We start from the raw sequence: 57,472 nt of genomic DNA on the forward strand, positions 1-57,472 counted from the left end.
AACGGCCCGATCACCGCCCACGACTCATCAGTCAGCTCATGACGACGCACCACGAACAGACCAACGACGCCCCCACTTTGCGGACACGACCTAGGCCCGCTCCACGCGGACCGCGCAGGTCTTGAACTCCGGCATCCGGGAGACCGGGTCCAGCGCCGGGTTGGTGAGCGTGTTGACCCGGCCCTCGCCGTACCAGTGGAACGGCATGAACACGGTGTCCGGCCGGATGGAGCCGGTGACCCGCGCCGGGGCCACCGCCCGCCCGCGCCGGGACACCACCGCCAGCCGGTCGCCCTCCGCCACGCCGAGCCGTTCCGCCAGCCGCGGGTGCAGCTCCACGAACGGGCCGGGCGCCGCCGCGGTCAGCTCGGCGACCCGGCGGGTCTGGGCGCCCGACTGGTACTGCGCGACCACCCGCCCGGTGGTGAGCAGCAGCGGGTACTCCTCGTCCGGCTCCTCCGCCGCCGCGCGATGGGCGACCGGCACGAACCGGGCCCGGCCGTCCGGGTGGGCGAACCGGTCCAGGAACATCCGGGGCGTACCGGGGTGCGGGGCGGAACCGCCCGCCGCGGTGGGCTCCTCCGGTGCCGGCCAGAAGACGCCGTTCTCCTCGGCCAGCCGCCGGTAGGTGATCCCGGAGTAGTCCGCGAGCCCGCCCGCGCTGGCGCGGCGCAGCTCCTCGAAGACCTCCTCGGGGTCCTCGGAGAACCCCTTCTCCACGCCGAGCCGGTCGGCGAGTTCCCGCAGCACGGACAGGTCGCCGCGGACCCCCGGCGGCGGCGCCACCGCGCGGCGGCGCAGCAGGACCCGGCCCTCGATGTTGGTCATCGTCCCGGTCTCCTCGGCCCACTGGGTGACCGGCAGCACCACGTCGGCCAGCGCGGCCGTCTCGGAGAGGACCACGTCGGCGACGGCGAGGAAGTCCAGCGACCGGATCCGCTCCTCCACGTGCGCGGCGCGCGGCGCGGACACCACCGGGTTGGACCCCATGAGCAGCAGCGCGCGGACCTCGGTGCCGAGGGCGTCGAGCAGCTCGTAGGCGCTGCGGCCCGGTCCGGGCAGGGAGTCCGGGTCGACGCCCCACACCCCGGCGACGTGGCGGCGGGCCTCCGGGTCGTCCAGCTTCCGGTAGCCGGGCAACTGGTCGGCCTTCTGGCCGTGTTCGCGGCCGCCCTGGCCGTTGCCCTGGCCGGTGAGACAGCCGTAGCCGGAGTACGGGCGGCCGGGCCGCCCGGTGGCCAGGCAGAGGTTGATCCACGCGCCGACCGTGTCGGTCCCCTTGGACTGCTGCTCCGGGCCGCGCGCGGTGAGCACCATCGCCGCCTCCGGCTCGCAGAACATCCGCACCGCCTGGCGGAGCTGGGGCACCGGCACCCCGGTGATCCGCTCCACGTACTCCGGCCAGTGCGCCATCGCCGCGGCCCGGGCCTCCTCCCAGCCGGTGGTCCGCTCCGCGACGTACGCCTCGTCGACGCGGCCCTCGGCGACCACCAGGTGCAGCAGGCCCAGCGCGAGGGCGAGATCGGTGCCGGGACGCGGGGCGATGTGCAGGTCGGCCTGCTCGGCGGTGCGGGTGCGGCGCGGGTCGATCACGATCAGCGTGCCGCCGTTGTCGCGCAGCTCCGTGAAGTAGCGCAGCGCCGGCGGCATCGTCTCGGCGGGGTTGGAGCCGACCAGGATCACGCAGCCGGTGCGGGGGATGTCCTCCAGCGGGAACGGCAGCCCCCGGTCCACCCCGAACGCCCTGGTCCCGGCGGCCGCGGCGGAGGACATGCAGAACCGCCCGTTGTAGTCGATCTGCGAGGTGCCGAGCGCCACCCGGGCGAACTTGCCCAGCGCGTACGCCTTCTCGTTGGTGAGACCGCCGCCGCCGAAGACGCCCACCGCGTCCGCGCCGTGCTCCGCGCGGGTGCGCAGCAGGGCGGAGGCCACCCGGTCCAGGGCCTCCTCCCAGCTTGCCGGGGCGAGTTCGCCGTCCGCGCCGCGCACCAGCGGCGCGGTCAGCCGGGCGGCGCGGTCCAGCACGGCGGTCGCCGTGCGGCCCTTGCCGCACAGGGCGCCCCGGTTCACCGGGAAGTCCGCGCGCTCCAGCACCTCGAGCCCGCCCGTCTCGGCCGGGGCCAGGTTCATGCCGCACTGCAGGGCGCAGTAGGGGCAGTGGGTGGGCGTGGGCGCGGCGGTGTTCTGCATACGCCCCAGCGTGCGCGGCGGGTGTTACGGAGCCGATCGCCGCCGGTTACGCGGCCGGGACGGTGACCTCCCTGCCCCCCTCACGACGCTGTGAGGGCCTGGTCGACGCCCTTCTCCCGGGGCCCCAGGAACCGCGGGTCGGGCTCCAGCAGCGCGTCCAGCGCCGCCTTGCCCGCCGCGAACGCCTCGCGCGCGGTGCCGTAGTACCAGCTCAGGTTGTGCCGGTCCCCCGTGGCGGCGACGCCGTACGAGGTGATGCCGGCCTCCTCGCACAGCGCGACCGCCCGCCGGACATGGAAGCCCTGGGTGATCAGGACCGCCTCGTCCACGCCGAAGATCCGCTTGGCCCGCGCGCAGGAGTCCCAGGTGTCGAAGCCCGCGTAGTCGCTGACGATCCGCGCGTCGGGCACGCCGCGCTCCACGAGGTAGGCGCGCATGGCGTCCGGCTCGTCGTACTCCTCGCGGCTGTTGTCCCCGGTCACCAGGACCGCGCGTATCCGGCCGTCCGCGTAGAGCCCGGCCGCGGTGTCCAGGCGGTGCGCCAGGTAGGGGGAGGGCTCGCCGCCCCACAGCCCGGCGCCGAACACCACGGCCACGCCCGTCTCCGGCACCTCGCCGGGCGCGCGCAGCCGGTCGTCCGCCGTCAGGAACACCCACGTGTACGGCAGCAGCGCCACCGCGCAGACCGCGACGACCGCCCTCACCAGCCGCCGCCGCCCCACCGTCGTCCGCGGCAACCCCGACGTCCGCAGCAACCTCGACGGCCACGGCAACCTCGACGGCCACGTCGACCCCGCCCGCCACGGCAGCCCCGACGGCCGCGGCACTCCCGACGGCCGCGGCCTCCGGGCCCACCGCGACAGCCACGCTCCCCGCGCACTCCACCGTTTCCCCACGTCGTCTCCAACGCAGCGAAGGCGGCGGGCGGTTCCCGCCGGCCTCTCACAGCCGTCGGCCGGCGGCTGTGATGCCGGGGAAAACAACCCGACGCCCGCCCCGCAACCGGACGGCAATCTCCACCGGGGAGGATCAAGGCATGGCCGCAGTCCCGCGAACGACCCGCCCCGCCCTCGTGCTCGTGCCCCACGGCAGCCGCGACCCCCGCGCCCTGCGCACCGCGCTGGCGCTGGCCGGTGCGGTGCGCCGCCGCAGGCCGGGACTCGACGTCCGGCTCGGGCACGTCGAGCTGAACGAGCCGCTGCTCGCCGACACCCTGCGCGGCCTCGGCGGCGCGCCCGCCGTGCTGGTGCCGCTGCTGCTCAGCCGCGGCTACCACGTCAAGCACGACATCCCCGCCACCGTCGCCGCCACCGGCGCCCCCGGGATCCGGCAGGCGCCCGCCCTGGGCCCGCACCCGCTGCTGGTCAGCGCCCTGCACGACCGGCTCACCGAGGCCGGCTGGCCGCCCGCGCCGTCGCCGCGGCACGCCGTGGTGCTGGCCGCCTCCGGCTCCCGCGACCCCGACGCCGCCGTCGACCTCCGCCGGACCGCCGCCGCGCTCGCGGCCCGTCTCGGCGTCCCGGTCGAACCGGCCTGCGCCTCCGCCGCGCCCACCGTCGCCGACGCCGTGTCGGCCCTGGCCGCCCGGGGCCGCACCGAGGTCGCCGTCGCCTCCTACTTCACCGCCCCCGGACGCTTCCACACCGAGACCGTCCGGGCCGCCCCGGGGATCGCCGCCGCCCCGCTCGGCGCCCACCCGGACGTCGCCGGGCTGGTGCTGCTCCGCTACGAGGAGGCGCTGACCGGCCGGCCCGCCGCCCCCGCCGCGCGCCACGCCCTGGCCGCCGCGTAGCCGATGCGGGGCGGCGGTCACCGACACCCTTTACTGTCGGTGGCATGGCAGGCAACGAACCGACCGCCGGATACGACGAGGCCGCCGTCGAGCGGTGGGCCCCGGAACCCGACAAGCGCCCCGGACGCACCGCCTTCCAGCGCGACCGCGCCCGGGTGCTGCACTCCGCCGCGCTGCGCAGGCTCGCCGGGAAGACGCAGGTCGTCACCCCCGGCACCGTCCGCCTCTGGGACGCCAGCCCTCGCACCCGGCTCACCCACTCGCTGGAGTGCGCGCAGGTCGGCCGGGAGCTGGGCGCCGCGCTCGGCTGCGACCCCGACCTGGTGGAGGCCGCGTGCCTCTCCCACGACCTGGGCCACCCCCCGTTCGGCCACAACGGCGAGCAGGCGCTGGACGAGTTCGCCGCCGACTGCGGCGGTTTCGAGGGCAACGCCCAGTCGCTGCGGCTGCTCACCCGCCTGGAGCCCAAACGGTTCGTCACCGACCGCACCACCGGCGAGCAGACCAGCGTCGGCCTCAACCTCAGCCGCGCCGCGCTGGACGCCGCCGCCAAGTACCCCTGGCCGCGCGGCGGGCACCCGGCCGGCCCCGCCTTCCGCAAGTTCGGCGTCTACGACGACGACCGGCGCGTCTTCGACTGGGTGCGGGCCGACGCGCCCGCCCGCGACCGGGTCTGCTTCGAGGCCCAGGTGATGGACTGGGCCGACGACGTCGCCTACTCCGTCCACGACATCGAGGACGGACTGCACGCCGGCCACATCCAGCCGTCCCGCCTGCACAGCGCCACCGACCGCCGGGAGATCTTCACGGTCGCGGTGCTCGACGCCCGCTACGTGCCCGCCGACACCGACCCGGAGGAACTGGGCGCGGCCCTGGACCGGCTCCAGTCGCAGGAGTGGTGGCCGCACGGCTACGACGGCAGCGCCGTCGACCAGGCCCGGCTGAAGGACGCCACCAGCCAGCTCATCGGACGGTTCTGCACCGCCGCCGAGACGGCCACCCGGGCCGCCTACGGCGACGGGCGGCTGACCCGGTACAAGGCGCAGCTGGTGGTGCCCCGGGCCACCCGGATGGAGTGCGCGGTGCTCAAGGCGGTCGCCGACCTGTACGTGATGCAGCGGGCCGAGCAGGAGCGGCTGCGCGCCGAGCAGCGGATCGTCGTCGCCGAACTGGCGGAGGCGCTCACGGCACGGGCGCCGGAAGGGCTGGACCCGCAGTTCGCGGCGCTGTTCGAGGCGGCGGGGGACGACCGGGCCCGCAAGCGGGTCATCGTCGACCAGATCGCCTCGCTGACCGACGCCTCGGCCCGCGCGCTGCACACCCGGCTCACCATGCAGGCGTGAGCGGGGGCCTTTACCGCACGGCCGGGACCGCGTGGCCCCTTCGACAGGTTCCCTTCTCCCACTAGCCTCCGTGCGGGACGCTCATCCGGCACCCCGGAGAAGGAGGCACACCGTGGTCGACGCGGACCAGACGTTCGTCATCGTCGGAGGAGGCCTGGCCGGCGCGAAGGCGGCGGAGACGCTGCGCGCCGAGGGCTTCAGCGGGCGGGTGATAGTGATCAGCGACGAACGCGACCACCCGTACGAGAGGCCACCGCTCTCCAAGGGCTACCTCCTCGGCTCGGCGGACCGCGAGAGCGCCCTCGTCCACGAACCCGCCTGGTACGCGGCGCACGACGTCGAACTGCACCTCGGGCAGACCGTCGAGGCCGTCGACCTGGCGGCGCGGACCGTGCGGCTCGGCGACGACGGCTCCCTCGTCCGGTACGACAAGCTGCTGCTGGCGACCGGGGCGGAGCCGCGCCGGCTGGACGTGCCGGGCACCGACCTGGCCGGCGTCCACCACCTGCGGCGGTTCGCGCACGCGGAGCGGCTCAAGGGCGTCCTCGCCGCGCTCGGCCGCGACAACGGGCACCTGCTGATCGCCGGCGCCGGCTGGATCGGCCTGGAGGTCGCGGCGGCCGGGCGGCACTACGGGGCCGAGGTCACCGTCGTCGAGCCCGCCCCGACGCCGCTGCACGGGGTGCTCGGGCCCGAGCTGGGCAACGTCTTCGCCGAGCTGCACCGGGAGCACGGGGTGCGATTCCAGTTCGGGGCGCGGCTCACCGAGATCGTCGGGCAGGACGGCCTGGTCCTGGCGGCGCGGACCGAGGACGGCGAGGAGCACCCGGCGCACGCGGTGCTCGCCGCGATCGGGGCGGCGCCCAGGACCGGGCTCGCCGAGGCGGCGGGGCTCGAGCTGGCGCCGCGGGAGCAGGGCGGCGGCATCCTCGTCGACGCCTCGCTGCGGACCTCGGACCCGCACGTCTTCGCCGCGGGGGACGTGGCGGCGTTCCCGCATCCGCTGTTCGGGACGCGGCTGCGGGTGGAGCACTGGGCCAACGCGCTCAACGGCGGCCCGGCGGCGGCGCGGGCCATGCTCGGGCGGGAGGTCGTGTACGACCGCGTGCCCTACTTCTTCTCCGACCAGTACGACCTGGGCATGGAGTACTCCGGGTGGGCGCCGCCGGGGGCGTACGACGAGGTGGTCATCCGCGGCGACGCCGGGAAGCGGGAGTTCATCGCCTTCTGGCTGAAGGAGGGGCGGGTGCTGGCCGGGATGAACGTCAACGTGTGGGACGTCACCCCGGCGATCCAGGACCTGATCCGCTCCCAGGCCCCCGTCGACACCGAGGCGCTCTCCGACCCCCGCGTCGCCCTCGCCTCCCTCCCCGCCTGAGACCCGCCGGGGCCCGCCTGAGACCCACCGGGGTCCGCCGGGGCCCACCCAGGCCCACCCGGGCCCACCCGGGCCCACCGGGGCGCACCGGGGCCCACCCAGGCCCACCCGGGCCCACCCGGGCCCACCGGGGCGCACCGGGGCCCACCCAGGCCCACCCGGGCCCGCCCGGGTCCGCCCGGGCGCACCGGGGCCCACCCAGGCCCACCCGGGCCCGCCCGGGCACACCGGGGCCCAACCGGGCCCGCCGGGGCCGGCCCGGGCACACCGGGGCGCGCCGCCCGCCCGAGCGCCCCGCGCCCGGCGGGCGGGCGGCCCGGGCCGTCCGCCGCTCCGCTCCCGCGGCGGTGGCGGGGCGGCGTCGGCGGACCCCCGTACAATTTGCACGTGGCAGGTGGCGGCAGGATCAACGACGAGGACGTGAAGGCGGTCCGGGACGCGGTCCCGATCGACTCCGTCGTCTCGGAGTACCTGCAGCTCAAGAACGCCGGCGGCGGCAACCTCAAGGGCCTCTGCCCGTTCCACGACGAGAAGTCCCCGTCCTTCCAGGTCAGCCCCGCCAAGGGGCTGTTCCACTGCTTCGGCTGCCAGGAGGGCGGCGACACCATCACCTTCGTGATGAAGGTCGACCACCTCACCTTCTCGGAGGCCGTCGAGCGCCTCGCCGCGCAGGCGGGGATCACGCTCCGCTACGAGGAGGGCGGCTACAACCCCTCCCACCAGCGCGGCGAACGCATCCGCCTGATCGAGGCGCACAAGATCGCCGCCCAGTTCTACGCCGAGCAGCTCGCCACCGGCCCCGAGGCCGAGACCGGCCGCGCCTTCCTCGCCGAGCGCGGCTTCGACCAGGCCGCCGCCGAGCACTTCAACGTCGGCTACAGCCCCCAGGGCTGGGACCACCTCACCCGCCACCTCCGCGGCAAGGGGTTCACCGACAAGGAGATCCTCACGTCCGGCCTCGCCCAGGAGGGCCGCCGCGGCCCCATCGACCGCTTCCGCGGCCGCCTGATGTGGCCGATCCGCGACATCGGCGGCGAGGTCGTCGGGTTCGGCGCCCGCAAGCTCTACGAGGCGGACAACGGCCCGAAGTACCTGAACACCCCGGACACCCCGATCTACCGGAAGTCGCAGGTCCTCTACGGCATCGACCTCGCGAAGAAGGACATCGCCAAGAGCAGCCGCGCCGTGGTGGTCGAGGGTTACACCGACGTCATGGCCTGCCACCTGGCCGGTGTGACCACCGCCATAGCCACCTGCGGCACCGCCTTCGGCGGCGACCACATCAAGATCCTCCGCCGGCTGCTGATGGACAACGGCACCTCCCGGGTGATCTTCACCTTCGACGGCGACTCGGCCGGCCAGAAGGCCGCGCTGCGCGCCTTCGAGGACGACCAGAAGTTCGCCGCCGAGACGTACATCGCCATCGCCCCCGACGGCATGGACCCCTGCGACCTGCGCCTGGCCAAGGGCGACGACGCCGTCGCCGACCTGGTCGAGCCGCGCACGCCGCTGTTCGAGTTCGCGCTGCGGCAGATCGTCGCCCGCTACGACCTGGACACCCCCGCCGGGCGCGCCGCCGCGCTGGACGAGGCCGCACCGGTGGTCGCCAAGATCAAGAACGTGGGCGCGCAGCACGAGGTCGCGGTGGAGCTCGCCGGGATGCTCGGCATCCTGGACACCCAGTTCGTGGTGCGCCGGGTCGCCCAGATCGCCCGCTGGGCCCGCGACCGGGGAGGACGGGGCCCCGCCGCGCCCGAGGGAGGCCCGCGCCACCCCCAGGACGGCCCCGCCGCCGCCCCCGCCGGTTCCGGCTCCCGCGCCGCCTCCGGCCCGCCCCTCAACCTCCGCAACCCGGTCCACGCCACCGAGCGGGAGCTGATCAAGCTGGCGCTGCAGCGGCCCGAGCTGGTCTCCCCGGCCTTCGACGCGTACGGCGTCGACGAGTTCACCGCCCCGCCCTACGCGGCGGTCCGTCAGGCGATCCAGGAAGCGGGCGGCGCCGATGCCGGGGCGCATCAGCCGCAGGAGTACCTGATCCGGGTCCGGGAGGCCGCGCCCGACGACACCGTGCGGGCGATGGTCACCGAGCTGGCCGTCGAGGCGATCATGGTGCGCCGCCCGGTGGACGAGAACTACGCGGGGGAGCAGCTGGTCGCGGTCCGCCGCCGCGCGGTGGACCGCCGCATCCAGGAGATCCAGAGCAGCCTGGCCCGCCTCGGCCACCAGGGCGATCCGGCCCAACTCGCCGCGGTGCAGAACGAGTTGTGGGTGCTGCAGCAGTACGGCCAGGCGCTCAGGGAGCGCGGGGCGGCCGCGCTGTAGGGGCTGTCCGGCGTGGTGGTGGGGTGCTGTAGCCTCCCGGCGTGGCCACTGTTCCCGCGCTGTTGGATCATCTCGTCTACGCGACACCGGACCTGGCGTCGACGGTCGCCGACTTCACCCGGCGCACGGGGGTGGCTCCCGCGCCGGGCGGCGCGCACGTCGGTCTGGGCACCCGCAACCACCTGGTGGGTCTGGGCGGCCGGCGGTACCTGGAGATCGTGGGCCCTGACCTGGACCAGCCGGAGCCGGCGGGCCCGCGGCCCTTCGGCGTGGGCGATCTGTCCGCGCCGCGGCTGGCGACCTGGGCGATCTGTCCGCCGGACCCGGACGCGGCGGTGGCCGCGGCCCGCTCGGCCGGGGTGGCCACGGGACCGCTCCGCGGGATGAGCCGCAGGCGTCCGGACGGCACGCTGCTGGAGTGGCGGCTGACGGCGGGCGAGAGCGTGGTGGTGCCGTTCCTGATCGACTGGGGCGCCACCGGGCACCCGTCGGCCGGGCTGCCGAGCGTGTCCCTCCTGGGCATGTCGGCCAGCACCACGGACCCGGACGAGACCCGTCGCCACCTGGCCGCCCTCGGCACCGGACTCGACCTCACCGAGGGCCCCGACAGGCTCGTGGCCCGCATCGGCACTCCCGCGGGAGTCCTGGAACTGTCCTAGGACAGCTCCAGGCCGAGGGCCGGGGTGAGGGCGTCGAGCAGGCGCTCGGTGAACTCCGCCTGCCGTCCGGCCAGTTCCGGGTGGTCGGTGGTGAAGTCGTCCCACAGGACGTGCCGGAGCAGCGCGGCCAGGTCCTCCCGGGCCAGCCGCCCGGAGGCGGTGAAGTACGGCCACTCCTCGGACTGCCGCAGCGCGGCGGCGAGCAACTCCCGGGTGAGCGTGTGCCGTTCCGCGAGCAGGACCGCGTCGTAGAGGTCCTTGCCCTGCGGGTAGCTGTCGGACACCAGCCAGGTCACCTTCCACGCCAGGGACAGCTCGGGCGTCGCCGCCCGCAGGACGGCGCCGTCCGGGAGCTCCACCAGGCCCGGTTCCTCCAGCAGTTCCTCGCCGAAGACGAAGTCCAGCTGCAGGCTTCCGGCCGGGAGGCCCGGGGCGGACCAGGGCAGGACCAGTCGGCGCCCGGGGACCCGGTCGTAGGTCCAGATGTCGTCCGACACGGCCCCGCTCGCGCTGATCCGCAGCCCTTCCCCGGCCTCCCCGGCCTCCCCGGTCCGCTCGCTCAGCGACTGCGCGGCCTCGGCGATCCGGTCGAACATCCGGGCGGTGCGGCCGTCCTCCAGCCGCCAGTCCCGCGGCACGACGACGAAGTCCAGGTCGCCGGGCTCGCGGGCCTCCGGGCCGAACCAGAGGGCCATCAGCGCGCTGCCGCGCAGCATCAGCGAGTCGGCCCAGGGCGAGTCGGCGATCGCCCGCAGCACCAGCCGCATCGCCCGCCGCCGGGCGTCCCGCCAGGCCGCGCCCCGCGCCGGGTCGGCGAACCGGGGGTCCGAGGCCCGGTAGGCGTCGGCGTGCTGCTTCATCGACGGGTCGAAGACGGGGTCCTGGGTCACCCCGTCCGCGGCGACCCAGCGCAGGGTCCTCGGCAGGTCGTGGAACTCGCGGGGCCTCCAGGGCCTGCCACGGGTGCTCATGCCGTCACTCCTTCGTCCGCGGTGGTCAGCCAGCCGTCGTCCACCGACGCGTCGCTGTCGTGGAGCACGAACTCCCGCTCCACGTCGAGCACTTCCAGCCCCGTCAGCTCCGCCAGCAGCGCGTCCAGGGCGCGGCCGGCGCCGTCCGCGGCCACGCCGTGGCAGCGCTGGGTGACGAACCGTTCGTGGTGCCCGGGGCCGGTGACCCGGCGGGCGTTCCAGGACAGGTGCGCGCCGTGCGGGGCGACCCGGGCGGCCAGCGCCGTCAGGTCGGTGCCGGCGGCCAGGCGGAGCTTCACGTGGTGCTCGAAGTGCCGTCCGTCCAGCGGCGGTTCGCGCGGGACCTCCGGGGCCCACGGGTCCGACTCGACCTTCAGCCGGAGCACCGCGAAGCCGTCCCGCTCCAGTTCCCCGGCCACCGCCCGCGCCCGCTCCAGCTGGGCGGCGTACGAGGTGGCCTCGCGCAGGGTCAGCATCGGCTGCGAGCGGGTGCGGCCGCGGGCCAGCACCACATGGGTCAGCTTCAGGTCGCGCGCGGCGGACCAGTCGCGCAGCCGGTGGAGCGCTGCGTCGTCGGCGCACCGCACGGTGAGATGCGCTTCGTAGGAAGAGCGGGGCATCCGCTGATCATCCCAGAGGGATTTCTGGGGGCGCACATGAGTTTTGCGTCCAGTGGGTAACCAACCGGTCACGTACCGGTCCCAGAAAAGCGGCGCACGACCCTCGTGATGGGTATGTGTCCTACGCCACACTGAGTCCGGCGCCGAGTACCCGGAGCACGGACGGCCCGCGACCACGGCGCGGTCGAGCCGCCCGGCGTCAGCCCCCGCAGTCGCCCACAGACGCAAGCGCTGCCGCACCGCCCGGCAGCGATTCCCCCTGGAGGTCGCACGCGTGCAGACCCAGACCCGCACCCCCGCCGCCGGACCCCCGCGCGTCCTGGCCGACGCCGACGCGGCGGTCCTCCCGGCGGTGCCCCTGCAGGACCGCGCCGCGCACCACCCGGAGACCCAGGCCGCCCCCTTCGACGAGCCGGCGGAGCCGGTGGAACCCGCGCGGGCACCGGATCCCCTCGACCTCACGGATCCGGCCGGACCCGCCGTACCGGTCGACGGGGTCGACGCGGTGGAGCCGGACGAACGAGAGGCGCCGGAGGAGCCGGAGGAGGCGGAGCAGCCGGTGGCGGCCGGCCGCCGGAGGCAGACCGCCGGGCCCTCCGCGGACCTGTTCCGGCAGTACCTCCGCGAGATCGGCCGCATCCCCCTGCTGACCGCGGCGGAGGAGGTCGACCTGGCCCGCCGGGTGGAGGCGGGGCTGTTCGCCGAGGAGAAGCTGAGCCGCACCCCCGACCTGGACAGCCGGCTCGCCCACGACCTGGACCGGCTGGTGGTGAGGGGCCGCCTGGCCAAACGCCGGCTGATCGAGGCCAACCTGCGGCTGGTCGTCTCGGTCGCCAAGCGCTACGTGGGCCGCGGCCTGACCATGCTCGACCTGGTCCAGGAGGGCAACCTCGGCCTGATCCGCGCCGTGGAGAAGTTCGACTACGCCCGCGGCTACAAGTTCTCCACCTACGCCACCTGGTGGATCCGCCAGGCCATGTCCCGCGCCCTCGCCGACCAGGCCCGCACCATCCGGGTCCCGGTCCACGTCGTCGAGCTGATCAACCGCGTGGTGCGGGTGCAGCGCCGGATGCTCCAGGAGCGCGGCTCCGAGCCCACCGCCGAGGAGGTCGGCGCCCACCTCGACCTCACCGGCGACCGGGTCCGCGAGGTGCTGCGGCTCGCCCAGGAACCGGTGTCCCTGCACGCGCCGGTCGGCGAGGAGGAGGACGTCGCCCTCGGCGACCTCATCGAGGACGGCGACGCCGTCTCCCCCGTGGAGACGGCGTCGTTCATCCTGCTGCGCCAGCACCTCGACGCCGTGCTCTCCACGCTCAACGAGCGCGAACGCCGGGTGGTCCAGCTCCGCTACGGGCTGATGGACGGCCGCCCCCGCACCCTGGAGGAGATCGGCCGGATCTTCGGCGTCACCCGCGAGCGGATCCGGCAGATCGAGTCCAAGACCCTGAGCAAGCTGCGCGACCACACCTACGCCGAGCAGTTGCGCGGCTACCTCGACTGACCCGGCCCGCCCGCCGCCGGGGCCCGGAGGAAGACGGCCGCGGCGAGGACGGTGAGGAGGACCAGGGCGGCGTTGACGGCGACGGCGGTGTGGATCCCGGCGAGGACCCCGGTGACGGCCGTGCCGGTCATCGTGCCGGTGGCGACGGCGCTCATCACGGGGGTGCCCATGGTGATGCCGATCTGCTGGCTCATGGTGGCGAGGCCGGTGGCCATGCCCTGCTCGTGGTCGGGCAGGCCGCTGGTGGCGGTCACCATGAAGCCGACGATCAGGAGCATGTTGCCGACGCCGCCGACGAAGGTGGCGGCCAGCATCAGGGCGAGCGAGGCGGTCGTGGTGCCCAGGGCGAGCAGGGCCGCGGTGGCGACCGCCTGGACCAGGCCGCCCGCGATCAGGGCGGAGCGGGTGCCGATGCGGGCGATGACCCGGGGAGCGAAGGTGCCGCCCAGGACGGTGCCCAGGCCCAGCACGCCGAAGGAGAGCCCGGCGGCCAGCGGGGAGAAGCCCAGGACCTGCTGCAGGTAGAGGGTCATCAGGAAGACCAGCGAGGTCTCGGTGAGGAAGGCCAGGACACCGGCGACGTTGCCCCAGGCCACGCTGCGGCGGCGCAGGACGCCCACCGGGACGAGAGGGGCGGGGGAGCGCCGTTCGACGAAGTGGAAGACGACCAGGAGAACCACGCCGACGGCGAGGGCGAGCAGGGCCGGGATGTGGGTCCAGCCGTGTTCGCCGGCCTGGGTGAGGCCGAGGACGACGGCGAGCAGGCCCAGGGTGACCGTCACCGCACCCGGGACGTCCAGGCGGGGACGGTCGGCGGGGCGGGACTCCGCGATGACCATCGGGGCGACGATCAGGACGGCCGCGGCGACCGGGACGTTGACGAGGAACGACCACCGCCAGGACAGCAGGTCGGTCAGGACGCCGCCGAGGACGGCGCCGGTGGTGAAACCGGCCGACATCAGGGCGCCGTTGAGACCCAGCGCCTTCTCCCGCAGGGGCCCCTCGGGGAACGCGGTGGTCAGCAGGGACAGGCCGGCCGGGGTGACCGCCGCGGTGGCCAGGCCCTGCAGGACCCGCGCGGCGATCAGCAGCTCGGGGCTGGTGGCCAGACCGCCCACCAGCGAGGCCACGCCGAGGACGGCGAGACCGCCCAGGAACAGGCGGCGGCGCCCGAAGAGGTCGGCGACCCGCCCGAACATCAGCGTGAAGCCCGCGGCGCACAGGGCGAACGAGGTCGCGATCCACTGCAGGTTCGCCAGCGAGAACCCCAGCCCCTCGCCGATCACCGGCAGCGCGACGTTCAGGATCGAGAAGTCGACCGCCAGCATGAACTGCGCGACCAGCAGCACCACCAGCGTCAACCGCATCCGCGGCGTCAGCCGCGTCCGGGGCGTCGGCCGCGTCCGGGGCGTCGGCCGCCGTCCCCCGGATCCCCCGGACCCGGGGGACGGTGTCCCCGCCTCCACCACCGCACCATCGACAACAGACATGACCGTTTCCCTTCGAGGAGGTCCGACGAGGGAAAGCGTGCGGCGGGCGGCCGGGGCCAGCCATTCCCCGGACGTGACGACCCACCGCCCGACCGGTCACGCCGCGGGTGGTCATGCCATGACCACCCGGAACGGGAAGTGCCCCAGCCGCAAGGGAGTTGGGAAGGATGTGACTCCCTCCGCGAAGCGGACAGGACCGGACCACCGGAAGGACAGCCGTGCGTGACTTCTCCGAGCTGAGCGACTTCCTGCGCAGCCGTCGAGCCGCCCTCACCCCCGAGGAGATCGGCCTGCCCCAGCTCGCCGAGCGACGCCGGGTGCCCGGTCTCCGCCGGGAAGAGGTGGCCCTGGCGGCCGGCGTCAGCCTCACCCACTACACCCGGCTGGAACAGGGCCGCGCCCAGCAGGTCTCCGACGCCGTCCTGGAGGCCATCGCCCGCACCCTGCGCCTGACGGCCGACGAGCGCACCCACCTGATGGACCTGGCACGCCCCGAACCCCCGGCGCACCGCCGCCCCCAGGCCCCGCGTCCGCGGCGGGCCGACCAGGCGGGCCAGGAGCTGCGTCAGCTCATCGACACCTTCACCGACACCCCCGCCCTGGTCCTGGACCGCCGCAACGACGTGCTCGCCTGGAACGCCATGGGGCACCTCCTGCTCGCCATGCACCTGGACTTCGACGCCCCCGCCGACCCCTCCCGCCGCCCCAACCTGACCCGGATGCTGTTCCTGGACGAGCACACCGGCGACCTGTACCCCCGCCGGCAGGACGAGGCGCAGCTCGCCGTCGCCTCCCTGCGCCTGGTCGCGGGCCGGCACCGCCACGACCGGCAGCTCGCCGAACTGGTCGGCGACCTCATGCTGAACAGCGAGGAGTTCGCCGAACTCTGGGCCCGGCACCCGGTCCGGACCTGTGTCGCGGGCGTCAAGGAGTTCGACCACCCCCTGGTCGGAGCGATGCGGCTCTCCTTCCAGAGCCTGCTCGTCCCGGGGGACGACGGGCAGCGCGTGATCGCCTACAGCGCCCGCCCGGGCAGCGGGTCGGAGGCCGCGCTGCGCCTGCTCGCCGCCACCCTCCCCGTCAGCCGGGGGGACGGCCCGGACGCCTCCGACGTCCCGGACGTCCCGGCGGCCACCGACTGATCACGGGTCACGCCGCCCGCGTACCCGGGTCGTCCGTGAGCACGACCAGCCGCTGGGTGGCCCGGGTCATGGCGACATAGCGGTCCACCGCGCCCGCGACGCCCTCGCCGAACCGCTCCGGCCGCACCAGCACCACCAGGTCGAACTCGAGCCCCTTGGCCAGCTCGGGGGTGAGCGACCGCACCCGGGGCGTTTCGCGGAAGGCGGGATCGCCGATCACGCAGGCGATGCCCTCCTCGTGGGCGGCCAGCCAGCCGTCCACCACGTCGCGCAGTTCGGCGACGGTGCCGTGGTGCACCGGGATGCCGGCGCGCCGCACCGAGGTGGGCACGTTGGCGTCCGGGACGGCGGCCCGGATCACCGGCTCCGCCTCGGCCATGACCTCCTCCGGGGTGCGGTAGTTGATGCTCAGCGACGCCACCTCCACCCGGTCCAGGCCCACCCGCCGCAGCCGCTCCGGCCAGCTCTCGGTGAAGCCGTCCCGGGCCTGGGCCCGGTCGCCGACGACGGTGAAACTGCGCGACGGGCAGCGCAGCAGGAGCATCCGCCACTCGGCGTCGGTCAGCTCCTGCGCCTCGTCCACCACGACGTGCGCGAACGGGCCGGCCAGCGGATCGGCGCCGGTGGAGGGCAGCGCGGCCCCGTCGACCAGCGACTCCTTCAGGTCGTCGCCGAGCAGCATGGTCACCGCCCCCTCGCCGTCCGGGTCGGCCGCGACCACGCTCTCGATGACGCCCGCCATCCGCTCCCGCTCCGCGGCGACGGAGGCCCGGTGGCGGCGCTTGCGCCGGGCGGTCGCCGGATCGCCCAGGCGCTGCCGCGCGGCGTCCAGCAGCGGCAGGTCGGAGACCGTCCAGGCGTCCGGCCTCTCCCGCCGCAGCAGGCGCACCTCGTCGGGGGTCAGCCAGGGGGCGCACAGCCGCAGGTAGGCGGGGACCGTCCACAGGTCGCCGACCAGGTCGGCGGCCTCGACCATCGGCCAGGCGGCGCCCAGCGCCCCGGTCAGCTCGTCGTCGTGGGCGAGCGCCCGGCGGAACAGATGGGAGGGGACCTCCGCCCCGATCCGGTCCTCGAGCATCGCCACCAGCTCGTCCCAGATCTGCTCCCGCGCCTCGTTGTGCGGGGTGCCCGGCTCCGCCGCGTCGAACGCCTCGGCCCAGTCGGCGGCGGTCAGCGCCACCTGGCCCCACGGGGTGGTCACCGTCAGGCCCTCGGTGGGCGGCGACTCGTAGAACCGCACCGCCTTCTCGATCGCCCGCACCATCTCCACCGACGCCTTCAGCCGGGCCACCTCCGGGTCCGCCTCCGGCACGGCCCGGGCCCCCTCGGCGACCAGGTCGCGCAGGGTGCAGGTGCGCACGCCCTCCTCGCCGAGGCCGGGCAGCACGTCGGCGACGTAGTTCAGGTACGGCTGGTGCGGGCCCACGAAGAGCACCCCGCCCCGGCGGTGGCCCAGCCGCGGGTCGGCGTACAGCAGGTACGCGGACCGGTGCAGGGCCACCACGGTCTTGCCGGTGCCCGGCCCGCCGTCCACCACCAGCGCGCCGCGCGAGCCCGCCCGGATGACGGCGTCCTGGTCGGCCTGGATGGTGGCGAGCACGTCCCGCATCCGCGAGGAACGGTTCGCGCCGAGGCTCGCGACGAAGGCGGACTGGTCGTCCAGCGCCGCCCGGTGCTCGCCGAGACCGTCGGGGGTGAACACCTCGTCCCAGTAGTCGCTGACGCGGCCCGCCGTCCACCGGTACCGGCGGCGGCTCGCCAGCCCCATCGGGCTGGCGTGGGTCGCGGCGAAGAACGGCTCCGCGGCGGGGGAGCGCCAGTCCAGCAGCAGCCGGCGGCCCGAGCTGTCGGTGAGGCCGAGCCGCCCGACGTACAGCGGCTCCCCGGACCCGTCGGCGGGGACCATCCGGCCCAGGCAGAGGTCCAGGCCGAACCGGCGCAGCGCGCGCAGCCGCGCGGTGAGGCGGTGGATCTCCAGGTCGCGCTCCATCGCCTCCCGGCCCACGCCGCCGGGCGCCCGCCGCTCCGCGTCGAGGCGGTCCGACAGCTCGGCGATCGCCTGCTCCAGGGTGGCGGCGACGTCCGCGAAGTGACGCTCGTCGTCGCCGACGAGCCGCGGGTCGGCCTTGGCGGCCAGCCGCTCGGGCAGGTCGAAGGCGTGGGCGGGCAGGGAAGGAAAGGTCACCGTGCGGCTCCGTCACAGGGGGGTCGCGCCCGTGGTCACCGGCGCGAGGAGCGATTGTGCGCCATGAGGGGGGCCTTGCCGCAAGGACCCCCTTGCGCTATACCTTGACCATGGCAGGAGGTGTCCGTACCCTCCGCCCCTCCGCCCCCCCCGCACGACGAACGAACGGTCCGGCCCCCATCCGCGAGCGCGGGTGGGGGCCGGACCGCGTCACGGGTCACTCCACCTCGGCGACCGCCTGGGCGAACTGCGCCTTGTAGAGGCGGGCGTAGGCGCCGTCCTCCGCCAGCAGCGCGGCGTGGCGGCCCTGCTCCACGATCGCGCCGTTCTCCATCACCAGGATGGTGTCCGCGTCCCGGATGGTGGAGAGCCGGTGCGCGATCACGAACGAGGTCCGGCCGTGCGCCAGCTTCGCCATCGCCTTCTGGATCAGCACCTCGGTCCGGGTGTCGACGGAACTGGTCGCCTCGTCCAGCACCAGGATCACCGGGTCGGACAGGAAGGCGCGGGCGATCGTGATCAGCTGCTTCTCGCCCGCGCTCACCCCCGACCCCTCGCCGTCGATCACCGTGTCGTAGCCGTCCGGCAGGGTGCGGATGAACCGGTCGGCGTGCGCGGCGCGCGCCGCCTCCTCCACGTCGCCGCGGGTCACCTCGCCGGGCGCCCCGTACGCGATGTTCTCGGCGATGGTCCCGCCGAAGAGCCAGGTGTCCTGCAGCACCATGCCGATCGCGGACCGCAGCTCGTCCCGTGACATCGTGGCGACGTCCACCCCGTCCAGCGTGATCCGTCCGCCGGTGACCTCGTAGAACCGCATCAGCAGGTTCACCAGCGTGGTCTTGCCGGCGCCGGTCGGGCCCACGATCGCCACCGTGTGCCCCGGCTCCACCGTCAGCGACAGGTCCTCGATCAGCGGCTTGTCCGGCTCGTAGCGGAACGCCACCCGCTCGAACCCGACCCGGCCGCGCAGCTCCTCCGGGCGCACCCCGGGGATCGGGTCGGCGTCCTGCTCCTCGGCGTCCAGCAGCTCGAAGACCCGCTCCGCCGAGGCCACGCCCGACTGCACCAGGTTCGCCATCGACGCCACCTGCGTCAGCGGCATCGAGAACTGCCGCGAGTACTGGATGAACGCCTGCACGTCACCGATGGACAGCGACCCCGACGCCACCCGCAGACCGCCGACCACGGCCACCAGCACGTAGTTCAGGTTGGAGACGAACATCATCAGCGGCTGCATCACACCGCTCATGAACTGCGCCTTGAACCCGGCCCGGTACAGCTCCTCGTTGTGCTCGGCGAACCTCGCCGCCGACTCGTCCTGCCGGCCGAACACCTTCACCAGCGAGTGGCCGGTGTACATCTCCTCGATGTGCGCGTTGAGCTGCCCCGTCGTGCGCCACTGGTCCACGAAGTGCGGCTGGGACCGCTTGCCCACCTTGGTCGCCACCACGAACGACAGCGGCACCGTCACCAGCGCGACCAGCGCCAGCAGCCAGGACACCCAGAACATCATCACCAGCACGCCGACGATCGACAGGACCGCGTTCACCAGCTGCCCCATCGACTGCTGCAGCGTCTGCCCCAGGTTGTCGATGTCGTTGGTGGCCCGGCTCAGCACCTCGCCGCGCTGCCGCTTGTCGAAGTACGACAGCGGCAGCCGCGACAGCTTCGTCTGCACGTCCTCGCGCATCCGGAACATCGTCCGGTTGACCGCCCGGTTCACCATCCGGGTGGCCACCGCCATCAGCAGCCCGGCCGCCACGAACATCCCGAGGGCCAGCAGCAGCACGCCGCCCACCGCCGCGAAGTCGATGCCCTCGCCCGGGGTGAAGTCCACCCCGCCCAGCATGTCCGCGACCCCGTCCTCGCCGCGGGCCCGCATCGACTCGAGGACCTGCTCCTTGGTCGCCCCCGCGGGCATCTCCCGTCCGACGATGCCGGCGAAGACCAGGTCGGTGGCCCGCCCCAGGATCTTCGGCCCGACCACCGTCAGCCCGACGCTCACCACCACCGACGCGAGCATCACCCACAGCGACACCCGCTCCGGCCTGAACTGCGCCAGCAGGCGCCTGGTGGACCCCTTGAAGTCCATCGACCGGTTGTCCGGACCCGTCCCGGCCATCATCCGCCCCGCAGGCCCGGCCATCAGGCTGCCTCCGCTTCCGTCAGCTGGGAGAGCACGATCTCCCGGTAGGTCTCGTTGCCGTCCATCAGCTCCGCGTGCCGGCCCACGCCGACCACCCGGCCCTCGTCCAGGACGACGATCCGGTCCGCGTCCCTGATCGTGGACACCCGCTGCGCCACGATCAGCACGGTGGCCCCGGCCGTCTCCCGGATCAGGGCCGACCGCAGCGCCGCGTCGGTGGCGTAGTCGAGCGCCGAGAAGGAGTCGTCGAACAGGTAGATCTCCGGGCGCTGCACCAGCGTCCTGGCGATGGCCAGGCGCTGCCGCTGGCCGCCGGAGACGTTGGAGCCGCCCTGCGCGACCGGGGCGTCCAGGCCGCCCTCCAGCCCGGCCACGAACTCCTTGGCCTGCGCCACCTCCAGCGCGTGCCACAGCTCCTCGTCCGTCGCGTCCGGGTTGCCGTACCGCAGGTTCGTCGCCACCGTGCCCGCGAACAGGTACGGCTTCTGCGGCACCAGGGACACCGTCCTCGCCAGCACCCGGGGGTCGATCTGCCGGACGTCCACCCCGTCGACCAGGACCTCGCCCTCCGTCGCGTCGAACAGCCGGGGCACCAGGCCCAGCAGGGTCGACTTGCCGGAACCGGTCGAGCCGATCACCGCGGTGACCTCGCCGGGCCGCGCCAGCAGGTCGACGCCCTTGAGCACCGGCTCCTCCGCGCCCGGGTAGCGGAACCCGGCCCCGCGCAGCTCCAGCGTCCCGCTCGCCCGCAGCTCGGTCACCCCGGCCTCGGGCGGCACCACGCTGGACTCCGTGTCCAGGACCTCCTGGATCCGCTCGGCGCACACCTCCGCCCGCGGGATCATCATGAACATGAAGGTGGCCATCATCACCGACATGACGATCTGCATCAGGTAGGCCAGGAACGCCGTCAGGTCGCCGATGCCCATGCCGCCCGACTCGATGCGGTGCGCGCCGAACCAGAGCACCGCGATCGACGCCAGGTTCACCACCGTCATCACGACCGGGAACATCAGCGCCATCAGGTTGCCGGTCCCGAGCGAGACCTCGGTCAGCTCCTCGTTGGCCTTCCGGAAGCGCTCCTGCTCGTACTCGTCCCGCACGAACGCCCGGATCACCCGGTTGCCGGTGATCTGCTCGCGCAGCACCCGGTTCACCTGGTCCAGCCGCTCCTGCATGGTCCGGAACAGCGGCCGCAGCGCGCGGATCAGGAAGGTCAGCGCCACCGCCATCACCGGCAGCACCCCCAGCAGCACGCCGGAGAGCGGCACGTCCAGGCCCAGCGCCATGACCACGCCGCCCACGCCCATGATCGGCGCGGACACCATCAGGGTGAACGTCATCAGCGCCAGCATCTGGATCTGCTGGACGTCGTTGGTGGTCCGGGTGATCAGCGAGGGCGCGCCGAAGCGGCCCAGCTCGCGGGCCGAGAAGGACTGCACCCGGTCGAAGACCGCGGCGCGCAGGTCGCGGCCGAGCGCGGCGGCGGTGCGGGCGCCGAAGTGCACGGCGCCGATGTTGCAGACCACCTGCGCGAGGGAGATGGCCAGCATCAGGGCGCCGAACGCCAGGATGTAGCCGGTGTCGCCCTTCACCACGCCGTCGTCGATGATGTCGGCGTTCAGGGTGGGCAGGTAGAGGGTCGCGCACGTCTGCAGCAGCTGCAGCGCCACGACCAGGGCGATGGGGGTGCGGTAGGGCCGTAGGTGGGTTCTCAGGAGTCGTATGAGCACGCCGATACTTTCGAGAGGCCGACGAAGGGGCGCGGGCTCCGCGGGGCGCGGATCCCACGCCGCCTATCGTCGGACACGACAGTGGCGTTACCTCAAGTGATTAAGCCAAGCGCGGGCCAAATCGGGGTCAGGGTTCAGCCGCAGGGGTTCTCCCGGGCTGTCAGGGGGTCCCCGCGGTCACCCCGGGAACGCCCCCGGGTGGGTCTGCTCGCGCACCGTGACGTACTGCTGCCGGACCGCCTGGCCCACCGGCAGGTCGTCCCCCGGCTCCAGGACCTGCGCGGCGGCGCCCTGCCAGGCCGGCGGCCGGTGCGGCTCCAGCGTCCCGTGCGCGACGCCGAGCGCCCAGGCCGCCTGGCGTGCCGCCCCGACCGCCGCGTAGTCGGCCGGCTGCGGCACCACGACCTGCGTCCCGAACAGCGCCGGGGCGATCGCGCGCACCGCCGGCAGCTCCGCCGCCTCGCCCAGCAGGAAGACCCGCCGCACCGCCACCCCCCGCTCCCGCAGCACGTCCAGCGCGTCCGCCAGGGAGCACAGCATCCCCTCGAACGCGGCCCGCGCCAGGTGCTCGGGCCGCATCGACTCGGACCGCAGCCCGGTGAGGGTGCCCGCCGCGTGCGGCAGGTTCGGCGTGCGCTCGCCCTCCAGGTAGGGCAGCAGCACCAGTCCGTGCGCGCCCGGCGTCGACTTCAGCGCCAGCTCCGACAGCTCCCGGGGGCCGTCCACGTCGAGCATCCCCGCGGTGGCCCGCAGCACCCGCACCGCGTTGGACGTGGACACCACGGGCAGGTGCATGCCGGTCGCGTCGGCCAGCGACGTCACCGAGCCGCCGGCGTCACCGACGGCCTCCGGGTGCACGGCCATCACCGAACCGGAGACGCCCAGCGACACCACCGCGTCGCCCACGCCGACCCCGAGGCCGAAGGCCGCCGCCATGGTCTCCCCGGTGCCGGAGGAGATCAGCAGTCCCTCCGGCGTGGTGCCCGCCGCCTCCCAGGGGGCGACCACCTCCGGCAGGGCCGCCGGGTGCCCCAGCGCCAGCTCGACCAGGTCGGGGCGCCAGGTGCCGGTGGCGGCCGACCAGTAGCCGGTGCCGGAGGCGCCGCCGCGGTCGGTGGTGCGCCGCGCGGGGCGGCCGAGCAGCTGCCAGACCAGCCAGTCGTGCGCCTGCATCAGGAAGGCCGTGCGGTCGGCGTTCTCCGGCTCGCCGCGGCGCAGCCACCGCAGCTTGGTCACCGGCTGCGCGGCCTGCGGGACGAGGCCCACGGCCCGCGCCCACGCCTCCCGGCCGCCCAGCAGGTCCACCAGGTCGGCGGCCGAGGTCTGCGCGCGCCGGTCGCCCCCGGTCAGCGCAGGCCGGACGAGGTTGCCGTGGCCGTCCAGCGGCACCAGGGCGTTGCGCTGCGCGGAGACGCCGATGGCCTGCACCCCCTCCAGCAGGCCGCCCCCGGCGGCCTCGCCCAAGGAGCGCAGCCACGCCTGCGGGTCGACGTCCGCCGGACGCCCCCCGCCCTCGGCCGGCTCGATCGGATGCGGAGCGTAACCCTGCCGCAGCACGGCACCGGTCTCCGCGTCACAGACCACGATGCGAGTCGAATCGGACGAACTGTCCAAGCCGGCGACTATCCCCATGGGGGTGATTGTGCACCACCCGCAACGCTTCCGGCCCGGACGACGGCCGAAGACCGTGCGGGGCCCGGACATGCGGGGCCGTCACCGGCGGGCGGGGTCCGACGCCGAACGGGCCCGCACCGGGACCGGTGCGGGCCTCGTGCCCGGATCGGGGCCGCGGACCGGGGCCGCGGCCCCGAGGCGGCTCGGACGGTGGCTCAGACGGTGCCGGTTCCCCAGTCGTCCGTGCCGTGCTGTCCGTTGGAGCCGGACCGGCTGCCGCGGACGGACTTCACCCGCTGGGAGACCGAGTCGGGCATCTTGTCGCTCACGGTGTGGTAGGCCTTGCCGGCCACCTGGCGGCCCTGCTGGGCCGCGGTCTCCGCGGTGTTGCGCACCGCGGGGTTCTCGGTGATCTGGCGGGCCTTGGTCATGATCTGTTCATATCGTTCCCGCCCGGCTTTCGCGCCGAGCACGTAGCCCAGGGCCACTCCGGTCATGAATGTGAGCCGGTAGCGCATGGTCGGCCACCCTTCCTTCGGCTTCGGCAACGGTCACAGGGGATACCGATTGGCGGAGCACCCCCCTGCTTGCGCTAATGTATGTCTCGCAGCGAGCGCGCGCCCCCTGGCGAATACCCGGGTGGAGGCGTTCGATGCAGCGAGGCATTCCTCCGTAGCTCAATTGGCAGAGCAGCCGGCTGTTAACCGGCAGGTTACTGGTTCGAGTCCAGTCGGGGGAGCTTCGGTCCTCCGTAGCTCAATTGGCAGAGCAGCCGGCTGTTAACCGGCAGGTTACTGGTTCGAGTCCAGTCGGGGGAGCACGCTTGAACGAGGGCCCCGCCGGGGTCCTTTTTCATGCCCTGCCACGTCCGACTCCCGCACTCCGCAGCGGGTCAGCAGTTGGTCATGGTCATGCTGTCGACCTAGCTGAGGCAGGAGATCGTATGAGCGGCTATGCTGCGGCAGACGGCGCGCACATATGTGCGCGACGCGCCGTGAAGGGGCGGTAGCTCAGCCGGTTAGAGCAGCGGACTCATAATCCGCCGGCCGTGGGTTCGAGTCCCACCCGCCCCACCACGGACCCCTTACCTCGGCGCCCCCGGGCGCACCACGGCTCCCTGCCGCCGCGCCCGCGGCGAAGGGAGCCGTTGTCGTTGTGCGGGCCGCTCGGTCCTGTGTACGGGCCGCTCAGTCCCGGTCGCTCTCGTCGTCCGCCTCGCCCTCCGCCTGGGAGGGGTTGGTGTGCGGCGGATTGACGTGTTCCTCCTCACCCGGCTCGGGGTCGCGCTCGCCCTCCGCCTGGGAAGCCGTCGGGATCGGCTCGTCGCTCATGGGTTCTCCTTACGGGAACGGGGCAGGAGGTGACAGGGCCACCGCCCGCGGCTCTCGGGCGGCGGGTACCCGGTGGCCGGGCGCCTGACGCGTGGCGGACGTCTCGCCCTCCGACGGGGCACGCGGTGCCCGGCCCGGGTCGGCGCCAGGCATACTGGACGGCGCCGGCAACCCGACAGGAGGCGTTGTGCACAGCCCGGAGAGGACCGCGGCAGGGGCCGCGGCCCCCGCGAACGCGGCGCCGTGCCTGACGGTCCACCGTCTCCCCGCGGGGAGAGGTGTCCGACTCGCCGGTGAGGTCGGCCTGACCACCCGCCCCGTCTGGACGGAGGTGCTGGCCGACGCCGCCGCGGCCGGCGGCAGCGCCTATGTGCTGGACCTGGCCGAGGTCGGCTTCGTCGACGTGGCGGGGGCCGAGGCGCTCGCCCGTACCGTGGAACGACTGGACGCCGACCGCCGGCTCGTCCTGCACGACCCGCCGAGGACCCTCAAGCGAGTCCTGGAGATGTACTGGCCCGGCCTGCCGGGGATCGAGGTGCCGACGCCGTGAGTACCGTGACCGAACCGTTCGTGCACCCAGCCCTGTTCTACGCGGACGCCGCCGAGTACCTGGCCGGCACCGTGTCGTTCGTGCGTGAGGGGCTGGAGCGGGGCGAGCCGGTGGCCGTCGCCGTTCCCTCGTACAACCTGGAGCTGATCCGCGCCGAGCTGGGCGATGACGGCTCGCGGGTGCGCTTCCTCGACATGCAGAAGGCGGGACGCAACCCCGGGCGGATCATCCCCGGTGTGCTGCGCGCCTTCGCCGACTCCCACCCCGGCGCGGGACGGGTCCGGCTGATCGGCGAGCCGATCTGGGCGGGCCGCTCGGAGATCGAGTACCCGGCCTGCGCCCAGCACGAGGCGCTGATCAACCACGCCTTCACGGGCCGCGAGGTCAGCATCCTCTGCCCGTACGACACCACCCGGCTCGACGAGCGGTCGCTCGCCGACGCCTACGTCACGCACCCCGTGGTGATCGACGGCGGCGGACGGCAGAGCGACAGCCCGGCCTACGACCCGGACGGCCTCGTCGCCCGCTACAACCAGCCCCTGCCCGAGGCGCCCTCCGGGATCCGCCTGAGCTTCGACTACGACGCCGAGTCGCTGCCGACGGCCCGGCACCGCAGCGTCGCCGAGGCCGCGCAGGCCGGACTCGCCGGCGAGCGGCTGGACGACTTCGCGCTGATCGTGGCCGAGCTCACCACCAACAGCGTCGTCCACGGCGGCGGCCGGGGCACCGTGCGGCTGTGGACCGCGGACGGCCACCTGGTGTGCGAGGTCCGCGACGCCGGGCAGCTGACCGACCCGCTGGCCGGACGCCGCCCGGCCGGCCGCGACCAGATCGGCGGGCGCGGCCTGCTCACCGTCAACCTGCTCGCTGACCTGGTGCGCGTGCACACCGGCGGCTACGGCACCACCGTCCGCGCCTACCTGGCGCTCTGATCCTCCGGGGCCGCGGCTTGCCCCCCCGGGGCCGGAATTCTGATCCCCCCGGAACCGGGGCTCTGATCCCCGGGAGCCGGAGCCGGGGCCCGGAGCCGCGGGCGCGGGCGGGAGGCCCGGGCGCGGCGGTCAGCCGGCCAGCGGGTTGAGCACCAGCGGCTCGATCTTGCCGTCCAGCATGGCGCCGAGGCCCTGCACCGCGCAGACGTCGGGGCGCTCGGCGATGTGGACGGGCATCCCGGTGGCCTGACGCAGCATCTGGTCGAACCCCGGCAGCAGCGCCGTGCCGCCGACCATCATGATGCCGCGGTCGGCGAGGTCCGCCACCAGGTCGGGCGGGCAGTCGCGGAGCACCTTGCCGATGCCGTCCAGGACCGCGGTCAGCGGCGTCTGGATCGCGTTGCGCACGGCGGCGGTGTCCACCCGGACCGACCGGGCCAGGCCCGTCGCCACGTCACGGCCGTGGATCTCCGTGGTGGCCGGGCCGTGCGGGGTGAGCCCGTTGCCGGACAGGGCCAGCTGCAGCGGGCGCACCGACTGGCTCGGCAGCATCAGCTCGTGCTCGTGCCGCAGGTGCTGGACGATCGCGTTGTCCACGGCCTCGCCGCCGACCGGGATCCGCTCCGCCGTCACGATCGACCCCAGCGACAGCACCGCCACCTGGGTGGCCGCCGCCCCGCACACCATGATCATGGTGGCCTCGGCCCGCTCCACCGGCAGGCCGCAGCCCACGGCGGCCGCGATCAGCGTGTCCACCAGCTCGACCCGGCGGGCCCCCAGACCCACCAACGTCTCCACCGTGGCACGCCGGGCCAGCGGGTCGGCGTCGTGCGGGGTGCAGGCCGCCGCCCGCAGCCGCGGCTTGCGCCGCAGGAGGCGCCGGGTCTTCTCGCCGATCAGGTGCCGCAGCATCCGCTGCGCCATCTCGATGTCGACCACCGTGCCGCCGGAGACCGGGCGGACCGTCTTGATGTAGGAGGGCGTGCGGCCGGTCATCTTCTCGGCGAACTCGCCGACGGCGATCAGCGCGCCCGTCCGGGTGTTGACGGCGGCGACCGAGGGCTGGTCGACGACCAGCCCGGCGCCCTTGACGTAGACGCGGGTCCGCGCGGCGCCGAGGTCCACGGCGAAGTGGCAGCGGCGCAACTGCTCCAGATTGGCGGTCACGAGTGGATCCTCCCGAATGCGGTGGACGACGCCCGGCCGGCGCCCCTCTTCCCGCATCCTGCGATCAGCCGGGACGGCGCGCCCGCCGGAGCAGCCCGGCCGGGTGCGGCCCGGACGGGTGGCCGTGTCCCGGCCGGCGGCCGGAAGGGGCGGCGCGGCACCCCGGACGGGCCCCCGGGGAGGCGGGTTCACGTCACGGCGCATTCCCGCCCACCCGTCGTGACCCGACGGTGACCTGGCCTGCGAAGAATCGTCGGCGAGCGCCCGTCACCTCCCGGCGGCCGCTGGACGAAGAGAGGGTAGATGAGCCCCCATTCCGAACTCCCCCCTGCCGCACGCCCCCGTTCCCCCCGCCGCGCCGTCGGCCTGGTCTCCGCCTGCCTCGCCTGCGCGCTGCTGTCGCCCGTCGCCCCCGCCGGAGCCGCCCCGGCCGCGCCCTCCCCGCAGGCGCCCGCGCGCAAGGCCGACGCCTCCCACACCGTCACCCTCGTGACGGGCCACCAGGTCACCGTCACCGAGCTGGGCGGCGGCCGGAGAACCGTCGACGTGCAGGCCCCCGCGGGCGTCACCGGCGCCGTGCGCACCGACGTCGTCGACGGGAACGTCGTGGTCGTCCCCGAGGAGGCCGAGCCCCTCCTGCGGGACGGCGCCCTGGACCGCCGGCTCTTCGACGTCACCGGGCTGATCGAGCAGGGCCTGACCGATGCCAGGACCGACGAGCTCCCGCTGATCGTCACCTACGGCAAGGGGGCCCGGACCACCACCCCCGAGGCCGCCGACCGCGAACGGTCGCTGCCCAGCGTCCGCGGCGCGGCCGTCACCGCCGAGAAGGGCCGCGAGTTCTGGCAGGCCGTCACCCGCCAGGCGGGCGTGCGGGGCGTCTGGCTGGACGGGCGGGTCGAGGCCACCATGGCCGAGAGCAACGCCCAGATCGGGACCGGCGCCGCCTGGGAGGCCGGGCTGACCGGCGAGGGCGTCACGGTCGCCGTGCTCGACACCGGCGTCGACGCCTCCCACCCCGACCTGGAGGGACGCGTCGCGCAGTCCCGCAGCTTCATCGAGGGCGAGGAGGTCGCCGACCGCGACGGCCACGGCACCCACGTCGCCTCCACCGTCGGCGGCAGCGGCGCCGCCTCCGGCGGCAAGGAGAAGGGCGTCGCCCCCGACGCCACCCTGGCCGTCGGCAAGGTCCTCGACGACTCCGGCTCCGGCACCGAGTCGCAGATCATCGCCGGCATGGAGTGGGCCGCCCGGGACGTCGACGCGAAGATCGTCTCCATGAGCCTGGGCTCCCCGGAGCCCAGCGACGGCACCGACCCGATGGCGCAGGCCGTCAACACCCTCTCCAGGGAGACCGGCGCGCTCTTCGTGATCGCGGCCGGCAACACCGGCACCCCCTCGTCCATCGGCTCGCCCGGCGCCGCCGACGCCGCGCTGACCGTCGCCGCCGTCGACGCCGAGGACGCGCCCGCGTACTTCACCAGCGCGGGCCCGCGGTTCGGCGACAACGCCCTCAAGCCCGACCTGGCCGCGCCCGGCGTCGGCATCCTCGCCGCCCGCTCCACCCTCTCCGAGGGCTCCGGCGACTACGTCGCCATGAGCGGCACCTCCATGGCCACCCCGCACATATCCGGCGTGGCCGCGCTGCTGGCCCAGCAGCACCCGGACTGGACGGGCGAACAGCTCAAGAACGCGCTGATGTCCACCTCGAAGCGGCTGGACACCTCCGCCTACACCCTCGGCACCGGCCGGGTCAGCGTCCCCGAGGCGCTGTCGGCGTCGGTGACCGCGACCGGCAGCGTGGACCTCGGCTTCCACAGCTGGCCCTACGAGGAGAACACCCCGCGGACCAGGACCGTCACCTACACCAACTCCGGCGACCGCCCGGTCGAGCTGGAGCTGTCCCTGGAGGGCGGGGAGGGCGTCGCCACCCTCGCCGACACCACGCTGACCGTGCCCGCCCACGGCAGCGCCTCCACCACCGTGACCGGTGACGGCACCGACGCGCCGGTGGGCAACACCAGCGGGCACGTCGTCGCCTCGGTGGCCGGCGAGCCCGTCGCCCGCACCGCGTTCGGCCTGGTCAAGGAGGAGGAACGCTACACCCTGACGGTGCACGTCAAGGACCGCGAGGGCAAGCCGGCGGACGCCGGCCTGTCGGTGCAGAAGCTCGCCGCCGGAGCCTGGCCCGAGCCCGCCTTCACGGGCGACGACGGGACCGTCGAACTGCGGCTGCCCCCGGGCGCCTACAGCGTCGACACCTTCCTCGACGTCACCGGCGCGCACGGCCGCGACTCGCTGGGCCTCGGCCTGCTGGTCGAGCCCGAGATCGTCCTCGACCGCGACCGGGAGATCACCCTCGACGGCACCGAACTCCGCGAGATCGACGCGAAGGTCGGCGACCGCACCGAGACCCGGCAGCTGATCATGGAGTACGCCCGTGAGGCCAACGGCTTCTCGGCCGTCGCGGCGCTCCAGATCCCGCTCGTCTACGACACCGTCTACGCCGCTCCCACCCGGAAGGTCACCGAGGGGACGTTCGAGTACCGCACCCGCTGGCGCCTCGGCAAGCCCCTGCTGCAGGTGCGCGGCCTGGGCGAGACGCTGCCCCAGGCCGGAGCGCCCCTCGTCGACGGCGACCTGCGCCTGCGGCTCGCCGACGTGGGCACCGGCCCGGTCACCGCGGCCGTCAAGGGCAAGGCCGTCCTGGCCACCCTCGGCGAGGACACCGACCTGCCCGCCCTGGCCCGTGCCGCGCACGACGCCGGTGCGAAGATCCTCTTCGTCACCGACGACCGGCCGGGCAGGCTCAGCCGCTGGGCCGGCGACCTCGTCACCGGCGCCGAGGCCCCGCTGCCCGTCGCCTCGCTGAACGCCGCCGACGCCGAACGGCTCCGCCGGAGCGGCACCGTCCGGGCCGAGGGCACGCCGAACACCCCGTTCGTCTACGACCTGACCGACGGCCACCCGGGCGCGATCCCGGACCGCAGCCTGGTGTACGCCCCCGACCGCGACGAGCTGGGCCGGGTGGACGTGGCCTTCCACGCGACCCGGCCGAGCGAGGCCGGCAGCGAGTTCCGCTACTCGATCACCGACGCCTTCCCCGTCGGTGTCGGCTTCCGCGAGCGGGTCTCCTACCCGCACCGCCGCACCGACCACGTCACCGTCGAGAAGGGCCTCACCTGGCACGAGGTGAGCATGATGAACGACGACGCGCTGGAGCAGCGTTCCGGACTGGTCACCTACCGGGCCGGCGACCGCCACGAGCGGAACTGGTTCCGCCCCGTCTGGCACCCCTGGATGGGCGAGGGCCTGGGCTGGGGCCAGACCCGCGAGGGCGACGCGATGGCCTTCAACGTCCCCGGCTGGGGCGACTCCGGCCCCGACCACACCGGCTTCGGCGACGTCTGGAACGACGGCACCGGCATGACGCAGGTGACCGAGCTGTACGCCGAGGACGGCACCCTGCTGGAGAGCACCCAGGGCAGCGGCCTCAACCTGTGGGAGGCCCCCGCCGGGGAACAGACCTACAAGCTGGTCACCGACACCACCCTCGACCCGGAGAAGTGGGACCTGTCCGCCAAGGGCCACGGCGAGTGGACCTTCCGCTCCGGAGCGACCGACGGACGGGTCACGCTGCCGCTGCTCAACCTGGGCTTCCACGTCACCACCGACCTGTCCGGCGACATCCGGGCGGGACAGCGGGTGCCGATCGCCATCAGCGGCGAGTACGTCAGCGGCGCGACCGGGACCGGAAAGCTGCGGTCCGGCAACCTGGAGGTGTCGTACGACGACGGCGCCACCTGGCGGAAGGTGGAGCTGCGCCGCGACGGCGACGCCTGGCGCGGCAGCGTCTCCGCGCCGCGCGGCACGGACCACGTCTCGCTGCGGGCCGAGGTCCGCGACGACAAGGACGGGTCGGTCCGGCAGGAGATCCTCCGCGCCATCGGCGTGAGGTGACCTCGACGGATCCCCCGTAGAACGACGACGGCGGCGCCGCCTCCCTGGGACGGGGAGACGGCGCCGCCCGGCGTTGCGCTACCGGCGGCTCACCGCCAGGGCGGTCGGGTCAGACCAGCCAGCCCAGGAAGTGGGCGATGCAGGCGAGCGCGTCGGTGATGACGTTCATGGGAACTACTCCTCGGGACAGAAATCTCTTGCTGGGACATGTGCCGACCACCGGTCTGCAGCCCGTCGCCGTCGGCACACAGTGAGCATTCCGTCCCGGAGGGTTGACGTGCGGGTGTTTGAGGAGTGATCACCTGATCAAGGGAGTGGCAGAACAGGTGTCCAGTACACGCTTCATCACCTTGCCCATGTCGTTGCGCGGCAGCGCCTCCAGCAGGCGCACCTCACGGGGCCGCTTGTGCGGCGCGAGGCGGCGGGCGACATGGCCGGCCAGCTCCTCCAGGCCCGGCGGCGCCTGCGGGTCGGCGGGCACGATCCAGGCGACGATCCGCTCACCCAGGTCCGGGTCCGGCGCACCGGTGACCGCGGCCTCGCCCACCCCCGGGTGCTCGAGCAGGGCGTTCTCGATCTCGCCCGCGCCGATCTTGTAGCCGCCGCTCTTGATCAGGTCGGTGGCCCGGCGCCCCACGATCCGCACGTAGCCGTCCGGTTCGAGGACCGCCATGTCGCCGGTGCGGAACCAGCCGTCCGGGGTGAAGGCGGCGGCCGTGGCGTCCGGGCGGTTCAGGTAGCCGGTGAACAGGTTCGGCCCGCGTACCTGGATCTCGCCCACGCTCTCGCCGTCGCGGACGGTCAGCGGGGCGCCGTCCTCGTCGACCAGCCGCAGCCCGACGCCCGGCAGCGGGACGCCGACGGTTCCCGCGCGGGGCTCGCCGTCCGCGCGGACGCTGGTGTTCATCAGCGTCTCGGTCATCCCGTACCGCTCGATCACCGCGCGCCCGGTGGCGGACCGGATCAGCTCGTGGTCGTGGACCGGCAGCGCGGCCGAACCGGACACCAGCAGACGGGCGGAGGCCAGGCCCTTCACCAGCTCCGGCTCCGACGGCAGGGCGGCGGCGATCCGGTGGTACATCGTCGGCACGCCGAAGAGCATGGTGGCGCCCTCGTTCAGCTCCCGCGCCACCCGCGCGGTGTCGAAGGAGCCCAGGTGGCGCAGGGCGCCGCCGCGCCGCAGCGGACCCAGCACCCCGAGCACCAGGCCGTGCACGTGGAAGAGCGGGAGCGCGTGCACCAGGACGTCGTCACCGGTCCACGCCCAGGCGTCGGCCAGGGCGTCCAGGGTGGCCGCGACCGCGCTGCGGGGGATCACCGCGCCCTTGGGCGGGCCGGTCGTGCCCGAGGTGTAGACGACCAGGGCGGGAGCGGACGGCCCGGCGGTGTCCTCCGGCAGGGCGGCGCGCGCCCCGGGGTCGACGTCCAGGCGGACGGGCCCGGCCAACTGCTCCGGGAGCCGGACGTGGGGGGCCGCCAGCACCGCGTCCGGGGCGCTGTCGGCCAGTATGTGGGCCAGCTCCTTCTCGCCGGAGCGGGGATTGAGCGGCACCACGCACGCGCCCGCCGCCAGCGCCCCCACCACCGCCACGGCGGTCTCCGGCTCGGGCGTCGCCCACACCGCGACCCGGCGGCCCGCACCGGCGTCCGGGAGGCCGCGGAGCCCGGCGGCCACCGCCCCGGCCGCGCCCGCCAGCTCCCCGTAGGACAGACGAGCGGTCCCGCGACCGGTGCGCTCGGACCCGCGATCGGTCCCGCGCTCTGTCCGCTCGGTCCGCTCGGTCCCGAAGGTCAGCGCCGGACGGCCGGCGGCGGCCGGATCGTGGAGACGGGGGAACAACGGCAGCGGGGGACGGGACATCGGTGCTCCTTCGCACGGGGCGTGGGTGTCGGGCGGCTGATACCTACCCGGCCGCGGCCCCGGTCACCGCCAGCCGCTGGAGCAGGCCCCAGGTGAACTCGGCGACGCAGTCCCAGCGCTCCCCGTCCGCGTCCGGGACGGTCAGCGCGAGTCCCCAGCGGGTCGGGGCGCTGCCCTCCAGCGGCCGGGCGCCGGGGAACGCCCGGGCCGCCTCGTCGACCGTGCAGGACCACGGCGTCAGGTCCTCCAGGGTGCGCGGGCGGGGCCCCGGGTCGCCCGGCGCGCGGACCAGCCACTCGTTCCAGACCGCCCCCGTGGGGCCCACCAGGACCTCGAACCGCAGGTCCGGCCAGAGCGGCACCGGCCACAGCAGCGCCTCGCACTCCAGGTCGCCGATCACCCGCCGGCGGGTCAGCTCCGGCTCGCCCAGCACGGACCGGTACCGGGCCGCCGCCGACCGGCCGCGCGGCGAGCGGACCATCGCCTGCCACCGCCGGTTGGCCTCCCGCATGTCCGCCGCCGACGCGCCCAGCCGCCGGCGGGCCTCCTCCACCAGCTCCGCGTTGTGGTCGGCCATGCGGCGCAGCAGCACCAGCTGGAAGTCCCGCCGGGTGAACGGTGTGCCCGGCGGGCCGGAGCGGGGCGCGGAGGACATGCGGTCACCTGCCCGGGGAGTCCACGTCCTGGACCGGCGTACCGCCCGCGGCCGAGCCCAGCAGCTTCAACTCCACCCTGCCCGGACCGGCCGGTGTGGTCCCGTCGGACAGGACGGCCAGGGCCAGCGTGTTCTCGCCCTGTGTGCGCAGCACCCCGTTCGGCAGCACGAAGGTGTGCTGCGGGCCTGTGTCGTTGACATACAGGCCCAGGTTCCAGCCGTTGAGGAAGATCTGCGTCCGGTAGGCCCGGGACGGGTCGTCCTCCAGGGCCAGTCCGATCGAGGCGTCCACCGAGGCGGGCACGTCCAGGGAGAAGGCGGTGCGGTACCAGGTGACGCCCTGCCGCGCCTCCCGGTCCTCCTCCGGCACCGGCAGCGCGGCGGGCTCCCAGCCCTCGCCGTCCACCGGCCCGGGCAGGTGCCAGCCCTTCCGCTCGCCGTACAGGCCGCCGTTGTTCAGCGGCCCGCGCACCGGGTCCGGCCCGGTGGCGCCCCGCAGCCGCCACTCGACGCCGGGGCGCGCGCCCTCGAAGGCCACCGAGGTCAGACCGCGCGCCGCCTTGTGGGCGCCGGCCGAGCCGCTGCCCACGTCGCGGGCCATGGGCCGCACCAGCACCGCCAGCACGTGGGCGCCCGGGGTGCGCAGCTCGGCGGGGACCGGGAACTCCGCGGTGACCTCGCCGGTCCCGCCGGTGGTGCCGTCCCCGCCGGTGCCGCCCGTCCCGCCCGTCCCGCCCGTGCCGCCGGTGCCGTCGGGGCGCCGGTGGACGCCCAGCGGTTCGCCGTCCAGCCAGGCCATCACCAGGCCCTGCGGCCCCGCGCGGTAGGAGAGCCGCACGGCCGTCGCCCCGCGGGCGTCGCCGAAGCGGCCGCGGTACCAGAGGTCGCCGTAGTGGTAGCCGTAGTCGTCGGCGAAGAGCACCGGCCCTCCCTCGGGCACCGGGGTGGTGCTCGGGGAGGTCTTCCGGTCGGCGGCGCGCCAGCCGCCGTCCGGGTAGCGCGGGTCGGCCTCCGGGTTCTCGGCGCGGCGGTGCCAGCCGGTCAGCGCCGGCAGTTCCACCGCCGGCGGCGGGTCCAGCCGCCTGGTCGCCACCAGGGCGTTGGCCCGGGAGACGGTGGTCCGCACCCGGACGCCGTTCCAGGTCACCGAGCCGATCCCGCCGGGCGCCCACACCTCCAGGCCGGTCAGGGACCGCACGTCGCCGGTCAGGTCCACGCTGTCCTCGTGCGGCGTCACGGTGCGCACCAGCGACGGGCCGTAGACCAGGAAGTCGCCCTTGCGGGTCTCCACCGGCCACAGCCGAGCCGCGTCGTTCTCGTCGGCGAAGATCAGCAGCAGCGGGCGTCGGCTGCCACCGCCCTCCACCATCACCCGGCTCAGGCCGCCCCGGCCCAGGGGCGCGGTCACCCGCAGCAGGTTGCGGTCGAGCGCCCAGGCCGGCTCCGGGTCCAGCCGGGTGGTCACCGGGTTCCCCGGGCACTCCAGGACCACCTCGACCAGTTCCTCCCGCGGGCCGGTGAAGACCGCGACGTCCATCGAACCGACCGGCAGGAAGATCATCGGCTGGGCCGTCGAGTGCCGCATCAACCGCTCGCCGAGGCGCAGCCGCGACATCATCAGCCGGGCGTCGCGCGCGGGCACCGTCAGCTCGACCGGCAGGTCCGAGCCGGCCACCCGCAGCGAGGTGGTCACCTCCACGTCCGCGTCGTTGCGCAGCACATAGGTGTGCGAGCCGGTGTCGGGATTGGTGAGGTGGTAGACCCGCACCCGGTCGTCGTCCGCGCGCACGTCCGCGGCGCGGTGCAGCTTGGCCAGGTCGGGAACGGTGCGGAGCATGTTGCCGATCTGCTGCACGGCGGCCAGCTTCGGCGTGGGGGCGCGGGCCTCGTCGTGGGCGGCGGCGAGGTCGTAGGAGGTGATGGTGGACGGGCCGCCCTGCCAGCCCCAGTTGGTGCCGCCGAAGGCCGTCCGGGTGGTGTGGACGGTCAGCCCGTTGGCGACGTCGGTCAGGCAGGCGCGCCGCACGTAGGCGGCGTCGAACTCCCGCCGCACCGCCTCGTAGCCCTGCCGTCCGTGACGCCCGCCGCCCCAGGGCACCGCCTCGCCGGCGGGGAACTCGGCGAGCACCCCGGCGGTGCGCGGGCGCGACCGCTCGGCGGCGGCCGCCCCGAAGTACAGCCCGCGGTCCCGCGGCGTGACGGACGGGTCCGGGGCGGCGGACTCGGAGGTGGGGTCCAGCTCCTTGTGGAAGACCGGCACGTCGATCCCGTCCCCGCGCACCTTGGCGTACAGGTGTTCCCGGTAGGCGGCGGACGAGGCGCCGCTGACGTCCGTGAACTGGTAGAGCAGCACCGTGCCGCGGCCCTTGGTGTACTGGTGGCGGCTCGCGATCCGGTCGACCGCGGTCAGCCAGGCGTCCACGTGCCGCAGGTAGGCCGGGTCGTCGGCGCGGGGCTCGCCCTCCACCCCGGCCAGCCAGCCGGGCAGCCCGCCCGCGTCCAGGTCCGCGCCGAGGAACGGGCCGGGGCGCAGCACCACGTACAGGTGCTCCTCCGCGGCCGTGCGCAGCAGGAGGTCCAGGTCGCGCACGCCGGTGAAGTCGTGGCGGCCGGGCGCGGGGGAGTGGTGGCTCCACACCACCGGCACGGTCACCGCGTTGTGGCCCGAGGCGCGGATCTTCTGCAGCGCGTCCCGCCACAGCGAGGGGCTGGGCAGCCGGAACGGGTGGAACTCCCCGGACCACAGCACCAGGCGCTGCCCGTCGACGATCAGCGAGTACCGGTCGTGGCGCACCGAGTGGGGCCGCCGGTCGGCGCGCGGCGGGGCGGGCGGGCGGCCGGTCGGCACGTTCCGCGAGGCGGAGGCGGTCGGCGGCGCCGCCGTGCTGCCGCCCTCGAGCGCCAGTCCGAGCACCGCGGTCCCGGCCAGAGCACCGAACGTACGCCTGGTGAACACCAACAGAACCTCCGCCGACTCCCGCGCCACATCGACGCGCGCGCCCCATTCTCCACAGGCGCCGCACCCGATACGCCGCGGCGGGCTCCGCGCGCCTCCGTCCGCCCGCCCGGTTGCCCCGGATATGCCGGATTCGCGGGGGCGGCCCGGCCGTGTGAGAAGCACGACCCGGGCGAAAGCCGCTGTGCACCGGGCGTCACACCGGTAACTTCGACCACCGCCGGCCGTGCTCCGACGGCCGCGACGGCCGAGGAAGGGCGGGTGGGACCGGGGTGCTGACGACCGGCAGGGTGCTGAGGTTCGACGAGGTGCGCGGGTACGGGTTCATCGCCCCCGACGAGGGCGGCGAGGACGTCTTCATGCACGCCAACGACCTCCTCGACGACAAGTACCTGTACGCGGAGGGCAGCGAGGTCGAGTTCCTGCTGGAGATGGGCGACAAGGGGCCGAAGGGGGCGGAGATCCGCCTCCTCAGGCCGGCGGCCCGGCCCGCGGCCCCGGCGGCCCGCCCCGGCGCGGACGCCGGCTTCCGCGCGGAACTCACCGAGGCCCTGCTCGACGCAGTCCCCACCCTCACCGCCGCCCAGCTGAAACAGGTCCGCTCCTGCGTCCTCGACCTCACCCGCGCCCAGGGGTGGACCACGTCCTGACCGGGACGGACCCCTCCCGCCCGGTACGGGCGCGACGGGACGGACCCCTCCCGCCCGGCATGGGCGCGTCGAAATAGGCATGAGCCTGTCAGGAGTGCGGACTAGGCTCTGCGCGCACCGGCCGGCGCGACCGTCGTCGGCGGGAACAGGGGTGGGGATCAGGTGGACATCAGGGGAGCACGGGCGCGCCGGCGTGCCCGGAGGGGCAGAGCCGTCGCCGCGATGGTCGGGGGCGCGCTGCTGGCGGTCCTGCCGGTGCCGGCGGCGCCCGCCGCGGCGCAGGAGCCGAGGGGTGACGGGAGCGCGGCGGTCACCGAGGACGTGCGGGCCCAGCGCCGGGCCGTCGCGGCCGGCGAGCGGGTCGAGGTCACGGGCCGGCGGGCCCCGGGCGAGCGGGTGTACGCCAATCCCGACGGACGGACCTTCACCGCGGAACTGACCGTCCCCGGGGCACGCACCGGGGTCGACGCCGCCGGACGCACCGTGCTGTCGTCCGACGGCGGGGCGATCCGCGAGGGACAGCCCGCGCCGGACGGCCTCGGCGTCGGCCTGTGCGGCTCCGGCACGCCGGCGGGCACGCCGGCCGGCACGCCGGTCCCCTGCACCACCGGCGAGCCGTTCGCGAGCCGCGTCTGGTTCCGGTTCCCCGGCGGTGCCCTCGCGGGCAAGGAGATCCTGGACGCCGCCTTCCGGATCACCGGAACCGGTCCGCTGTCGTGCGAGCCCCGCTGGGTGGAACTGCACCACACCGGCGAGGTGGCCGCCGACGCCGTGTGGCCCGGCCCCGGCGGGCCGACGCCGGGCGACTCCTCGGACCTGCTGACCGACCGCAAGGTCCCCGCGAAGGCGGACCAGGAGTGCGGTAGCCGTTTCCTGATGGAGTTCCACGACGCCGCCGACGAACCCGACGAGAACCTCACCGCCGCGGTGCGGTCCGCCGCCGACGACGGCGAGGGGTCGCTCACCCTCATGCTGAAGGCCAAGGACGAGACCGACCCCACCGCCCGGCAGCGCTTCGACGACACCGCCCTGCTGTCCGTGACCTACGTCAGCAGGCCCGCTCCGCCCACCGCGACCGGCCTGTGGAGCATGCGGGGAGCCGTGTGCGCGGAATCCCCCGCTGAGCCGACGCCCGTCGGCGGCACGACGCCGCACCTGACCGCCACGCCGCGGGCCGAGGAGGGCGGCGCGATCGGGGCGGACCTGCGCATCCGCTTCGATCTCGAGGTCCGCGGCGAGGACGGCTCCTGGACTCCGGCCGCCCCCACCGGGGAGGACGTCCTGGTTCCCTCCACCGGCTACCAGAGCGACGGCGTCCCGGTGACCCACACGTGGCGGACGAAGCTCGCCGAGGGACCGCTGCACCGCTTCCGCGCCGCCACCGTCTCCTACCGCCAAGGCGACGGGAGCAGCCTCGTCGGCGAACCCACCGGATGGTGCCACTTCACCGTCGACGCCCTCGCACCCCGCAAGCCCGAGGTGGTGTTCGACTCGGTGTACAGCGCCTGCCTGCCCGACTCCTGCGTCTTCGCCGGCCGCCCCGGCCTGCCCGGCCGGGTCACCTTCCGCCCCGCCGAGGGCGACGTGAACACCGGGTACACGTACAGGCTGGCCACCGACCCGTCCTGGAGCACGGTCTCCGGGAACACCGCCACGGTGTCCATCGTCCCGGACAGCTCCGGGACGGCGCTGCTGAGCGTCCGCGCCAGGGATGCCGCCGGCCGCACCGGGTCCGAGACCACCGTACGGTTCCTCGTCGGCGCTGCCGCCGGCCCGGTCGGCCGCTGGACGTTCCACGAGGAGTCCGGCGACGCCGCCGACGTCTCCGCGACCGCGCCCGACGATCGTGACGACGCCGCGCTGCACGGCGGCGCCACGCGGGACGACCACGGCCGGCGGGGCACGGTCACCGAGAACGGCGCCACCGGGGAGGACCGCGCCCTGCGGCTGGACGGCGGGAGCGCCTACGCCGCGACCGGCTCGGCGGTCCTCGACACCGCCGGCTCGTACACCGTCGCCGCCTGGGCCCGCCCGGAGAGCGGGACCGGCACGGTCCTGGCCCAGGACGGTACCGAGCAGAGTCCGTTCCGGCTCGGCCTGTGCGCCGGCACCGGGACCTGGTGCCTGACCATGACGGACGCCGACGCCTCCGGTGCGCAGACGCTGCGCCTGGACTCCGGCCGCCCGGCCGCCGTCGGCGCGTGGACCCACCTCGCCGCCGTCGTCGACCGGGACGCGGGTTCCGGCACCGTCACGCTGTACGTCAACGGCGTCGCCCGGGACTCCCGGCAGCTGGAGGCCGGCTGGTCGGCCGGGGGCCCGCTGCAGATCGGCCGGAGCCTGGTGGACGGCAGCCACGGCGAGTACTTCGCGGGCGACATCGACGAGGTGGCGGTCTGGCAGGAGCCCAAGCCGGCGTCGGGCGTCGGCGAGGAGGCCCGCCTGGCGGCCCGGGACAGCGCCGGCGCGCACGTCGAGCAGGTCGCCCGCTTCGCCCCGGCGGACGCCGAGGCGGGAGCCGCGTCCCTGGCCGACGCCTCCGGCTACGGCAACGACCTCGCCCTGGCCGGCGGCGCGGCCCCGGACGGCGAGGGCCTGCTCCTCGGCGCCGAGGGCGAGGCGCGGGCGAGCGGGCCCGTCGTCGACGGCACCGGGTCCTTCACCCTCGGCGCCCGGGTCGACCTGTCGGCCGAGGCGATCGCCGCGATGCCGGTCGGACACCGGGCCAGGGTCGCCGGCGACGGAGGCTGGGCGCTCTGGTTCGAGCGCACGGGCAGCGTCGAGGAACCGGTGCTGGACGAGAACGGCGACCTGATCTTCGACCCCGAGACCGGCGACATCATGTTCCGGCAGGTTCCGGTGGGGCACTGGAGCTTCGGCCGCCCCGGCGCCGCGGCCCACGGCGACACCGTCACGACGGTCGGCACGGACGTCACGCTGGTCGGCATCCACGACGCGGTGGACGCGACGGTCGAGCTCTACGTGAACGGCGTCCGGCAGAGCGGCAGCGGCTACGAGGCCCGGCCCTCCTCCGGCGTCCTCACCGTGGGCGGACCCGTGGCGGACACCGCCTCCACCGGCTCCTTCCCGGGCAGGATCACCGACCTCGCCGTCTGGGCGGGCGCGGTCAACGGCGCCCACCAGGTGGAGGAAGTGTTCGGCTCCTGACGGCCGGACCGCCGGGGCCCCCGCCGCGCCACGCGGCGGGGGCCTCCGTCGTCCTGGCTCCCGGACCCGCCGTGCGCACAGCGGAGTCGTGCCGTCGCGCAAGGTGGGGGCTTCGCCGGGCGCGCGTGAAGGACGCACACGACCTTCACGCGGGCCCCCCGGAAAGGCACCGGTCGGGCACCTACTCTTCCAGCCTCATGGACTACTGCGCGCGGTGCCGGCGCCACCTCAACTTGCAGTTCAATTGCCCGGGTTGTGGAACGCCGGCCTGGGAACTCCACAAGTACGCCGAGGCCGACGACGTACGCGCCGAATCCGCCGAGCCGGCCGAGCCCGACGCCGGTGCGGCGGAGGACGTCGAGGTCGCGGTCGAGGAGTCCGGCGTGGAGGCGACCGGCGCCGGGGACACCAGGCGCGGAGGGGATGTCAGGAGCCCCGGAGGCCGCCGCGCCGGACTCCGCACACCGCGGGAGGCAGCGCCCGCCACCCGGGCGGCCGCGCGACGCCGTGGCCGCGGACCGGGGCGCATGATCGTGATAGCCGCCTGCCTGCTGGGCGCGCTGGGGCTCGGGATCGCCGCCGTCGGGGGGCAGGACACCGCCGCGTCGGCCGCCGCGACCGCGGACCCGCGGCCGTCGACGGTGGCGGAATCCGCGTCCGTGGCCGCGCTGGAGGCCGAGAGCCCCGCGCCCGGCGCGGACCCGGCGTCGCCCACCGCGTCCGCGGCGGCGTCCGGGTCCGCGTCCCCCTCCACGGAGGCGTCCGGGGAGGCGTCCGGGGACGCCTCGGCCGAGGAGAGCGCGTCGCCCTCCTCGGCCTCACAGGAGCCCCCGGCGCGGGCCTCGGGCCCGGCGGAGCCGGCGCGCACCTCGGCCCCGCCGCGGCCCACGCCCACCGCCACCTCCGCCTCGCCCCGCCCCACCCCCACGCCGTCGCCGACGTGCGAGCGGGTGCTGTGGTGGTGCGCCTGACGGGACGGGACGGGCACGGGCACGGGCACGGGCGGGGGAGCGGTGCTGACGGGAGGACCGGCGCCGGCGGGTGACCGGCGCCGGCCGGGTCAGACCTTGACGACCGCCTTGCCGACGTTGTCGCCGCGCAGCAGCATGCCGAGGAAGGCGTCGACGCCGTTGTCGAGGCCCTCGGTGACCGTCTCGCGGTACTTGAGGTCGCCGGAGCGGATCCAGGCGCCCGCCTCCTCCGTGAAGGCCGGGCGCAGGTCCTCGTGGTCGCCGACCAGGAAGCCCTCGATGCGGCCGCGGGTCTGGATCAGCCGGGCCAGGTTCCGCGGCCCCGGCACCGGCTCGGTGGCGTTGTAGACGGCGATCATGCCGCAGACCGCGATCCGGCCGCCGACGTTGAGGGAGCCGAGCGCCGCCTCCAGGTGGTCGGCGCCCACGTTGTCGAAGTAGACGTCGACGCCGTCCGGCGCGGCCTCGCGGAGCTGCTTGCTCACCGGGCCGTCCTTGTAGTTGAACGCCGCGTCGAAGCCGTACTCCTCGGTGAGCAGCCGGACCTTCTCCGCGGAGCCGGCCGAGCCGATCACCCGGGAGGCGCCCTTCAGCTTCGCCATCTGCCCCACCTGGGAGCCGACCGCGCCGGCCGCGCCGGAGACGAAGACGCTGTCGCCCTCCTTGAAGGACGCCACGCGGAACAGGCCCGCGTAGGCGGTCAGGCCGGGCATGCCCAGCACGCCCAGGTAGGCGGAGAGCGGCACCGCGTCCGGGTCCACCTTGACGGCGTGGCGGGCGTCCAGCGCGGCGTAGTCGCGCCAGCCGAGCATGTGCACCACGTGGTCGCCGACCGCGAAGTCGTCGGAGTTCGAGGCGACGACCTCGCCCACGGCGTGGCCCTGCATCGGCTTGTCCAGCTCGAACGGGGCGACGTAGGACTTGGCGTCCGACATCCTGCCCCGCATGTACGGGTCGACCGAGAAGTAGACGTTGCGGACGAGGATCCGGCCGTCCTTCAGTTCCGGCAGTTCGCTCTCGACGAGGGCGAAGTCGTCCGGCTTCGGTTCGCCGACCGGGCGGCTCTTCAGGTGCCAGGCGCGGCTCTGTGCGGGGAGATCAGTTGAGTGGGACATGAGTCCCATGGTGCCCGCTCGGCCGTCGGTACGCACCGCTAGGGTTCGCGTCATGCGTGATCTCGCGGTGGGTTTCGGTTACTTGTTCAAGGGGCAGCGCTGGGTCGCCCGGCACGGCCGCAGTTACGGCCTCGGCCTCGTCCCGGGGCTGATCACCCTGGTGCTCTACATCGGGCTGCTGGTCGCCCTCTTCACCTGGGGCTCCGATCTGGTCACCTGGGCGACCCCGTTCGCCGACGACTGGTCGGACACCTGGGCGCGCCTGGCACGGGGCGCCCTGACCGTGCTGCTCTTCGCGGGGTCGCTGCTCGCGGCGGTGCTCACCTTCACCGCGATGACCCTGCTGATAGGCCAGCCGTTCTACGAGGCGCTGTCCGAGCGGGTCGACCGCGACGTCTCGCCCGACGGCACGGCCGCGGTCTCCGACCTGCCGCTGCTGCGGGAGCTGTGGATCTCCGGACGGGACAGCCTGCGGGTGGTCGTCCGGGCGGCGCTGTGGGGCCTGCTGCTGTTCGTCCTCGGGTTCCTGCCGGTGGTGGGGCAGACCGTGGTGCCGGTCGTCGGCTTCTTCGTCACCGGGTTCTTCCTCACGGAGGAACTGACCGCGGTGGCGATGCAGCGGCGGGGCATCGTGCTGCGCGACCGGCTGGAGCTGCTGCGGTCGCGGAAGAGGCTGGTGTGGGGGTTCGGGACGCCGCTGGCGGTCACCTTCCTCGTCCCGTTCCTGGCGGTGCTGCTGATGCCGGGCGTCGTCGCCGGAGCCACGCTCCTCGCCCGTGACCTGCTCGGCGAGGACACCGACGAGAGCGGGAGCGGGAGCGCCGCCCGGACCGCCGGGGACGACGACGCCCGGGGCACGGGCGACGCCGCGCCCCCGTCGCCTCCGTCGCTGACGAAGCCGTGACGCGGGCCGCGCCCAGCGCGGGCGCGGACGCGAGCGCGAACGAGGGCGGGGGCGGTGCGAGCGCGCCCCCGCCCCCGCGGCGTCACCGCGTGCCGAAGCCGTAGACCGTGCGGGAACGGAACGTCGCGCCGGGGCGGAGCACGGTGGAGGGGAAGTCGGGGCGGTTGGGCGCGTCGGGGTAGTGCTGGGTCTCCAGGGCCACGCCGTCGCCGGGGGAGAACGGCCCCTCCAGGAAGTCGCCGGTGTAGACCTGGATGCCCGGCTCCGTGGTCGAGACGGTCAGGACCCGCCCCGTGGACTCCTCCCACAGCTCGCCCACCGGAACGGCCTCGGCGGTGACCCCCTTGTCGAGGAGGAGGTTGTGGTCGTAGCTCTCGCCCGTGGGCCGTCCCTCCGGCTCCCGGAAGTCGAACCGCGTGCCCGCGACCTCCGCCGGGGCGCCGACGGGGATGTTCGCGCCGTCCACCGGCGTGTACCGGGAGGCGGCCAGCCGCAGCCGGTGCGTCCGGGCCGTGCCCGAGCCCGCGCCCGCCAGGTTCCAGTAGGTGTGGTTGGTCAGGTTCACCACCGTCGGCGCGTCCGTGACCGCCTCGTAGGTCAGCGACAGCGCGCCGTCCTCCTCCAGCGCGTACACCGCGGAGACCTCCAGCCGGCCCGGGAAGCCCGCCTCGCCCGCGGGGCTCACCCGGGACAGCCGCAGCGCGTGGTCGCCGTCCGGCTCGGCCTCCCAGACCTGCTTGTCGAAGGCGTCGTCACCGCCGTGCAGGCAGTTGGCCCCGTCGTTGGCCGGCAGTTCGTGCCCGACGCCGTCCAGGGTGAACCGGGCGCCCGCGATCCGGTTGGCGTACCGGCCGATCAGCGCCCCGTAGAACGGCCCGGTGAACTTCCGGTACCCGTCGAGCCCGTCGAAGCCGAGCGCGATGCCGGCCGTCCGGCCGTCGCGGTCCGGGGTCTCCACCGACTGCAGGATCCCGCCGTACGTCAGGACCCGCACCCGCACCCCGGCCCGCGCCAAGGTCCACCGGTGCACCGGGGCGCCGTCGGGGAGGGCGCCGAAGAGTTCGCTGTTCATGATCGCCACCCTAGGCCGTGACAGCTCGATAGGCGATGTCGGCCAGCCTCGCCTGGCCGTCGACGCTCGGGTGGAACAGGTCCCACCGGCTGAGCTGCCCGGCGCCGAAGCGGTAGGCGTACACCGCACCGCCGTCCGTCCGGCACCGCTCGTCCCGCGCGCAGACCTCGGCCAGCGCCTCGTTGTACTCCTCCACCCGGTCCCTGACCTTCCCGCGGCGCTCCACCGCCTCGCGGCCCACGGCCTCCGCCTCCCCCAGCATCGTCGGGCAGATGCCCAGTTTCCAGACCTCCCGGCCCATCGGCGTCTTCCTGCCGACCTCCCACAACCTCTTGAGGTCCGGGATCGACGCCACGTACACCTGGGACTTCGGCGATCGCTCGCGCAGGGCCCGCAGCGCGGACGCGAACTGCTCGCGGAAGGTGTCCACCGGCGTCATCGACCGCACCGACCCGCGGCAGGCGTCGTTGGCCCCCACCAGCACCGTCACCAGCTCGGGCCGCCGGGCGGCGGCCTGCCGCATCTGGGCCCGGAGGTCGGACATCCGCGCGCCGGTCTCGGCGTAGTTCCAGCTGTGCGAGGCCGTCCTCGCGGGGCCCAGCAGCCGGGCCGCCAGGCTCCGCACCTCCGGGGAGTCGCCCGTGGACCAGGACACGCTCGGGCAGTCCGAGAGGACCTGGCAGGAGTCGAACCCGGTGGTGATCGAGTCGCCGACCGCCGCCACCGAACCGGGCGCGCGGTCCCAGGAGGACGGCGAGGGAGAGGCCTTCGGGCGCGGCGGCGCCCCCTCCTGGCCGCCGCAGCCGGCCGAGGCCAGCAGCGCGGCGACGCCCGCGACGGCGAAGGCGGCGCGCGCCCCCCGCGCCCCCCGCGCTCCGCGACGGTTCGTCATGCCCGTTCCTCCCTCCACCCGCCCACGGTCACCCCGGCCGCTTCCGTCATGGTCACGGCGAAACGGGGCACCGGTGCGACGTGCCCCTCACCATGAGAACGCGCGGGAGTTCCCGGCGGCGACCCGATGTGACCTTGCCGACCCGTACAAGCGTCCCACCGGGTGAATGGCGGCGTTTCGCCGCCGTGGGACGGACGGTACGTCACCCTCCGCGCCTGTCGGCACGGTAGCCTCGCTCCGTGGCTCCTCCGACACACCGTCAGGTGTGGACCGGGGAACTCAGGAGTCCCGTCCGTCCGTTCTGTCCGTGGCAAGCGCGCCGCTCTGAGGAGGTCTCGGTGACGACACGTGGGGTTCTGTACGTGCACTCCGCTCCCCGCGCGCTGTGCCCGCACGTCGAGTGGGCGGTCGCCGGAGTGCTCGGCGCCCGCGTGAACCTGGACTGGATCCGGCAGCCCGCCGCGCCCGGCACCTGGCGCTCCGAACTGTCCTGGCAGGGCAAGGCCGGTACGGCGTCCAAGCTGGCCTCCGCGCTGCGCGGCTGGCAGATGCTGCGGTTCGAGGTGACCTCGGAGCCCTGCCCCGGCGCCGAGGGCGAGCGCTACAGCTGCACGCCGGGCCTCGGCATCTTCCACGCCGTCACCGGCATCCACGGCGACATCATGATCCCCGAGGACCGGCTGCGCGCCGCCCTGACCCGCTCCCGCAACGGCGAGACGGAGCTCGAGGCGGAGCTGGCGAAGCTGCTGGGCAAGCCGTGGGACGACGAGCTGGAGTCCTTCCGGTACGCCGGCGAGGGCGCCCCCGTCCGCTGGCTCCACCAGGTCGTCTGACCCGCGCCCCCTGGGGCCGTTTTCCTGGAGCACCGCACGACTGAGGCACCGCACGACTGAGGCACCGCACGACACGCGAGAGGGCCCCCGCCGGAGCGGGGGCCCTCTCGCGTGCAGGTGCGGTGACCTCAGACCGTCCGGAAGGCCAGGACGACGTTGTGGCCGCCGAAGCCGAAGGAGTCGTTGAGGGCGGCGATCCGGCCGTCGACCGGCAGCTTGCGCGCCTCGTCGCGGACCACGTCGGCGAGCCCCGCCGCCGCCGGGTCCAGCTCCACGATGTTGATGGTGGGCGGCGCCACCCGGTTGTACAGCGCCAGCACCGTGGCGACCGACTCGACGCCGCCGGCGCCGCCGAGCAGGTGACCGGTCATCGACTTGGTGCCGGACACCGCGATGTGGTCGGCGTCGTCGCCGAACACCGCGCGCAGGCCCTTGAGCTCGGCGATGTCGCCCGCCGGCGTCGAGGTGGCGTGCGCGTTGACGTGGACCAGCTCCGCCGGGTCCAGGTCGGTGGACTCCAGCAGGTTGCGCAGCGCTGCCTGGATGCCGCGGCCCTCGGGCTCCGGCTGCACGATGTCGTGGCTGTCGGCGGAGATGCCCTGACCGACCGCCTCCGCGTAGACGCGGGCGCCGCGCGCGGCGGCGTGCTCGGCGGACTCCAGGACCAGGACACCGGCGCCCTCGCCCATCACGAAGCCGTCGCGGTCCGTGTCGTAGGGACGCGAGGCGCCCTCGGGGTCGTCGTTGTTCTTCGACATCGCCATCATGTTGGCGAACGCGGCGATCGGCAGCGGGTGGATCGCCGCCTCGGTGCCGCCCGCGACGACCACGTCGGCACGGCCGCTGCGGATCATCTCGATGGCGTAGCCGATGGCCTCCGCGCCCGAGGCGCAGGCGGAGACCGGCGTGTGGACGCCCGCCCGGGCGTTCACGGCCAGGCCCACGTTGGCGGAGGGGCTGTTGGGCATCAGCATGGGCACGGTGTGCGGGGAGACGCGGCGGACGCCCTTCTCCTTCAGCACGTCGTACTGGCCCAGCAGGGTGGTGACCCCGCCGATGCCGGAGGCGATGACGGCGCCCAGACGCTCGGGCGCGACGCCCGCCTCCTCCTCACCGGCCTTGCCGGTGAAACCGGCGTCCGCCCAGGCCTCCTGAGCGGCGACCAGCGCGAACTGCGCGGACCGGTCCAGGCGGCGGGCCTGGGGCCGGGGGATGACCTCGGTCGGTTCGACCGCGATCTGCGCGGCGATGCGGACGGACTGCTCGGCGGCCCAGTCCTGGGTGAGGGGGCCGACACCGGAACGTCCGGCGATCAGGCCTTCCCAGGTCGAGGCCGCGTCGCCACCCAGCGGTGTGGTTGCGCCGATACCGGTGACGACCACGGTGCGATTGGTCGGGCTCACGGGAACTCTTCTCCAACGAGGTACGAGGAACAGCGGCGCCACCGCACTGCCTCCGCAGCGGGTGCCTGCGCCCTGACGGCGAGGCACCCCCCGCGGAGACGCTGCCAGGTGGCGAGCGTCAGGCGCTGAGCCCGGCTCAGCCCTGGTGCTTGAGGATGTAGTCGGCGGCGTCGCCCACCGTCTTGAGCGTCTTGACGTCCTCGTCCGGGATCTTCACGTCGAAGCGCTCCTCGGCGGCGACGACGACCTCGACCATGGACAGGGAGTCGACGTCCAGGTCGTCGGTGAAGGACTTGTCCAGCTGGACGTCCTCGGTGGGGATGCCGGCGATCTCGTTCACGATCTCGGCGAGACCCTTGACGATCTCTTCCTGCGTGGCGGCCATGTCGGGCGCTCCTTCATAGAGGTATTTCTGAGGGTGTGGCGATCTACGTCCACATGTCCGGGCCGGACCGGTCGTCCGGCACGGAACGCCTAGGGGAGGGTGACGACCGTCGCGGCGTAGGCCAGCCCGGCGCCGAAGCCGATGACCAGGGCCGTGTCGCCGCTCTTCGCCTCGCCCGTCTCCATCAGCCGGTCCATCGCCAGCGGGATGGAGGCGGCCGAGGTGTTGCCGGTGGTCTGCACGTCGCGGGCGACGGTGACCGTCTCGGGCAGCTTGAGCGTCTTGAACAGGGAGTCGATGATGCGCTCGTTTGCCTGGTGCGGGATGAACACGTCCAGCTCGTCCGGGCCGATGCCGGCCGCGTCCAGCGCCTGCTGGGCGACCTTCGCCATCTCGAACACGGCCCAGCGGAAGACGGTCTGGCCCTCCTGGGTGAGCGCGGGGAACTTCACCCGGCCGGCCTCGTCCAGCGGCAGCTCGGCCAGGTCGCCCACGCGGTAGCGGTTCCAGGACACCGTCTGCTTGATGACGCCGGACTTGTCGCCCTCGGAGCCCCAGATGGTGGGGCCGATGCCGGGCTCGTCGGACGGGCCGACCACCACGGCGCCCGCGCCGTCGCCGAAGAGGAAGGCCGTCGCCCGGTCCTCCAGGTCCGTCAGGTCGGACAGGCGCTCCACGCCGATCACGACCACGTACTCGGCGGACCCCTCGACCACGATGCCCTTGGCCAGCGTCAGCGCGTAGCCGAAGCCGGCGCAGCCCGCCGAGATGTCGAAGGCGGCGGCCTTGTTCGTGCCCAGCTTCGCGGCGATCTCGGTGGCGACGGCCGGGGTCTGCTCGAAGTGCGACACCGTCGACACGACCACGGCGCCGACCTGCTCGGCGGTGATCCCGGCGGCGGCCAGGGCCTTGCCGGCCGCCTCGATCGACATCGCCGAGACGGTCTCCTCGTCGTTCGCCCAGTGACGGGTCCGGATGCCGGAACGCGACCGGATCCACTCGTCGGAGGAGTCGATCTTCTCGAGGATCACCTCGTTGGGCACCACCCGCGCGGGACGGTAGCCGCCCACGCCCAGGATCCGCGCGTACGGGGAGCCCTTGCTGGGCTTGATCTTCGACATGTTCGGTCGGCTCCTTCTGGGGCGTCAGGCGTGGTCGGCGATGAGCGCGCGGGCCGCGTCGAGGTCGTCGGGGGTCTTCAGGGCGAGCGTCTTGACGCCCGGCAGGGCGCGCTTGGCGATGCCCGTGAGGGTGCCGCCCGGGCACACCTCGATCAGCGCCGTGACACCGAGCTCCTGGAACGTCTCCATGCACAGGTCCCAGCGGACCGGGTTGGCCACCTGGCCGACCAGACGCCGCAGCACCTCGGCTCCGGAGGAGACCCGGGCGCCGTCCTTGTTGGAGACGTAGGCGACCCGCGGGTCCGCCGGGTCGAGGGCCTCGGCGGCCTCGGCCAGCTTGTCGACGGCGGGGGCCATGTGGTGCGTGTGGAACGCGCCCGCCACCTTGAGCGGCACCACACGGCGCACGCCCTCGGGCTTGTCCGCGACCAGCGCCTCGATCTGCTCGGCGGTGCCGGCGGCGACGATCTGGCCGGCGCCGTTCCGGTTGGCCGGGGTCAGCCCGAGCTTCTCCAGGTGCGGAACCGTCACGTCCGGGTCGCCGCCCAGCAGCGCGGCCATGCCCGTCTCCGTGACGGCGGCGGCCTCCGCCATCGCCAGGCCGCGGGTGCGCACCAGCGACAGGGCGGCGGAGTCCTCCAGCACGCCCGCGAGGGCGGCGGCGGTGATCTCGCCGACGCTGTGGCCGGCCACCGCGCCGGGCGTGACGTCGCCCAGCGCGGACGCGGACAGCAGACCGGCCGCGACCAGCAACGGCTGCGCCACCGCGGTGTCACGGATGGCGTCCGCGTCGGCCTCGGTCCCGAAGTGGGCGAGGTCGAGTCCGATCGCGTCCGACCACGCGGCGATGCGGTCGGCGGCGCCGGGGAGTTCGAGCCAAGGAGTCAGGAAGCCGGGCGTCTGGGCGCCCTGGCCGGGAGCGACGAGTACGAGCACTCTCACACTCTCTCTTGGAGACGGCGACGGCCGCCCGTGGGGACAGGGACGAAGAACCGGAGGGCTAATTGTAGGACCCGGACAAAGGGTCAGCCGGGCTGGTCGCCGTCCTGGAGACGGCCGAGGACCAGCGCCACCCGCAGGGCGAACGCGGACCGGACGTCGGAGGGTGACCACCCGGTGACGTCGGTCACACGTCGGAGCCGGTAGCGCACGGTGTTGGGGTGGACGAAGAGCATCCGCGCCGCGCCCTCCAGACTGCTCGCCTGCTCCAGGTAGACGCTGAGCGTCTCCAGCAGCGCGGAACCGGCCTCCTCCAGCGGTCTGTAGATCTCCTCCACCAGCTGCTCGCGCGCCATCGGATCACCCGCGATCGCGCGCTCCGGCAGCAGATCGTCCGCCAGCACCGGGCGCGGGGCGTCCGGCCAGGCCGAGCAGGCCTTGAGCCCGGCGGTGGCCGCCTGCGCGGAGCGGGTCGCGGCCAGCAGGTCCGGCACCACCGGACCGGCCACCACGGGGCCCGCCGCGAACGGCCCGATCAGGGACTTCGCCACGTGCAGCGGGTTGTCGCTGCCGCCGGCGATCACCACCAGGCGGTGCCCCAGCACGCCGGTCAGCACCTGCAGCTTGGTGTGGCGGGCGGCGCGGCGGATCGCCTCCACCGTCAGCTCGCTGTCGCCGTCCGGGGCCGTGCCCAGCACCACGCAGACGTGCTCGGGGGAGTTCCAGCCCAGCGCCGCGGCCCGGCTGACCGCGCCCTCGTCGGCCTCGCCGGAGAGCACCGCGTTGACCACCAGCGACTCCAGCCGGGCGTCCCAGGCGCCGCGGGCCTCGGCGGCCTGCGCGTACACCTGGGCGGTGGCGAAGGCGATCTCCCGGGCGTAGACCAGCAGCGCCTCGCGCAGCACCGACTCGTCGCCGGGGGCGGCGACCTCGTCGATCGCGGACTCCATCACCTCGATGGTGGTGCGCACCATCTCCACCGTCTGCCGCAGCGTGATCGCGCGGGTCAGTTCACGGGGGGCCGTGCCGAAGACGTCCGTGGAGATCGCCTGGGTGGGGGTCTCCGGGCGGCGGAACCACTCGGTGAACGCGGCGATGCCCGCCTGCGCGACCAGGCCGATCCACGACCGGTTCTCCGGGGGCATCGCCCGGTACCAGGGCAGCGTCTCGTCCATCCGCGCGATCGCCTGGGCGGCGAGGCTGCCGGAGGACCGCTCCAGCCGTTTCAGCGTGGCGGAGTGGGTGTGGGCGGCGGAGGGACGGTGTTCGGAAGGATCTGGTGCGGGCACGCCCACAAGGGTGCCCCATGCCGGAGGGGTCGCGTCGCGCCGGGTCGGACGCGGTCCGTGTGCGGACCGTCACACCCGGCCGCGGGCGGCGCCCGGGGAGCCGGTGGGGCGGCGCGGGTAGCGTGACCGCCGTGACCATCGACGTACGGCGCGCGGACGACCGGTACCCGGGCGGGGAGCCGGGGGCGGGGATCACCACCCGCCACGCCTTCTCCTTCGGCCCGCACTACGACCCGGACAACCTCGGCTTCGGGCCGCTGCTCGCCGTCAACGAGGAGCGCCTCGAACCCGGGGCGGGCTTCGACGAGCATCCGCACCGCCACGTGGAGATCGTGACCTGGGTGCTGGAGGGCGAGCTCACGCACCGGGACTCCGGGGGCCGGGAACGGCGGGTGCGGCCCGGGGACCTGCAGCACCTCGGCGCGGGGAGCGGGGTGCGGCACGTGGAGCGCAACGACGGCTCCGTGCCGTGCCGGTTCCTGCAGATGTGGCTGGCCCCGCGGGAGGACGTGCCCGGCGAGCCGGCGTACCGGCTGGTGCGGGAACTCCGCACGGGGGCGTACGAACTGCCCGAGGCGGGGGCGGTGTTGCACATCCACCGCCTCGCCGCGGGCGACAACGTGGCCCTCCCGTGGGCGGGTTCGGAGGCGGGTTCGCGGGCGGGTTCGGCGGGGGGTTCCCTCTACGTGCACCTCGCCTCGGGCGAACTCCGCGTCGGCGGCGAGCCGTTGACCGCGGGCGACGCCGCCCGGATCACCGGGGAGGGCGTCCTCACGGCGGAGGCCGCCGCCCCGGCGGAGTTCCTCGTCTGGGAGTTCGCCGCCCCGGACCCGGCGGCGGGGCCCGGCGCGGCCGGGTGACCGTCAGCCGCGGAGTTCGGCGAGGACCGCGTCCGTGAACGGGGGCCAGGCGTCGATCGCCCACTGCCCGAAGGGGCGGTCCGTCAGCGCGACGCAGGCGAGGCGGGCCTCGGGGTCGACCCACAGGAAGGTGCCGGACTGGCCGAAGTGGCCGAAGGTGGACGACGACGACCGGGAGCCCGTCCAGTGGGGGGACTTCCCGTCGCGGATCTCGAAGCCGAGCCCCCAGTCGTTGGGGTTCTGGTGGCCGTACCCCGGCAGGACGCCCTTGGCCGAGGGGAACTGCACGGTCATCGCCTCGAGGACCGTGCGCGGGTCCAGCAGCCGTGGGGCCTGGACCTCCGCGGCGAAGCGCAGCAGGTCCGTCACGGAGGAGACGCCGTCCTTCGCGGGGGAGCCCTCCAGCGTGGTGGCGGTCATGCCGAGGGGTTCCAGGACCGCCTGGCGGGCGTACTCGGCGAAGGACATGCCGGTGGCCTCCTCGACATGGCGGCCCAGCTCCTCGAAGCCCGCGTTGGAGTAGATCCGGCGCTCGCCGGGCGCCGCCATGGCCCTGGGCTCGTCGAAGGCGAGCCCCGAGGTGTGGGCGAGCAGGTGCCGGACGGTGGCCCCGTCGGGGCCCGCCGGCTCGTCCAGTTCGACCGCGCCCTCCTCGTGCGCCACCAGCACGGCGTACGCGGCCAGCGGCTTGGTGACCGAGGCGAGCGGGAAACGGTGGTCCACGGGGCCGTGGACGCCGGCCACCGTGCCGTCCGCCCGTACGACGCCCGCCGCGGCGGTGGGGACGGGCCAGGACTCGATCATCGACAGGCTGTTCATGGGGAAACCCTAGGCAGGCCGGAGCCTCAGCCGCATCGAGGGGTACGAGCTGGGGACGAAGCCGAGCGAGGTGTAGAGCGGCATGCCGTCGGCGGAGGCGGTGAGCCCGACGCGCTCGCAGCCCTGCTCCCGGAACCAGGCGATCAGCGCCTCGACGCAGGCCCGGGAGTATCCGCGGCGGCGCGCGTCCGGGTCGGTCGCCACGCTGAACAGGTAGCCGTCGAGCCCGCGCGGGTTGTCCGGCCCTCCGATCCGGTAGCCGACATGCCCGACGGCCAGCGAGGCCAGTGCCCCCGGGGCATCGGGGCGGTCGACCACGAAGGCGGCGAAGTCCCCGTCCTTGTCGGCCAGCCGCCGCCGCAGCGGCTCCAGCGCCTCGGCGTGCCACTCGGGAGTCTCTCCCGGGGCGTGGGTCGCCCGGCCGGGGTGCACGGCGTCGAGCATGACCTGGCGCAGACGGAGCACCTCACGGGCGTCCTCGGGGAGGGCGCGTCGGGCGAAGACCATGCGCGGCACGACAGCGCCGTGCCGGTCCGCCCGTGCGCCGGCCGGCCCGCCCGTGCGCCGCTCCCCTCCGGCCGCGCACGAGCGGACCATCACGCTCCGCATGTCCTGCGATGTCCTGCGGAGGGCCTGACCCGCTGTGACCTTGGGCTGCCCAGGAGGGTGCGCGCCCAACCCCGTCTCACCCGAACCGGTGAAACATCCGCACATATGTCCGGTTGTGTGGAGGCCCGGCGGTCGGCCCGTGCTCGGGCCGGTCAGAGTTCCGCGAGGAGGTCGGCCTTCTTGGCGGTGAACTCCTCGTCGGTGACCAGCCCGGCCCGGTGGAGCTCGCCGAGGTGCCGGATCCGCTCGGCGATGTCCGCCGGGTCGCGCCGGGTGACCCCGACCGCCACCGGCGTCATCCGCTCCACGGCGCCGGTGCCCGCCGTGCCGCCCGCGGCCCGCACCGCGGCCAGGACCGCCGCGGCGAACGGCAGCGACTCGTGGACCGGCCCGTAGCCGAGGCCGAACACCACCGCCGAGGGATCCTGGTCCACCGGCAGGTGCGCCTCGCGGTCGCGGGCGCCGTGCCGGACCAGCCGCAGGTGCCCCTCCAGCGCCTCCGGCGAGCGCCACTCGACCCCGGCCAGCTCGCCCACCGGCACGTGCTGGTCGCCGGTCCTCCACTTCGCGGACGAGGCGCCCGTCCACGACCAGCGGAAGGTCACCGTCGAGCCGTCGAAGGACACCTTGGCGTCGTAGGCCTTGAACTGCCGCGGCGCCTTGGGCGGGGCGACCAGGGAGGCCGAGACCGGACCCGGGGCGCGCGGAACGAGCGCGCGCAACTCGTCCGCGTAGTACTCGGCCAGGGTCTCCCGGTCGCCGGGCAGCACCAGCCGGTACGGGTCGCTGCCGTCCGGCAGCTGCCCGTCGGCCACGTCCATCAGCGGGTCGGCGCCGGCCCGGGGCACGGCGCGCAGCACGACGGTGCCGCGGCGGCCGCGGGTCAGCTCGACCCCGGCGAGGGCGGCCGTCGGCACCCGGCGTTCGCCGAGCGCCTGGAACAGTCTCGGTGTGCGTATCCCCCGTTCGTAGCGGATGAGCACGGAGTCGGACTCGAACTCCCAGGCGGCATGAAATCCGGCCAGTACGTCACCCATGCGGGTCATCGTATGCGTGCCTCCCCCTCGGCGTCCCGTGTCCGACAGGCCTCAAGTTCTTGCGGTGCGACCGGCCTCAGACCGGTGAGACTGCGGTGGCGGGGGTTCCGCACGCGTCTTTCTCGCGTGCGCACCGCACGGCGGCCGGAGACCCGGCGCCGATCAGAGCGAAATCTCTCAGACTTTCGCTGCCCTGCGCGAAGTATCCGGTGTGCCCCCGCGCCCCCTCCGCGGACACCACCCGCGCGCCGAACGCCGGGGAGACCGGGTCGGCGCCGTGACCGAGGCCCCCGACCTCCACATGGGGCAGTTCGCCGATCCAGTCCGCCTTGGCGCGGGCGGCCCGGATCCGGGCGTCCGTGCCGAGCCGGGTGGCGTGCCCGGCGCGCATCGTGGGGCTCCCGGTCGGCGCGCTCCAGGTCGCCGAAGACCTCGGCCACCCTGCCGCGCCCGTCCGGGTCGAAGGCCAGGATTCTGCGCTCCTCGTCCATCAGGGCCGCGAACCGGTGCAGCTTGCGCCGCGCCTCCCGACGGCCCTCCGCGGTGAGCCGCGGGTCGCGGGGCCGGGAGCGTTCGGCGCGCAGCGCCTCGGCCGGCGCCCGCCGGTTGGCGTAGTACCGCAGGCGCACCGGGGCGCCGTTCATGTGTCCGACGGCCAGGGGGCGGCGCGGGGTGTCGGTCCAGCCGGAGGTGGTCAGCAGGGCGAGGACCACCGACAGCGCGGGCAGCGCGTGGGCGAGGCCCCGCCGGACGCCGCGCCGGGGCCGGCCGCCGGTGGAGCGGAGTCGCGTGATCGTCATCGGGGGGCCAGGAGCAAGGCCCCCTCGGCGGAAAGCGGCAACTCGCATGCGTGCGGCGCGGATTGCGGGCAATCCGAACAGTGAACCCGAAGAGCGCCCCTACAAGGCAGAGGGTGCAAGGGAGTTGATATGGCCGGCTTCGGACAAAGTGCGCGCAGGAACCCCCGCTCACGTGGCGCGAACCCGTCACGGACCGGGCCGGACAGCGCGACGCTCGCGATCGTCGGAGTCGTGTGCGCGGTGGCCGGACTCTTCGTCGCCGGGATCATCCTCGGTCCGGTGGCGATGGTGTGCGGCTGGCTCGCCATGGGACGCACCTGGAAGGGCGCGAACGCCGGATGGCCGGCGCTGGTGGCCGTCGTCCTGGGTGCGATCGACACCGTTCTGGCGCTGATCTTCCTCGCCGGGGCGGGAACGGGCACCGGTCTCCTCTGACCGGCCCCGCGACAAGGGCGCCGGAGCGACTCCTCTCCGCTCCGGCGCCCTTCGCGCTGCCCGAACCCGACCGCCCCCCGCGGTGACGCGCACGCATGTCCTGGCTGGACCGCCCGCCGCGTGACGCGAGCGCGTGCCCGGGCTGGGCCGCCTGCCGCTGCGGGTCGACCGCCGCTCAAGCGTGACGCGCACGCTGCTTCCGGCTCGACTGCCCGCCGCGTCGGTGCGAGCCGTGTTGGCTGGTCCTCCGCTCCGTCGACGAGAGCGCTCGTCCTGGCTGGACCGCCCGCCGCGTCGACGCGCACGAGCCCCGGGCTGGACCGCCTGCCAGTGACGTGAACGCGCCCGCGGGGGTTACCGCTCGTCCGTGTCGGCCGGGGCGCGGCGGGAGGCCGAGAGGGCGGCGACCTCGGCGCGCAGGGCGCGGACCTCCTCCGTGAGGGCGCCGATCGCCTCGGTCCGGCGCCGCTCCTCCGCGTCGTCCTTGTCGAACTGGGCGATGAACCAGGCCGCGATGTTGGCCGTCACCACACCGAGCAGGGCGATGCCGGACAGCATCAGCCCCACCGCGAGCAGCCGGCCCAGCCCCGTGGTGGGCGCGAGGTCGCCGTAGCCGACGGTCGTCATGGTGGTGAACGCCCACCACACCGCGTCGCCCAGCGTCTTGATGTTGCCGTCCGGGGCGTGCCGTTCCACCGACAGGACCGCCAGCGAGCCGAACACCAGCAGCCCCACCACGGACCCCGCGACGTACGTGGTCAGCCGGACCTGGGAGCTCAGCCGGGCCCGCTGCCCGACCAGGATCAGCGTGGAGACCAGCCGCAGCAGCCGCAGCGGGCTCAGCAGCGGCAGCAGGACCGCCAGCAGGTCCAGCAGGTGGGTGCGGAAGAACGTCCACCGGTCCTCCGACAGCCACAGCCGCGCCGTGTAGTCCACTGCGAACGCGCCCCAGACCAGCCACTCCGCCCACCGGCAGGCGGTCACCACCGTCCGGCTCGCGTCCGGATCCACGATCGGCACCGCGTAGGCGACCGCGAACACCACCGCCAGCACCAGCAGCGGCCGCTGGGTGCGCCGCTCCCATGCCTCCAGCAGGGCGGGCCGCGCCGTCGTCTCGTCCATGACCATCCCGGAATCGTAGGAAGGCCCCCGCCGTCCCGGGGACGGCGGGGGCCCGACGGCGGGCGCGGGCGGCGTCAGGCGTCGCCGCCCATCGTGCCGGGGTCGGCCGCGGCCACGTCCAGGATCCGGTAGCGGTCGATGGCCTGCTTGAGCACCCCGCGGTCCACCTGCCCGGCCTTGGCCAGCTCGGACAGCACCGCGACGACCACCGACTGCGCGTCGATGTGGAAGAACCGCCGCGCCGCGCCGCGGGTGTCGGCGAAGCCGAAGCCGTCGGCGCCCAGCGAGGTGTACGGGCCCGGCACCCAGCGCGCGATCTGGTCCGGCACCGACCGCATCCAGTCGGAGACGGCCACGAACGGCCCCTCGGCGCCCGACAGCTTCCGGGTCACCCACGGCACCCGCGGTTCCTCCTCCGGGTGCAGCAGGTTGTGCTCCTCGACCTCGACCGCCTCGCGCCGCAGCTCGTTCCAGGAGGTCGCCGACCAGACGTCCGCCCGCACGTCCCAGTCCTCGGCGAGGATCCGCTGCGCCTCCAGGGCCCACGGCA

General features: G+C 74.6%; 46 protein-coding genes, 3 tRNA genes and 1 pseudogene (1 of these 50 cut by a window edge). 20 read left to right on the forward strand and 30 right to left on the reverse strand.

Going from position 1 to position 57,472, the window contains the following annotated elements; genetic code table 11:
* Positions 1-90: 90 nt before the first annotated feature.
* Both ACWD3O_RS31460 and ACWD3O_RS31465 read right to left on the reverse strand, forming a co-directional pair.
* A complete protein-coding gene (locus ACWD3O_RS31460; protein WP_451418222.1) occupies positions 91-2,190 on the reverse strand; it encodes a molybdopterin oxidoreductase family protein in 2,100 nt (699 codons plus the stop codon).
* An 80-nt stretch (positions 2,191-2,270) separates the two neighbouring features.
* Complete coding sequence (locus ACWD3O_RS31465; protein WP_451418223.1) at positions 2,271-2,927, reverse strand: SanA/YdcF family protein; 657 nt, start codon at positions 2,925-2,927, stop codon at positions 2,271-2,273.
* Positions 2,928-3,157: 230 nt separating this feature from the next.
* Here ACWD3O_RS31465 and ACWD3O_RS31470 point away from each other — a divergent pair, with 230 nt between their 5' ends.
* The 5 genes from ACWD3O_RS31470 to ACWD3O_RS31490 all read left to right on the forward strand — a co-directional run bounded on the left by ACWD3O_RS31470 (position 3,158) and on the right by ACWD3O_RS31490 (position 9,684).
* A complete protein-coding gene (locus ACWD3O_RS31470; protein ID WP_451418224.1) occupies positions 3,158-3,982 on the forward strand; it encodes a sirohydrochlorin chelatase in 825 nt (274 codons plus the stop codon).
* Positions 3,983-4,026: 44 nt separating this feature from the next.
* Positions 4,027-5,325, forward strand: coding sequence for a deoxyguanosinetriphosphate triphosphohydrolase (locus tag ACWD3O_RS31475; RefSeq protein WP_451409886.1), 1,299 nt, complete (start codon positions 4,027-4,029; stop codon positions 5,323-5,325).
* A gap of 112 nt (positions 5,326-5,437) precedes the next feature.
* The gene (locus ACWD3O_RS31480; RefSeq protein ID WP_451418225.1) at positions 5,438-6,703 is read left to right on the forward strand and encodes an NAD(P)/FAD-dependent oxidoreductase; all 1,266 of its coding nucleotides are present in this window, start codon (positions 5,438-5,440) and stop codon (positions 6,701-6,703) included.
* 387 nt (positions 6,704-7,090) lie between these two features.
* Positions 7,091-9,025, forward strand: a complete 1,935-nt coding sequence (gene dnaG / locus ACWD3O_RS31485; protein ID WP_451418226.1) for a DNA primase — start codon at positions 7,091-7,093, stop codon at positions 9,023-9,025.
* 41 nt (positions 9,026-9,066) lie between these two features.
* Positions 9,067-9,684 (forward strand): VOC family protein, encoded by a 618-nt coding sequence (locus ACWD3O_RS31490; RefSeq protein WP_451418227.1) that lies wholly within the window; start codon positions 9,067-9,069, stop codon positions 9,682-9,684.
* Here the strand turns inward: ACWD3O_RS31490 and ACWD3O_RS31495 are convergent.
* Together ACWD3O_RS31495 and ACWD3O_RS31500 are read right to left on the reverse strand one after the other, a co-directional pair.
* Positions 9,681-10,655: a nucleotidyl transferase AbiEii/AbiGii toxin family protein gene (locus ACWD3O_RS31495; protein ID WP_451418228.1), complete on the reverse strand. Its 975-nt coding sequence runs from the start codon at positions 10,653-10,655 to the stop codon at positions 9,681-9,683. The genes ACWD3O_RS31490 and ACWD3O_RS31495 overlap by 4 nt on opposite strands.
* Positions 10,652-11,275, reverse strand: a complete 624-nt coding sequence (locus ACWD3O_RS31500) for a hypothetical protein (protein ID WP_451418229.1) — start codon at positions 11,273-11,275, stop codon at positions 10,652-10,654. Before ACWD3O_RS31500 ends, ACWD3O_RS31495 begins: the two co-directional genes overlap by 4 nt.
* Positions 11,276-11,549: 274 nt before the next feature.
* Here ACWD3O_RS31500 and ACWD3O_RS31505 point away from each other — a divergent pair, with 274 nt between their 5' ends.
* Positions 11,550-12,776: an RNA polymerase sigma factor gene (locus ACWD3O_RS31505; protein WP_451418230.1), complete on the forward strand. Its 1,227-nt coding sequence runs from the start codon at positions 11,550-11,552 to the stop codon at positions 12,774-12,776.
* On the opposite strand, the gene ACWD3O_RS31510 is transcribed toward ACWD3O_RS31505, so the two are convergent.
* Positions 12,764-14,143, reverse strand: a complete 1,380-nt coding sequence (locus ACWD3O_RS31510) for an MFS transporter (RefSeq protein WP_451418254.1) — start codon at positions 14,141-14,143, stop codon at positions 12,764-12,766. The genes ACWD3O_RS31505 and ACWD3O_RS31510 overlap by 13 nt on opposite strands.
* Positions 14,144-14,484: 341 nt before the next feature.
* On the opposite strand from ACWD3O_RS31510, the gene ACWD3O_RS31515 reads away from it, so the two are divergent.
* Entirely contained in the window at positions 14,485-15,408 is a 924-nt protein-coding gene (locus ACWD3O_RS31515; RefSeq protein ID WP_451409893.1) for a helix-turn-helix transcriptional regulator, read from the forward strand.
* A 7-nt stretch (positions 15,409-15,415) separates the two neighbouring features.
* Here the strand turns inward: ACWD3O_RS31515 and helR are convergent, their stop codons facing one another.
* From helR to ACWD3O_RS31540, 5 genes are all read right to left on the reverse strand, one after another.
* On the reverse strand, positions 15,416-17,593 hold the full coding sequence (gene helR / locus ACWD3O_RS31520) for an RNA polymerase recycling motor ATPase HelR (RefSeq protein WP_451418231.1): 2,178 nt from the start codon (positions 17,591-17,593) through the stop codon (positions 15,416-15,418).
* A 217-nt stretch (positions 17,594-17,810) separates the two neighbouring features.
* Entirely contained in the window at positions 17,811-19,739 is a 1,929-nt protein-coding gene (locus ACWD3O_RS31525) for an ABC transporter ATP-binding protein (RefSeq protein WP_451418232.1), read from the reverse strand.
* Positions 19,739-21,472 carry an ABC transporter ATP-binding protein gene (locus tag ACWD3O_RS31530; protein ID WP_451418233.1) on the reverse strand — a complete coding sequence of 578 codons (1,734 nt, stop codon included), beginning with the start codon at positions 21,470-21,472 and terminating at the stop codon, positions 19,739-19,741. The genes ACWD3O_RS31525 and ACWD3O_RS31530 overlap by 1 nt, the downstream gene beginning before the upstream one ends.
* Before the next feature lie 177 nt (positions 21,473-21,649).
* Positions 21,650-23,104, reverse strand: coding sequence for an FGGY family carbohydrate kinase (locus ACWD3O_RS31535; protein WP_451409897.1), 1,455 nt, complete (start codon positions 23,102-23,104; stop codon positions 21,650-21,652).
* A 197-nt stretch (positions 23,105-23,301) separates the two neighbouring features.
* Positions 23,302-23,604 (reverse strand): YtxH domain-containing protein, encoded by a 303-nt coding sequence (locus ACWD3O_RS31540; RefSeq protein ID WP_451409898.1) that lies wholly within the window; start codon positions 23,602-23,604, stop codon positions 23,302-23,304.
* A gap of 148 nt (positions 23,605-23,752) precedes the next feature.
* Here ACWD3O_RS31540 and ACWD3O_RS31545 point away from each other — a divergent pair.
* From ACWD3O_RS31545 to ACWD3O_RS31555, 3 genes are all read left to right on the forward strand, one after another.
* Positions 23,753-23,825 (forward strand) — tRNA-Asn (locus tag ACWD3O_RS31545).
* A 6-nt stretch (positions 23,826-23,831) separates the two neighbouring features.
* Positions 23,832-23,904: transfer RNA gene (locus ACWD3O_RS31550), tRNA-Asn, on the forward strand.
* A 181-nt stretch (positions 23,905-24,085) separates the two neighbouring features.
* A tRNA-Ile gene (locus tag ACWD3O_RS31555) sits at positions 24,086-24,162 on the forward strand.
* Positions 24,163-24,273: 111 nt separating this feature from the next.
* On the opposite strand, the gene ACWD3O_RS31560 is transcribed toward ACWD3O_RS31555, so the two are convergent.
* Positions 24,274-24,417: a hypothetical protein gene (locus ACWD3O_RS31560; RefSeq protein ID WP_451409899.1), complete on the reverse strand. Its 144-nt coding sequence runs from the start codon at positions 24,415-24,417 to the stop codon at positions 24,274-24,276.
* A 187-nt stretch (positions 24,418-24,604) separates the two neighbouring features.
* Between ACWD3O_RS31560 and ACWD3O_RS31565 the strand changes: the two genes are divergently transcribed.
* Positions 24,605-24,967, forward strand: coding sequence for an STAS domain-containing protein (locus tag ACWD3O_RS31565; RefSeq protein ID WP_451409900.1), 363 nt, complete (start codon positions 24,605-24,607; stop codon positions 24,965-24,967).
* Positions 24,964-25,899: an anti-sigma factor RsbA family regulatory protein gene (locus tag ACWD3O_RS31570; protein ID WP_451418234.1), complete on the forward strand. Its 936-nt coding sequence runs from the start codon at positions 24,964-24,966 to the stop codon at positions 25,897-25,899. The genes ACWD3O_RS31565 and ACWD3O_RS31570 overlap by 4 nt, the downstream gene beginning before the upstream one ends.
* Positions 25,900-26,028: 129 nt before the next feature.
* Here the strand turns inward: ACWD3O_RS31570 and ACWD3O_RS31575 are convergent, their stop codons facing one another.
* On the reverse strand, positions 26,029-27,066 hold the full coding sequence (locus tag ACWD3O_RS31575; RefSeq protein ID WP_451409902.1) for a rod shape-determining protein: 1,038 nt from the start codon (positions 27,064-27,066) through the stop codon (positions 26,029-26,031).
* Between the two features lie 303 nt (positions 27,067-27,369).
* Between ACWD3O_RS31575 and ACWD3O_RS31580 the strand changes: the two genes are divergently transcribed.
* Positions 27,370-31,026 (forward strand): S8 family serine peptidase, encoded by a 3,657-nt coding sequence (locus ACWD3O_RS31580; protein ID WP_451418235.1) that lies wholly within the window; start codon positions 27,370-27,372, stop codon positions 31,024-31,026.
* Between the two features lie 109 nt (positions 31,027-31,135).
* Here ACWD3O_RS31580 and ACWD3O_RS31585 read toward each other — a convergent pair whose 3' ends face one another.
* Genes ACWD3O_RS31585 through ACWD3O_RS31600 form a run of 4 tightly spaced genes read right to left on the reverse strand, consistent with a single transcriptional unit; the run spans position 31,136 to position 36,501 of the window.
* Positions 31,136-31,273 (reverse strand): hypothetical protein, encoded by a 138-nt coding sequence (locus ACWD3O_RS31585; RefSeq protein ID WP_451409904.1) that lies wholly within the window; start codon positions 31,271-31,273, stop codon positions 31,136-31,138.
* A gap of 51 nt (positions 31,274-31,324) precedes the next feature.
* Positions 31,325-32,887: an acyl-CoA synthetase gene (locus ACWD3O_RS31590; protein ID WP_451418236.1), complete on the reverse strand. Its 1,563-nt coding sequence runs from the start codon at positions 32,885-32,887 to the stop codon at positions 31,325-31,327.
* Between the two features lie 43 nt (positions 32,888-32,930).
* Positions 32,931-33,542 carry a hypothetical protein gene (locus ACWD3O_RS31595; RefSeq protein ID WP_451418237.1) on the reverse strand — a complete coding sequence of 204 codons (612 nt, stop codon included), beginning with the start codon at positions 33,540-33,542 and terminating at the stop codon, positions 32,931-32,933.
* A gap of 4 nt (positions 33,543-33,546) precedes the next feature.
* Positions 33,547-36,501, reverse strand: a complete 2,955-nt coding sequence (locus tag ACWD3O_RS31600) for a beta-galactosidase (protein WP_451418238.1) — start codon at positions 36,499-36,501, stop codon at positions 33,547-33,549.
* Positions 36,502-36,770: 269 nt separating this feature from the next.
* Between ACWD3O_RS31600 and ACWD3O_RS31605 the strand changes: the two genes are divergently transcribed.
* The 3 genes from ACWD3O_RS31605 to ACWD3O_RS31615 all read left to right on the forward strand — a co-directional run bounded on the left by ACWD3O_RS31605 (position 36,771) and on the right by ACWD3O_RS31615 (position 41,287).
* Entirely contained in the window at positions 36,771-37,148 is a 378-nt protein-coding gene (locus tag ACWD3O_RS31605; protein ID WP_451418239.1) for a cold shock domain-containing protein, read from the forward strand.
* Between the two features lie 222 nt (positions 37,149-37,370).
* Positions 37,371-40,316: a LamG-like jellyroll fold domain-containing protein gene (locus ACWD3O_RS31610; RefSeq protein ID WP_451418240.1), complete on the forward strand. Its 2,946-nt coding sequence runs from the start codon at positions 37,371-37,373 to the stop codon at positions 40,314-40,316.
* 197 nt (positions 40,317-40,513) lie between these two features.
* Positions 40,514-41,287 (forward strand): SCO2400 family protein, encoded by a 774-nt coding sequence (locus ACWD3O_RS31615; protein ID WP_451418241.1) that lies wholly within the window; start codon positions 40,514-40,516, stop codon positions 41,285-41,287.
* Positions 41,288-41,376: 89 nt separating this feature from the next.
* Here the strand turns inward: ACWD3O_RS31615 and ACWD3O_RS31620 are convergent, their stop codons facing one another.
* Positions 41,377-42,402: an NADP-dependent oxidoreductase gene (locus tag ACWD3O_RS31620; RefSeq protein WP_451418242.1), complete on the reverse strand. Its 1,026-nt coding sequence runs from the start codon at positions 42,400-42,402 to the stop codon at positions 41,377-41,379.
* Positions 42,403-42,454: 52 nt separating this feature from the next.
* Between ACWD3O_RS31620 and ACWD3O_RS31625 the strand changes: the two genes are divergently transcribed.
* On the forward strand, positions 42,455-43,306 hold the full coding sequence (locus ACWD3O_RS31625) for an EI24 domain-containing protein (RefSeq protein ID WP_451418243.1): 852 nt from the start codon (positions 42,455-42,457) through the stop codon (positions 43,304-43,306).
* Positions 43,307-43,388: 82 nt separating this feature from the next.
* Here the strand turns inward: ACWD3O_RS31625 and ACWD3O_RS31630 are convergent, their stop codons facing one another.
* On the reverse strand, positions 43,389-44,378 hold the full coding sequence (locus ACWD3O_RS31630; protein ID WP_451418244.1) for an aldose epimerase family protein: 990 nt from the start codon (positions 44,376-44,378) through the stop codon (positions 43,389-43,391).
* 10 nt (positions 44,379-44,388) lie between these two features.
* Positions 44,389-45,270 carry an SGNH/GDSL hydrolase family protein gene (locus ACWD3O_RS31635; protein WP_451418245.1) on the reverse strand — a complete coding sequence of 294 codons (882 nt, stop codon included), beginning with the start codon at positions 45,268-45,270 and terminating at the stop codon, positions 44,389-44,391.
* 338 nt (positions 45,271-45,608) lie between these two features.
* Here ACWD3O_RS31635 and ACWD3O_RS31640 point away from each other — a divergent pair, with 338 nt between their 5' ends.
* Entirely contained in the window at positions 45,609-46,103 is a 495-nt protein-coding gene (locus ACWD3O_RS31640) for a DUF3145 domain-containing protein (protein WP_356131288.1), read from the forward strand.
* A gap of 128 nt (positions 46,104-46,231) precedes the next feature.
* Here ACWD3O_RS31640 and ACWD3O_RS31645 read toward each other — a convergent pair whose 3' ends face one another.
* The 5 genes from ACWD3O_RS31645 to ACWD3O_RS31665 all read right to left on the reverse strand — a co-directional run bounded on the left by ACWD3O_RS31645 (position 46,232) and on the right by ACWD3O_RS31665 (position 51,240).
* Positions 46,232-47,506 carry a beta-ketoacyl-[acyl-carrier-protein] synthase family protein gene (locus ACWD3O_RS31645; protein ID WP_451418246.1) on the reverse strand — a complete coding sequence of 425 codons (1,275 nt, stop codon included), beginning with the start codon at positions 47,504-47,506 and terminating at the stop codon, positions 46,232-46,234.
* Positions 47,507-47,642: 136 nt separating this feature from the next.
* Positions 47,643-47,891 (reverse strand): acyl carrier protein, encoded by a 249-nt coding sequence (locus ACWD3O_RS31650; protein WP_451409916.1) that lies wholly within the window; start codon positions 47,889-47,891, stop codon positions 47,643-47,645.
* Positions 47,892-47,980: 89 nt separating this feature from the next.
* The gene (locus ACWD3O_RS31655) at positions 47,981-49,012 is read right to left on the reverse strand and encodes a beta-ketoacyl-ACP synthase 3 (protein ID WP_451409917.1); all 1,032 of its coding nucleotides are present in this window, start codon (positions 49,010-49,012) and stop codon (positions 47,981-47,983) included.
* 24 nt (positions 49,013-49,036) lie between these two features.
* A complete protein-coding gene (locus tag ACWD3O_RS31660; protein WP_451418247.1) occupies positions 49,037-49,948 on the reverse strand; it encodes an ACP S-malonyltransferase in 912 nt (303 codons plus the stop codon).
* Between the two features lie 89 nt (positions 49,949-50,037).
* Positions 50,038-51,240 (reverse strand): PucR family transcriptional regulator, encoded by a 1,203-nt coding sequence (locus ACWD3O_RS31665; protein ID WP_451409919.1) that lies wholly within the window; start codon positions 51,238-51,240, stop codon positions 50,038-50,040.
* Between the two features lie 137 nt (positions 51,241-51,377).
* On the opposite strand from ACWD3O_RS31665, the gene ACWD3O_RS31670 reads away from it, so the two are divergent.
* Entirely contained in the window at positions 51,378-52,100 is a 723-nt protein-coding gene (locus tag ACWD3O_RS31670) for a pirin family protein (protein ID WP_451418255.1), read from the forward strand.
* Positions 52,101-52,103: 3 nt separating this feature from the next.
* Here the strand turns inward: ACWD3O_RS31670 and ACWD3O_RS31675 are convergent, their stop codons facing one another.
* The 4 genes and pseudogenes from ACWD3O_RS31675 to ACWD3O_RS31690 all read right to left on the reverse strand — a co-directional run bounded on the left by ACWD3O_RS31675 (position 52,104) and on the right by ACWD3O_RS31690 (position 55,365).
* A complete protein-coding gene (locus ACWD3O_RS31675) occupies positions 52,104-52,919 on the reverse strand; it encodes a serine hydrolase domain-containing protein (protein WP_451409920.1) in 816 nt (271 codons plus the stop codon).
* A gap of 9 nt (positions 52,920-52,928) precedes the next feature.
* Positions 52,929-53,426 (reverse strand): GNAT family N-acetyltransferase, encoded by a 498-nt coding sequence (locus tag ACWD3O_RS31680; protein ID WP_451418248.1) that lies wholly within the window; start codon positions 53,424-53,426, stop codon positions 52,929-52,931.
* A 254-nt stretch (positions 53,427-53,680) separates the two neighbouring features.
* The gene (locus tag ACWD3O_RS31685) at positions 53,681-54,574 is read right to left on the reverse strand and encodes a DUF4429 domain-containing protein (protein ID WP_451418249.1); all 894 of its coding nucleotides are present in this window, start codon (positions 54,572-54,574) and stop codon (positions 53,681-53,683) included.
* A 67-nt stretch (positions 54,575-54,641) separates the two neighbouring features.
* A pseudogene (locus ACWD3O_RS31690) lies at positions 54,642-55,365 on the reverse strand (hypothetical protein).
* Positions 55,366-55,494: 129 nt separating this feature from the next.
* Between ACWD3O_RS31690 and ACWD3O_RS31695 the strand changes: the two are divergent.
* Positions 55,495-55,800: a small hydrophobic protein gene (locus ACWD3O_RS31695; RefSeq protein ID WP_451409923.1), complete on the forward strand. Its 306-nt coding sequence runs from the start codon at positions 55,495-55,497 to the stop codon at positions 55,798-55,800.
* A 354-nt stretch (positions 55,801-56,154) separates the two neighbouring features.
* Here ACWD3O_RS31695 and ACWD3O_RS31700 read toward each other — a convergent pair whose 3' ends face one another.
* Both ACWD3O_RS31700 and aceE read right to left on the reverse strand, forming a co-directional pair.
* The gene (locus ACWD3O_RS31700) at positions 56,155-56,928 is read right to left on the reverse strand and encodes a potassium channel family protein (RefSeq protein WP_451418250.1); all 774 of its coding nucleotides are present in this window, start codon (positions 56,926-56,928) and stop codon (positions 56,155-56,157) included.
* Between the two features lie 68 nt (positions 56,929-56,996).
* Positions 56,997-57,472, reverse strand: the final stretch of a protein-coding gene (gene aceE / locus ACWD3O_RS31705) for a pyruvate dehydrogenase (acetyl-transferring), homodimeric type (protein ID WP_451418251.1). 2,281 nt of this gene lie beyond the right edge of the window; only the last 476 of its 2,757 coding nucleotides appear in the window; its start codon lies beyond the right edge, outside the window; its stop codon occupies positions 56,997-56,999.

Source organism: Streptomyces sp. NPDC002640 (assembly GCF_053592575.1).

Bases quoted from the DNA above. Each gene is read 5' to 3' on its own strand.
- ACWD3O_RS31460 (WP_451418222.1), bottom strand. From the start codon at position 2,190: ATGCAGAACACCGCCGCGCCCACGCCCACCCACTGCCCCTACTGCGCC.
- ACWD3O_RS31470 (WP_451418224.1), top strand. From the start codon at position 3,158: ATGCCGGGGAAAACAACCCGACGCCCGCCCCGCAACCGGACGGCAATC.
- ACWD3O_RS31475 (WP_451409886.1), top strand. From the start codon at position 4,027: ATGGCAGGCAACGAACCGACCGCCGGATACGACGAGGCCGCCGTCGAG.
- ACWD3O_RS31495 (WP_451418228.1), bottom strand. From the start codon at position 10,655: ATGAGCACCCGTGGCAGGCCCTGGAGGCCCCGCGAGTTCCACGACCTG.
- ACWD3O_RS31500 (WP_451418229.1), bottom strand. From the start codon at position 11,275: ATGCCCCGCTCTTCCTACGAAGCGCATCTCACCGTGCGGTGCGCCGAC.
- ACWD3O_RS31510 (WP_451418254.1), bottom strand. From the start codon at position 14,143: ATGCGGTTGACGCTGGTGGTGCTGCTGGTCGCGCAGTTCATGCTGGCG.
- ACWD3O_RS31525 (WP_451418232.1), bottom strand. From the start codon at position 19,739: ATGGCCGGGCCTGCGGGGCGGATGATGGCCGGGACGGGTCCGGACAAC.
- ACWD3O_RS31535 (WP_451409897.1), bottom strand. From the start codon at position 23,104: ATGGGGATAGTCGCCGGCTTGGACAGTTCGTCCGATTCGACTCGCATC.
- ACWD3O_RS31540 (WP_451409898.1), bottom strand. From the start codon at position 23,604: ATGCGCTACCGGCTCACATTCATGACCGGAGTGGCCCTGGGCTACGTG.
- ACWD3O_RS31560 (WP_451409899.1), bottom strand. From the start codon at position 24,417: ATGAGCGACGAGCCGATCCCGACGGCTTCCCAGGCGGAGGGCGAGCGC.
- ACWD3O_RS31580 (WP_451418235.1), top strand. From the start codon at position 27,370: ATGAGCCCCCATTCCGAACTCCCCCCTGCCGCACGCCCCCGTTCCCCC.
- ACWD3O_RS31590 (WP_451418236.1), bottom strand. From the start codon at position 32,887: ATGTCCCGTCCCCCGCTGCCGTTGTTCCCCCGTCTCCACGATCCGGCC.
- ACWD3O_RS31595 (WP_451418237.1), bottom strand. From the start codon at position 33,542: ATGTCCTCCGCGCCCCGCTCCGGCCCGCCGGGCACACCGTTCACCCGG.
- ACWD3O_RS31610 (WP_451418240.1), top strand. From the start codon at position 37,371: ATGGTCGGGGGCGCGCTGCTGGCGGTCCTGCCGGTGCCGGCGGCGCCC.
- ACWD3O_RS31615 (WP_451418241.1), top strand. From the start codon at position 40,514: ATGGACTACTGCGCGCGGTGCCGGCGCCACCTCAACTTGCAGTTCAAT.
- ACWD3O_RS31620 (WP_451418242.1), bottom strand. From the start codon at position 42,402: ATGTCCCACTCAACTGATCTCCCCGCACAGAGCCGCGCCTGGCACCTG.
- ACWD3O_RS31625 (WP_451418243.1), top strand. From the start codon at position 42,455: ATGCGTGATCTCGCGGTGGGTTTCGGTTACTTGTTCAAGGGGCAGCGC.
- ACWD3O_RS31630 (WP_451418244.1), bottom strand. From the start codon at position 44,378: ATGAACAGCGAACTCTTCGGCGCCCTCCCCGACGGCGCCCCGGTGCAC.
- ACWD3O_RS31635 (WP_451418245.1), bottom strand. From the start codon at position 45,270: ATGACGAACCGTCGCGGAGCGCGGGGGGCGCGGGGGGCGCGCGCCGCC.
- ACWD3O_RS31650 (WP_451409916.1), bottom strand. From the start codon at position 47,891: ATGGCCGCCACGCAGGAAGAGATCGTCAAGGGTCTCGCCGAGATCGTG.
- ACWD3O_RS31655 (WP_451409917.1), bottom strand. From the start codon at position 49,012: ATGTCGAAGATCAAGCCCAGCAAGGGCTCCCCGTACGCGCGGATCCTG.
- ACWD3O_RS31675 (WP_451409920.1), bottom strand. From the start codon at position 52,919: ATGAACAGCCTGTCGATGATCGAGTCCTGGCCCGTCCCCACCGCCGCG.
- ACWD3O_RS31680 (WP_451418248.1), bottom strand. From the start codon at position 53,426: ATGGTCTTCGCCCGACGCGCCCTCCCCGAGGACGCCCGTGAGGTGCTC.
- ACWD3O_RS31685 (WP_451418249.1), bottom strand. From the start codon at position 54,574: ATGACCCGCATGGGTGACGTACTGGCCGGATTTCATGCCGCCTGGGAG.
- ACWD3O_RS31695 (WP_451409923.1), top strand. From the start codon at position 55,495: ATGGCCGGCTTCGGACAAAGTGCGCGCAGGAACCCCCGCTCACGTGGC.
- ACWD3O_RS31700 (WP_451418250.1), bottom strand. From the start codon at position 56,928: ATGGTCATGGACGAGACGACGGCGCGGCCCGCCCTGCTGGAGGCATGG.